The sequence below is a fragment of the Ruminococcus sp. AF31-8BH genome, assembly GCF_003460605.1.
Lineage (GTDB): Bacteria > Bacillota > Clostridia > Lachnospirales > Lachnospiraceae > Blautia_A > Blautia_A acetigignens.
The window spans coordinates 230,515-288,185 of record NZ_QTVN01000004.1; the positions used below are offsets into that span (position 1 = coordinate 230,515).

49 protein-coding genes and 2 pseudogenes (2 of these 51 only partly in view) are annotated in these 57,671 nt (G+C 45.6%); 9 read left to right on the top strand and 42 right to left on the bottom strand.

Annotation, left to right across the window (positions count from 1 at the left end; all coding sequences use genetic code 11):
* The 10 genes from DWZ38_RS07065 to DWZ38_RS07110 all read right to left on the bottom strand — a co-directional run.
* Positions 1-296 carry the 5' portion of a hypothetical protein gene (locus DWZ38_RS07065; protein WP_117851217.1) on the bottom strand. 151 nt of this gene lie to the left of the window's left edge, so 296 of the gene's 447 nt are visible here — the first part of the coding sequence; it begins with the start codon at positions 294-296; its stop codon lies off the left edge, out of view.
* Between the two features lie 145 nt (positions 297-441).
* On the bottom strand, positions 442-1,389 hold the full coding sequence (locus DWZ38_RS07070; protein ID WP_117851220.1) for a YgeY family selenium metabolism-linked hydrolase: 948 nt from the start codon (positions 1,387-1,389) through the stop codon (positions 442-444).
* On the bottom strand, positions 1,386-2,999 hold the full coding sequence (locus tag DWZ38_RS07075) for an amidohydrolase family protein (RefSeq protein ID WP_117851222.1): 1,614 nt from the start codon (positions 2,997-2,999) through the stop codon (positions 1,386-1,388). Before DWZ38_RS07075 ends, DWZ38_RS07070 begins: the two co-directional genes overlap by 4 nt.
* Positions 3,000-3,005: 6 nt before the next feature.
* Positions 3,006-3,746, bottom strand: coding sequence for an amino acid ABC transporter ATP-binding protein (locus DWZ38_RS07080; protein ID WP_021925709.1), 741 nt, complete (start codon positions 3,744-3,746; stop codon positions 3,006-3,008).
* The gene (locus tag DWZ38_RS07085) at positions 3,747-4,397 is read right to left on the bottom strand and encodes an amino acid ABC transporter permease (RefSeq protein WP_117851225.1); all 651 of its coding nucleotides are present in this window, start codon (positions 4,395-4,397) and stop codon (positions 3,747-3,749) included.
* Positions 4,398-4,497: 100 nt separating this feature from the next.
* Positions 4,498-5,376 (bottom strand): transporter substrate-binding domain-containing protein, encoded by an 879-nt coding sequence (locus tag DWZ38_RS07090; RefSeq protein WP_147342986.1) that lies wholly within the window; start codon positions 5,374-5,376, stop codon positions 4,498-4,500.
* A gap of 250 nt (positions 5,377-5,626) precedes the next feature.
* Entirely contained in the window at positions 5,627-6,385 is a 759-nt protein-coding gene (gene dapB, locus DWZ38_RS07095; RefSeq protein WP_021925712.1) for a 4-hydroxy-tetrahydrodipicolinate reductase, read from the bottom strand.
* 17 nt (positions 6,386-6,402) lie between these two features.
* On the bottom strand, positions 6,403-7,296 hold the full coding sequence (gene dapA / locus DWZ38_RS07100) for a 4-hydroxy-tetrahydrodipicolinate synthase (RefSeq protein ID WP_117851230.1): 894 nt from the start codon (positions 7,294-7,296) through the stop codon (positions 6,403-6,405).
* Positions 7,297-7,404: 108 nt separating this feature from the next.
* Positions 7,405-7,914 carry a cob(I)yrinic acid a,c-diamide adenosyltransferase gene (locus DWZ38_RS07105; RefSeq protein WP_021925714.1) on the bottom strand — a complete coding sequence of 170 codons (510 nt, stop codon included), beginning with the start codon at positions 7,912-7,914 and terminating at the stop codon, positions 7,405-7,407.
* Positions 7,915-8,248: 334 nt separating this feature from the next.
* Entirely contained in the window at positions 8,249-8,872 is a 624-nt protein-coding gene (locus DWZ38_RS07110; RefSeq protein ID WP_117851232.1) for a single-stranded DNA-binding protein, read from the bottom strand.
* Positions 8,873-9,301: 429 nt separating this feature from the next.
* On the opposite strand from DWZ38_RS07110, the gene typA reads away from it, so the two are divergent.
* Positions 9,302-11,137 carry a translational GTPase TypA gene (gene typA, locus DWZ38_RS07115; RefSeq protein ID WP_117851234.1) on the top strand — a complete coding sequence of 612 codons (1,836 nt, stop codon included), beginning with the start codon at positions 9,302-9,304 and terminating at the stop codon, positions 11,135-11,137.
* A 162-nt stretch (positions 11,138-11,299) separates the two neighbouring features.
* Here the strand turns inward: typA and DWZ38_RS07120 are convergent, their stop codons facing one another.
* The 17 genes and pseudogenes from DWZ38_RS07120 to DWZ38_RS23390 all read right to left on the bottom strand — a co-directional run.
* On the bottom strand, positions 11,300-12,010 hold the full coding sequence (locus DWZ38_RS07120; RefSeq protein ID WP_021925138.1) for a glycosyltransferase family 2 protein: 711 nt from the start codon (positions 12,008-12,010) through the stop codon (positions 11,300-11,302).
* 23 nt (positions 12,011-12,033) lie between these two features.
* Complete coding sequence (locus tag DWZ38_RS07125) at positions 12,034-13,224, bottom strand: pyridoxal phosphate-dependent aminotransferase (RefSeq protein ID WP_117851236.1); 1,191 nt, start codon at positions 13,222-13,224, stop codon at positions 12,034-12,036.
* A gap of 32 nt (positions 13,225-13,256) precedes the next feature.
* The gene (locus tag DWZ38_RS07130) at positions 13,257-14,726 is read right to left on the bottom strand and encodes a sodium-dependent transporter (RefSeq protein WP_117851239.1); all 1,470 of its coding nucleotides are present in this window, start codon (positions 14,724-14,726) and stop codon (positions 13,257-13,259) included.
* 178 nt (positions 14,727-14,904) lie between these two features.
* Entirely contained in the window at positions 14,905-15,306 is a 402-nt protein-coding gene (gene atpC, locus DWZ38_RS07135; RefSeq protein WP_021925141.1) for an ATP synthase F1 subunit epsilon, read from the bottom strand.
* Between the two features lie 12 nt (positions 15,307-15,318).
* Positions 15,319-16,722, bottom strand: coding sequence for a F0F1 ATP synthase subunit beta (gene atpD, locus DWZ38_RS07140; protein WP_021925142.1), 1,404 nt, complete (start codon positions 16,720-16,722; stop codon positions 15,319-15,321).
* A gap of 235 nt (positions 16,723-16,957) precedes the next feature.
* Positions 16,958-17,812: an ATP synthase F1 subunit gamma gene (atpG, locus tag DWZ38_RS07145; RefSeq protein ID WP_117851241.1), complete on the bottom strand. Its 855-nt coding sequence runs from the start codon at positions 17,810-17,812 to the stop codon at positions 16,958-16,960.
* A 22-nt stretch (positions 17,813-17,834) separates the two neighbouring features.
* Positions 17,835-19,364, bottom strand: a complete 1,530-nt coding sequence (atpA, locus tag DWZ38_RS07150; RefSeq protein WP_021925143.1) for a F0F1 ATP synthase subunit alpha — start codon at positions 19,362-19,364, stop codon at positions 17,835-17,837.
* Positions 19,365-19,379: 15 nt separating this feature from the next.
* Entirely contained in the window at positions 19,380-19,919 is a 540-nt protein-coding gene (gene atpH, locus DWZ38_RS07155; RefSeq protein WP_117851243.1) for an ATP synthase F1 subunit delta, read from the bottom strand.
* Positions 19,916-20,419, bottom strand: coding sequence for a F0F1 ATP synthase subunit B (atpF, locus tag DWZ38_RS07160; RefSeq protein ID WP_117851246.1), 504 nt, complete (start codon positions 20,417-20,419; stop codon positions 19,916-19,918). Before atpF ends, atpH begins: the two co-directional genes overlap by 4 nt.
* Positions 20,420-20,456: 37 nt before the next feature.
* Positions 20,457-20,735 (bottom strand): ATP synthase F0 subunit C, encoded by a 279-nt coding sequence (atpE, locus tag DWZ38_RS07165; protein WP_021925146.1) that lies wholly within the window; start codon positions 20,733-20,735, stop codon positions 20,457-20,459.
* Between the two features lie 72 nt (positions 20,736-20,807).
* Positions 20,808-21,560: a F0F1 ATP synthase subunit A gene (locus tag DWZ38_RS07170; RefSeq protein ID WP_347519108.1), complete on the bottom strand. Its 753-nt coding sequence runs from the start codon at positions 21,558-21,560 to the stop codon at positions 20,808-20,810.
* A gap of 71 nt (positions 21,561-21,631) precedes the next feature.
* The gene (locus tag DWZ38_RS07175; RefSeq protein WP_021925148.1) at positions 21,632-22,057 is read right to left on the bottom strand and encodes an ATP synthase subunit I; all 426 of its coding nucleotides are present in this window, start codon (positions 22,055-22,057) and stop codon (positions 21,632-21,634) included.
* A gap of 13 nt (positions 22,058-22,070) precedes the next feature.
* The gene (locus DWZ38_RS07180) at positions 22,071-22,334 is read right to left on the bottom strand and encodes an AtpZ/AtpI family protein (protein ID WP_021925149.1); all 264 of its coding nucleotides are present in this window, start codon (positions 22,332-22,334) and stop codon (positions 22,071-22,073) included.
* A 403-nt stretch (positions 22,335-22,737) separates the two neighbouring features.
* Positions 22,738-23,838 (bottom strand): substrate-binding domain-containing protein, encoded by a 1,101-nt coding sequence (locus DWZ38_RS07185; RefSeq protein WP_021925150.1) that lies wholly within the window; start codon positions 23,836-23,838, stop codon positions 22,738-22,740.
* 135 nt (positions 23,839-23,973) lie between these two features.
* Positions 23,974-24,753, bottom strand: a complete 780-nt coding sequence (locus DWZ38_RS07190) for an RluA family pseudouridine synthase (protein ID WP_021925151.1) — start codon at positions 24,751-24,753, stop codon at positions 23,974-23,976.
* A 57-nt stretch (positions 24,754-24,810) separates the two neighbouring features.
* The gene (locus DWZ38_RS07195; RefSeq protein WP_117851250.1) at positions 24,811-27,258 is read right to left on the bottom strand and encodes a hypothetical protein; all 2,448 of its coding nucleotides are present in this window, start codon (positions 27,256-27,258) and stop codon (positions 24,811-24,813) included.
* A pseudogene (locus tag DWZ38_RS23390) lies at positions 27,255-27,368 on the bottom strand (DUF6783 domain-containing protein); the annotation flags it as partial. The pseudogene DWZ38_RS23390 and the gene DWZ38_RS07195, both read right to left, overlap by 4 nt.
* Here DWZ38_RS23390 and DWZ38_RS23395 point away from each other — a divergent pair.
* Positions 27,318-27,491 (top strand): annotated as a pseudogene (locus DWZ38_RS23395) (DUF6783 domain-containing protein). The pseudogenes DWZ38_RS23390 and DWZ38_RS23395 overlap by 51 nt on opposite strands.
* On the opposite strand, the gene DWZ38_RS07205 reads toward DWZ38_RS23395, so the two are convergent.
* Together DWZ38_RS07205 and DWZ38_RS07210 are read right to left on the bottom strand one after the other, a co-directional pair.
* On the bottom strand, positions 27,455-28,399 hold the full coding sequence (locus DWZ38_RS07205) for a glycosyltransferase family 2 protein (RefSeq protein ID WP_021925153.1): 945 nt from the start codon (positions 28,397-28,399) through the stop codon (positions 27,455-27,457). The pseudogene DWZ38_RS23395 and the gene DWZ38_RS07205 overlap by 37 nt on opposite strands.
* A gap of 1,227 nt (positions 28,400-29,626) precedes the next feature.
* Positions 29,627-31,885 carry a hydratase gene (locus DWZ38_RS07210; RefSeq protein ID WP_117851255.1) on the bottom strand — a complete coding sequence of 753 codons (2,259 nt, stop codon included), beginning with the start codon at positions 31,883-31,885 and terminating at the stop codon, positions 29,627-29,629.
* Positions 31,886-32,087: 202 nt separating this feature from the next.
* Here DWZ38_RS07210 and DWZ38_RS07215 point away from each other — a divergent pair, with 202 nt between their 5' ends.
* On the top strand, positions 32,088-32,354 hold the full coding sequence (locus tag DWZ38_RS07215) for a hypothetical protein (protein WP_021926557.1): 267 nt from the start codon (positions 32,088-32,090) through the stop codon (positions 32,352-32,354).
* Between the two features lie 46 nt (positions 32,355-32,400).
* Here the strand turns inward: DWZ38_RS07215 and DWZ38_RS07220 are convergent, their stop codons facing one another.
* The 10 genes from DWZ38_RS07220 to DWZ38_RS07265 form a co-directional block, all read right to left on the bottom strand.
* Positions 32,401-32,991, bottom strand: a complete 591-nt coding sequence (locus tag DWZ38_RS07220; RefSeq protein WP_021926556.1) for a hypothetical protein — start codon at positions 32,989-32,991, stop codon at positions 32,401-32,403.
* A gap of 2 nt (positions 32,992-32,993) precedes the next feature.
* The gene (locus tag DWZ38_RS07225) at positions 32,994-33,755 is read right to left on the bottom strand and encodes a ribonuclease H family protein (protein ID WP_021926555.1); all 762 of its coding nucleotides are present in this window, start codon (positions 33,753-33,755) and stop codon (positions 32,994-32,996) included.
* 139 nt (positions 33,756-33,894) lie between these two features.
* Positions 33,895-34,884, bottom strand: a complete 990-nt coding sequence (locus DWZ38_RS07230; protein ID WP_330385654.1) for a D-2-hydroxyacid dehydrogenase — start codon at positions 34,882-34,884, stop codon at positions 33,895-33,897.
* Positions 34,885-34,992: 108 nt separating this feature from the next.
* Positions 34,993-35,622, bottom strand: a complete 630-nt coding sequence (locus DWZ38_RS07235; protein ID WP_021926553.1) for a hypothetical protein — start codon at positions 35,620-35,622, stop codon at positions 34,993-34,995.
* Positions 35,623-35,856: 234 nt separating this feature from the next.
* Positions 35,857-37,224 (bottom strand): UDP-N-acetylmuramoyl-tripeptide--D-alanyl-D-alanine ligase, encoded by a 1,368-nt coding sequence (gene murF, locus DWZ38_RS07240; protein ID WP_117851257.1) that lies wholly within the window; start codon positions 37,222-37,224, stop codon positions 35,857-35,859.
* Between the two features lie 66 nt (positions 37,225-37,290).
* Positions 37,291-38,325: a D-alanine--D-alanine ligase gene (locus DWZ38_RS07245; RefSeq protein WP_117851259.1), complete on the bottom strand. Its 1,035-nt coding sequence runs from the start codon at positions 38,323-38,325 to the stop codon at positions 37,291-37,293.
* Between the two features lie 72 nt (positions 38,326-38,397).
* A complete protein-coding gene (locus DWZ38_RS07250; RefSeq protein ID WP_117851261.1) occupies positions 38,398-39,798 on the bottom strand; it encodes a L,D-transpeptidase family protein in 1,401 nt (466 codons plus the stop codon).
* Positions 39,799-39,921: 123 nt separating this feature from the next.
* Positions 39,922-41,202: an aminotransferase class I/II-fold pyridoxal phosphate-dependent enzyme gene (locus tag DWZ38_RS07255; protein ID WP_117851263.1), complete on the bottom strand. Its 1,281-nt coding sequence runs from the start codon at positions 41,200-41,202 to the stop codon at positions 39,922-39,924.
* A gap of 155 nt (positions 41,203-41,357) precedes the next feature.
* Positions 41,358-42,908, bottom strand: a complete 1,551-nt coding sequence (locus DWZ38_RS07260; protein WP_117851265.1) for a response regulator — start codon at positions 42,906-42,908, stop codon at positions 41,358-41,360.
* A gap of 20 nt (positions 42,909-42,928) precedes the next feature.
* The gene (locus tag DWZ38_RS07265; RefSeq protein ID WP_117851267.1) at positions 42,929-44,689 is read right to left on the bottom strand and encodes a sensor histidine kinase; all 1,761 of its coding nucleotides are present in this window, start codon (positions 44,687-44,689) and stop codon (positions 42,929-42,931) included.
* Between the two features lie 120 nt (positions 44,690-44,809).
* On the opposite strand from DWZ38_RS07265, the gene DWZ38_RS07270 reads away from it, so the two are divergent.
* The 4 genes from DWZ38_RS07270 (at position 44,810) to DWZ38_RS07285 (ending at position 51,264) form a co-directional block, all read left to right on the top strand.
* The gene (locus DWZ38_RS07270; RefSeq protein WP_178105288.1) at positions 44,810-46,057 is read left to right on the top strand and encodes an extracellular solute-binding protein; all 1,248 of its coding nucleotides are present in this window, start codon (positions 44,810-44,812) and stop codon (positions 46,055-46,057) included.
* 96 nt (positions 46,058-46,153) lie between these two features.
* A complete protein-coding gene (locus DWZ38_RS07275) occupies positions 46,154-49,780 on the top strand; it encodes an alpha-L-rhamnosidase (protein WP_117851271.1) in 3,627 nt (1,208 codons plus the stop codon).
* 286 nt (positions 49,781-50,066) lie between these two features.
* A complete protein-coding gene (locus tag DWZ38_RS07280; RefSeq protein ID WP_117851274.1) occupies positions 50,067-50,930 on the top strand; it encodes a class I SAM-dependent methyltransferase in 864 nt (287 codons plus the stop codon).
* Positions 50,931-51,072: 142 nt separating this feature from the next.
* Complete coding sequence (locus DWZ38_RS07285) at positions 51,073-51,264, top strand: hypothetical protein (RefSeq protein WP_021926543.1); 192 nt, start codon at positions 51,073-51,075, stop codon at positions 51,262-51,264.
* A gap of 187 nt (positions 51,265-51,451) precedes the next feature.
* On the opposite strand, the gene DWZ38_RS07290 is transcribed toward DWZ38_RS07285, so the two are convergent.
* The 3 genes from DWZ38_RS07290 to DWZ38_RS07300 form a co-directional block, all read right to left on the bottom strand.
* A complete protein-coding gene (locus DWZ38_RS07290; RefSeq protein WP_117851276.1) occupies positions 51,452-52,825 on the bottom strand; it encodes a radical SAM protein in 1,374 nt (457 codons plus the stop codon).
* 114 nt (positions 52,826-52,939) lie between these two features.
* Positions 52,940-53,527 carry a DUF308 domain-containing protein gene (locus DWZ38_RS07295; protein WP_021926541.1) on the bottom strand — a complete coding sequence of 196 codons (588 nt, stop codon included), beginning with the start codon at positions 53,525-53,527 and terminating at the stop codon, positions 52,940-52,942.
* Between the two features lie 166 nt (positions 53,528-53,693).
* A complete protein-coding gene (locus DWZ38_RS07300) occupies positions 53,694-54,275 on the bottom strand; it encodes a TetR/AcrR family transcriptional regulator (protein ID WP_117851278.1) in 582 nt (193 codons plus the stop codon).
* A gap of 278 nt (positions 54,276-54,553) precedes the next feature.
* Between DWZ38_RS07300 and DWZ38_RS07305 the strand changes: the two genes are divergently transcribed.
* Together DWZ38_RS07305 and DWZ38_RS07310 are read left to right on the top strand one after the other, a co-directional pair.
* The gene (locus DWZ38_RS07305) at positions 54,554-55,249 is read left to right on the top strand and encodes a response regulator transcription factor (RefSeq protein ID WP_117851280.1); all 696 of its coding nucleotides are present in this window, start codon (positions 54,554-54,556) and stop codon (positions 55,247-55,249) included.
* 78 nt (positions 55,250-55,327) lie between these two features.
* Positions 55,328-57,671 carry the 5' portion of a sensor histidine kinase gene (locus DWZ38_RS07310; protein ID WP_117851282.1) on the top strand. 635 nt of this gene lie beyond the right edge of the window, so 2,344 of the gene's 2,979 nt are visible here — the first part of the coding sequence; it begins with the start codon at positions 55,328-55,330; the stop codon falls past the right edge of the window.

Sequence of the window (57,671 nt, forward strand, 5' to 3'; positions counted from 1 at the left end):
TCGGTTACATTGTTACCAGGAACTGCAGTGCCGTCATTTGCGGTGTTTGCATCATCCGGTACTGCTGTATCGCCAGCCATGTTACCGTCTGTTCCGTTGTTTCCATCATCGTTTCCATTATTGTCCGCGTCATCTGTCAGGTTGTCCTCTGCGGCTCCATCTCCTACGTTATCTATACCGTCATTTGCGGTGTTTGGAACCTCGTCCGCCGCGTTGTTGTTATTGCCGCAGGCGGTAAGCATACATAATGTAAATACCAGCAAAGCACTTATGAGCATACGTTTTGTTTTTTTCATCTCATCTGTCTCCTTTTCTTAAGAATATTTTCAGCTGAAAATACTGCTGCTTTGTATTCCTAATATGTACAGATGAGCAAAAACTATTCTGGCATAATTTTCCATTTATATGCTGCCGATCTACCTCAGGCAGGCATGAAACATCTTACAGCAGCAAAGCCTCCATCACCGCATAATAACATTCCACACCCCCGAAAAGCTGAGTCAGCTCCACATACTCATCCACCGTATGAGCCAGGTCTTCCCTGGAAGGGCCAAGTCCGATGGTGGGAATTCCTTTTTCGCCTGCATAGTGGCTGCCGTTGGTGCAAAAGCTATACTGGGTAAGTTCCGGATCGTAGCCTGCCTCCCGGACTTTTCCAAGAATTTTCTGAATATAGTCTTCTTTTGGATCATAGTACCAGCCCGGGAAAAAGCGCTCACCCTGAATTTCCGCGTCCGTATAGCATTTCTCTTTTCCAACAGAAAAGGAAGCCTTTGCCGAAAACTGAGGATCTTCTTTTTCCAGCCTTGCAATCAGTTCCTTAACAGGAGCCAGGACGCTTTCTTTCGTCTCACCGGTGAGAAGCCGGCGGTCCAGGGTGGCACGGCAGTACTCCGGCACCACCGAAGCTCCTGGATATGGGGAAGAAATAATATCCGTCACTTCCATGATTCCTTTTCCAAGCTGCTCATGGACAGGTGGTTGAAGCTTGTCTAATTCACTGATCAGCCTGCACATTTTCTTCACCGCATTCACGCCCTTTTCCGGGTTTGCGGAATGAGCTGCTTTTCCAAAGGTTTCCAGAAGGATTTCTGCCCTTCCCCGCTGTCCGGTCTTAATGTTCAGCCCTGATGCTTCACCGATCACAACATAGTCTGGATTCACCAGTTCACTGATACTTCTGGCCGCTACGCCCTCGAAGCATTCCTCGTGAACCACACCTGCTGTATGGATTTCCCCGGCAAAATTCTTTCCGTGGTCTTCCAGGAAATATGCTGCTGCGCAGAAAAATGCCGCCACAGCCCCTTTCATATCAGAGGTTCCTCTTCCATATAATTTGCCGTCCTCTACCACTGGCACGAAAGGATCATGGCTTTCCTTCCTTTTCAATTTCCAGAGCGTCTCTGGAGTACTCCGCTTTTTGAATTTCGGTACTGATCTTTCTCCACTGCAATCTCCCCGCCAACCAGTACGTAATCAAATCCGGTGCAGTACTGATCCGGGTTCTGGAAATCTGCGTGAATCTGAAGCTTGTCCAGATGAAATACGTTTATATCTGCTGGCATTCCTTTTTGGAGTATCCCACGGTTCAGGCCCAGAACGGCGGCTGGTTTTGCTGTCATTTTATACACGGCTTCTTCTATGGAAAAAACATTCCGGTCTCTTACATAATCGGTTAGAAGCTTCGGAAAAGCGCCGTAAACTCTTGGATGATATTTTCCGCCAGCCGGATATATGGCATCGGAGATCAGGTTTGCGCGGCTGTCCTTCAGAAAATAAAGCATATCCTCCTCGGAGGCGATGGTATCCAGCATGGTAACCTGACAGCGCTCCGCAAGAAGAATGTCGTAAAGGGTATCATAAGGATCTTTTCCCAGCTGCTTCGCAATAGCCGAAATGGACTGGCCTGCATAGCTTCCAAACTGCTGCGTATGCAAGGTACTGGCATAAATCCGCTCAAAGCCAGCCAGTTCCACAATGTTTTCAAAAATATCCGAGGGCTGCTGCAGTACTTTGGTAATTTCCTTCCGGCATGCCGGGTCTGCCAGTCTCGCACAGATGGCGTCTGTGCCGCCCTCCTGAAACTGCGGAGGAAGCAGATGTACCAGCTGGGTGGAACCTGTCAGATAGGGATACAGATCAAAATCCACTTTCACGCCCCGCTCTGCCGCCTGATCAAACAGCTGCAGGATCTTCACAGGCGTATCGCCCCAGTTTTTCTGTCCGATGCATTTCAGATGGCTTACATGCAGCGGAATCTGAAGTTCCTCCGCTACTGAAATCACCTCCTGCAAAGCCAGAAGGATTCCGTCCCCTTCGTTGCGCACATGGGTGGTAATGGGAATTCCAGTTCCTTTCAACGGCTGCAGTGCCTGCGCAAGCCCATCCCTGTCATATTCAAATTCCGGTGCATAGGCGACTCCAAGGCTGACTCCAAGAGCGCCGGCTGCAAGGGATTCCTCCAATGCATTCCAAACCTGGTGCATTTCCTCATCAGACAGCTTTCCGGGGGCATAGCCCTTTACTCCGGCACGAATGGTTCCGTTTCCGGCAAGCATTCCAGTGTTGACGCTGCGTTTCTCTTTGGAAAGAGCAGCCAGGTAGGATGACATGGTTGACATAACGTCTGCCTGTCCCTGCCGAACTTCTCCCGTAACGCTGCTCAAAAAACCTGCAATCTCTTCTCTAAACTTCTCCCCGACTGGCGCCACAGACAGTCCGCAGTTTCCATTTACCACAGTGGTAAGCCCCTGCCTGTTCAAAAGCTCATCATCACCATTTCCAAAAGCCTGCCAGTCGCCGTGCCTGTGAATGTCAATAAAGCCGGGGGTTACATACCCACCGGCCGCATCCAGGACACATTTTCCGGAGAAGTCAGAGGGGACTTCAATGTGCTCCCCCACTTCCTCAATTTTACCATTTTTTACTGCCAGATCGCCGTAAAAAGGCTTTTCATTCTTTCCATTTACGATCCAGCCGTTTTTGATTATGTAGTCCATCCTGAATTATCTTTCCTCAACTTTCCTGATAAACTGACGAATACGCTCATTCTTTGGATGTTCAAAAAATTCTTCCGGAGACGCATCCTCCACGATCACGCCATCTTCCATAAACAAAATCCTGTCTGCAACCTCCCGGGCAAAATTCATCTCATGGGTTACAATTACCATGGAAACGCCCTCTGCTGCTACCTTACGGATGACGTTTAATACCTCTCCAACCAGTTCCGGATCCAGTGCACTTGTAGGCTCATCGAAAAGGATCACTTCCGGATCCATGGCCATAGCTCTGGCAATTGCAACCCTCTGCTGCTGTCCGCCGGAAAGGTTCTTCGCCATGGCATCCTCCCTGCCTTCCAGGCCAACCATTTTCAGAAGCTCCTTGGCCCGGGTGACTGCCTCCTGCTTTGGAACCTTTTTCACATGGACAGGTGCCTCGATCACATTCTGCAGAACACTCATATGGGTAAACACATTAAATCTCTGGAACACCATTCCAATATGCTGTCTCAGCTGGTGAAGCGCCTGGCCGGAGTCCACTGATTTTCCCATGTAATCAATCTCACCGGAATCATAGGTTTCCAGCTGGTTGATGCAGCGGAGAATGGTGGATTTGCCGGAACCGCTGGGTCCCAGAATTGCGATCTTTTCCCCTTTGTGGATGTCGAAGCTGATTCCTTTAAGTACTTCCAGATCTCCGAAGCACTTGCTGATATTTTTTACGCTTAAGATTACGTCCTCTGCCATTTATGCCATCCTCCTTTCCAGAACTCCTGCAAGCTGGGTAAATATAGTTGTCAGGATCAGGTACAATACCGCAACCGCTATGTACGGCTCAAAATAATGGAAAGAATTGTAGGCGATCAGAGTTCCCTCCCTGGTAAGCTCTGTCAGTGTTATGGCTGATAAAATGGAGGTATTCTTAATGGTTGCAATAAACTGGTTCACCAAAGGCAGAATACAGATCTTGGTTGCCTGGGGTGCCACGATCCGGAGCATCTCCAGATGCCAGGGCATTCCCAGAGCCTTGGCTGCTTCTCTTTGTCCAGGGTCAATAGCATGGATACCGGAGCGAACGATTTCCGCAATGTATGCGCCTGTATTTAATGACATGGAGAGCACGCCTGCTGTCATGGCGCTGAATGTGACTCCCAGGTTGGGCAGTCCGAAATAAATCAGGAATGCCTGTATCATAAGAGGAGTTCCTCTCCAGATCCAGATATAAAGCTGTGCGATCCTTGCCACGATCTTCACGCGGCTGTCGCGCATCAGCGCCAGCACTACGCCAAGAACCGTACCAAATATAAGCGTCAGAATCGATATTTCCATCGTCACTGCACATCCATGAAGCAGTGATGACATTTTGTCAAATACAAGTGACCATTTCAATGTTACCATACTATTTACCCTGTGACCAGTAAAGATAGCCGGTTTATCCTTTCTTTCTTACTTTTTTGTTACTGCTCACAGTAACACGTTTTTCTGCCTTGTTCTTATCTTATTCTGCAGTATCCTCTGCTGCGGAAGCGGCTTCCTCTCCATCTCCAGAAGCATCGATCCATTTTGTCCACAGTGCATCGTAAGTGCCGTCTGCATAGTAGTCGTCAATGCACTCGTTGATAAATGCAAGCAGGTCATCTTTTCCTTTCTGTACTGCAATTGCATTCTCTGCATGTGTGAATGGATCACATACGATCTTGGTTCCCTCATATTCCTGGGAAAGGATCTTCTGATTCAGAAGGTCATTGACTACAACATCCACACGGCCTGCAAGAAGATCGGAAACGCATCCAACGGTATCTTTATACTGAACGATTTCATAAGAAACATCCGGGTTTTCATCCAGGAAGCTCTGTGCCACATTGTAGGAGGTTGCACCTTCCTTTACTGCTACCTTCAGGCCATCACAGTCAGCCAGGCTCTTGATGGTGTCTGCATATTCGGAATCTTCTTTTACCGCAAGGATCATACCGCTGTCGCAATAGGATTTGGACATGTCCACGACCTCGCAGCGCTCATCTGTTTTATACATGGCTGCGATGGAAAAATCATATTCTCCGTTCTGGATGGATGGAACAATGGACTGGAATTCCATGTCTGTCACTTCCATATCCACCCCCAGCTTATCTGCAATATACTGAGCCAGGTCAATGTCAAACCCTACAATATTGTTGTCGTCATCACGGTACTCAAAAGGTACATAAGTTCCGGTTGCTACTGTGATCACGCCTTTTTCCTTGATTGCTTTAATGTTGTCTCCTTTTTCCCAGTCTACTGCTGCAGTGTCATCTGTACTCTCTGCATATACCGGAGTAAAAGCGGTCATGATCATAGATGCTGCTGTAAGAAGTGCCATTGCTTTTGCTGTTTTTCTCATAATGATTTCTCCTCTCTGACTCTCGCCGGTACAGATAGCCTGCGCAGAAAATACTATCTTATCTTCCAGCTGATGATACGCAAAAAGGCCGCCTGACGGCAGCCCTTTCTGCAAATAAAAAACGGAGCAAACCACTTAGTAGTTTGCTCCGTTGCAACTTGTTATGGTGGAATTATAGCAAACAGATTCCTGTCTGTAAATCCATAAATTCAACAATTTTTTTGTATGACTTTTACTTTTTTTGTATATCTTAGCCAGCGATCACATCGCTCATATCGTATCTTCCGGCTGGTTTTCCGGCAAGATATTTGGCTGCTTCTACAGCGCCTTTGCCAAATATTGCCTTGGAATATGCGGTATGCTTGAACTCGATTACTTCGTCCTGGCCGGCAAAAATTACCTCATGCTCTCCAACGATAGAGCCGCCGCGCACTGCAGAAATACCGATTTCCTTAGCATCGCGCTTCTCTCTTCTCTGGCTGCGGTCATATACATAATGATACTGATTGTCCATTGCCTCATTCAGGCTGTCTGCAAGGGCAAGGGCAGTTCCGCTTGGGGCATCCACCTTCAGGTTGTGATGCTTCTCCACGATCTCCATGTCAAAGCCGGCTGTTGCCAGAACTTTGGCAGCATCCTGAACCAGCTTCAGAAGAGTGTTGATTCCAAGGGACATGTTGGCAGATTTGAGAACTGCGATCTTCTTCGCACTCTCTTCTACTCTGGCAAGCTGCTCCTCGCTTAAACCTGTGGTGCAAAGAACAACCGGCATATTTCTTTTCTCACAATAATCCATCAGCTTGTCAAAAGCCTTGGGTGAGGAAAAATCGATGACAGCATCTGCCTCTACCTGGCACTCATCAATATTTGTGAATACCGGATAGCTGTTTTTCCCCTGGTCTGCAATGTCAATTCCTGCTACGATCTGGGCATTGGGATCCTTCTCAACGATTTCGGAGATAACCTGTCCCATGTGACCATTGCATCCGTGCATAATAATTTTAACCATTGTAATTACTTCCTCTCTTATGCAAGCTTAATTCCGTAATCTGTAAGAGCCTTCTTCAGTCTCTCCTCATTCTCTGTCTCCATCTCGCAAAGAGGCATACGGGTCGGTCCGACCTTCCATCCCATCAGGTTCAGGGCAGTCTTAACCGGAATCGGGTTTACCTCGCAGAACAATGCGTTGATCAGCGGAACAGCATCCAGCTGAAGCTTGGCAGCACCTGCAAGATCACCTTCCATAAATTTCATAACCATGTCATGGGTGTTCTTCGGAGCAACGTTGGATAATACGGAGATTACACCAAGTCCGCCAAGAGAAAGGATCGGAAGTACCTGATCATCATTTCCGGAATAAAGCTCAAGGCATCCGTCAGCCATGGACATCATCTTGGCGATCTGGGAAAGATCTCCGCTTGCAGCCTTGATTCCTACAATGTTCTTCACATTCTTGGCAAGTGTGACTGCTGTGGCAGGCTGGATATTGCAGCCTGTACGGCTTGGTACGTTATACATAATGATCGGAGTATCCGGCACGGAATTCGCAATCTCTGTGTAGTGACGGATCAGTCCCTTCTGGCTTGCCTTGTTGTAATATGGAGTTACGATCAGAAGAGCGTCAGCTCCGTAAGAAGCAGCTTCCTGAGACATCATAATTGCAGTCTCTGTACAATTGGAGCCTGTACCTGCGATTACAGGAACTCTTCCGGCTACCTTGTCAATTGCGAATTTGATCGTCTGAAGATGCTCTCCATGTGTCAGGGTAGAAGACTCGCCTGTGGTACCGCAGATAATGATCGCATCTGTACTGTTGGCAATCTGGTATTCCAGAAGTTCTTCCAGTTTCTCATAATTTACTTTTCCATCTTCATGCATGGGGGTTACGATTGCAACGCCTGCGCCTTTGAAAATTGCCATTTTACTTCCTCCTATTCATCCTTGTGTATCGTTTCAGCAGTTTAGAGCATGTTTAAAAAAGGCTCTAGAGCGTGTTTGAAAAATCATTCCCGCAATCTGCACGCCCGGTCAGACCAGCGGCATTTTATCTCTTTCGAGAGTGGTAATGGTAGTCACACGGTCTACATAATCCAAGAGACCTTGGTCTACCCGGTTGCCTGTGAGAATAATATGCATAGATTCGTCCTTCTGCTTCAGAAGCTCGGTAACCATATCCACAGTTGCGATATGCTTATCCAGAAGTCCAAGGATCTCGTCCAATACCAGAAAATCGCATTCCTGGGTTGCAATTACCTTGCGGGCAAAATTTAGTCCATTCAGAATATTGCGTTTCTCTTCTGCCTGCTCTTCCTCATTTAACTGGTCGTAGCAGGTCTCCATCTTCTCGAAGCGGAAGATCTTGATGTCCAGCTGATCCAGTTCTTCCAGGAAATCCAGCTCGCGCCGTTCATTTCCCTTCAGGAACTGAATGATGATCACGCTCTTGCCCTGAGAAGATGCGCGCAGTGCCTGACCAATTGCCAATGTGGTCTTGCCTCTGCCATTTCCGCAATAAACCTCTGCCATTTCTTTTTCCATACTGATTCCTCTTATTGTTGTTAAAAATAATAGTAACTGTTCAGTACCTTTACAGCTACGCGCAAAATGCGCCATTTTTAATATGCTTATATTACCGCAAAACTGCCAGAAATGCAAGCTATGCTTTTTTCATGGCTATGCACTGTCTTTTTGCCGTTACTGTTCACTGGTAACATTCCGCGAGGTGTTTTTTGTGAACAAAGTTCACAGAAAACCCGAGAATTGCAGCGCGAAATCATGCGAATGCATGATTTCTGTGCATCGCGAAGCGTGTTACTGATCACGGAGTGAACAGTAACTTTTTGCCTGGAAATCAGCTGGGTGGAGCCAGTTTTTATACATATTCCAGCTTGCTTACGGAGACCTCGTAGGCGGTTCGCTTCTGGGTCTCGTTTTCCCCAATCCGCTTCATGTATTCCCGGCTCTGGATTCTGCCCCAGATCAGCACATGTCCGCCTACCTCAAAGGCAGATGCGTAGCGGGCATTTCGTCCCCAGCAGATACAGGGTATGTAGTCTGATTTCCCATAGGGGCGGTTTACAGCAAGAAGGAGGTCCGCGATTTCCCTTCCAAGCGGGGTTTTGCGGTAAACCGGAGGCTTGCAGATATATCCGTCCAGGAAAATCTGGTTCACTGGCGTCATCGCCTCTTCTTCCTCAATAAAGCGCAGCTCCCGGGCAAATGCGGAAAGCACCAGGCGGTTATGCTTCTCCTCATGTCTGTTATAGGAACGGAACTGTCCGTGGATTTCCACATACTGTCCCACATAATCCTGTGTAACGTCTACCAGTCGTTCAGATACCATCACAGGGATCCGGTCCTGAGAGTCACTTAGTCTTTTCACAAGAAGCTCCATTGTGTAAAAGCCTTCGCCGTAAACCTGGTGACTGAATGAAAAACCTGTTGTGATCTTTCCTGTGATGGAAACCTGATTGTTTTCAATAATTTTATCTGCCATGATGTAGTTCTCCTTCCTCTTCTCACTTTTTTCTGCAGACTTTCCCGGCATCCCGTTTATATCTGGGATACTTGTCTTACTTGTTGGTCTATAAAATCTATGAGAGGATGCACGCATTTAGAACCAGAAATTTTAAAAAAATTTTTTTAACACCTTGTAATCTGCGAAAAATGTGGTAAACTGGGAATTTGGTTACTGTTCACTTCGTTCACAGCAACCGCTACGCGATGCACAGAAATCATGCAAGCAGGATTTCGCGCTGCATTTCTCGGGTTTTCTGTGAACTCTGTTCACAAAAAACACCTCGCGGAACACATCCAACGGACAGTATCTGACTATAGACAATGCACAATAATCACATTATAATTAATTAAGGAAAGAAAGCGACAGAACCTCTTCTGCCGCGATAAAGAAAGGATTTCGATTTTTATGAAGACGAAACGCGAAGATGTACGTAACGTAGCCATCATTGCCCACGTTGACCATGGTAAAACCACACTGGTAGACCAGCTGCTGAAGCAGAGCGGTGTTTTCCGTGCCAACCAGGAGGTTCAGGAACGTGTCATGGACTCTAATGACATTGAGAGAGAGCGTGGTATCACAATTCTCTCCAAGAACACAGCAGTTCATTACAAAGACACAAAGATCAACATTATCGATACCCCAGGACATGCTGACTTCGGCGGCGAGGTTGAGCGTGTACTGAAAATGGTAGACGGCGTTATCCTTCTGGTTGATGCTTTCGAAGGTGCCATGCCTCAGACCAAATTCGTTCTGAAAAAAGCTCTTGAGCTGGATCTGCACGTAATCGTCTGCATTAACAAAATAGACCGTCCGGAAGCAAGACCGGATGAGGTTGTAGATGAGGTACTTGAGCTTCTGATGGACCTTGGTGCTTCTGATGAGCAGCTTGACTGTCCGTTCCTGTATGCATCTGCAAAGACCGGACATGCTGTTCTGGATCTGAAGGATACACCGGAGAACATGGAGCCTCTGTTTGAGGCAATTCTGAAATACATCCCTGCTCCGGAAGGAGACCCGGATGGAGATACTCAGGTACTGATCAGTACAATTGATTACAATGAGTATGTTGGACGTATCGGTGTTGGTAAAGTTGAGAGCGGTACTATTTCTGTGAACCAGGAGCTTACCCTTCTGAACCATCATGACCCGGACAAGAAACAGAAGGTTAAGATCAGCAAGCTTTATGAGTTTGACGGTCTGAACAAGGTTGAGGTAAAAGAAGCAACCATCGGATCTATTGTTGCAATTTCCGGTATTGCGGAGATTCATATTGGAGATACTCTTTGCGGCGGCGACAACCCGGAGGCAATTCCGTTCCAGAAGATTTCTGAGCCTACTATCGCTATGAACTTCCTGGTAAATGACAGCCCGCTTGCAGGACAGGAGGGTAAATACATTACTTCCCGTCATCTCCGTGACAGACTTTACAGAGAGTTAAATACAGATGTCAGCCTTCGTGTTGAGGATACTGAGACAACTGAATGCTTTAAGGTTTCCGGACGTGGTGAGCTTCATCTTTCCGTTCTTATTGAGAATATGAGACGTGAGGGATATGAGTTTGCAGTCAGCAAGCCGGAGGTTCTTTACAAAATTGACGAGCGCGGCAAGAAGTTAGAGCCAATGGAGATCGCTTATATTGATGTTCCGGAGGAGTTTTCCGGTACTGTAATCCAGATGCTTAGTGAGCGTAAGGGTGAGCTTCAGGGAATGAGTACTGCAAGCGACGGTTCTGTTCGTCTTGAGTTCCACATTCCTTCCCGTGGACTGATTGGTTTCCGTGGAAATTTCCTGACTTCTACTAAGGGTACTGGTATTATCAATACTATTTTTGATGGATATTCTCCATATAAGGGAGATTTCCAGTATCGTAAGCAGGGATCCCTGATCGCATTTGAGGGCGGCGAGGCTGTTACTTATGGTCTGTTCGCAGCTCAGGAGCGTGGTACTTTGTTTATCGGACCTGGCGCAAAGGTTTACAGCGGTATGGTTATCGGACAGAATGGTAAGGCAGAGGATATTGAGCTGAATGTCTGCAAGACCAAGCATCTGACTAACACTCGTTCCTCTTCTGCTGATGAGGCGCTGAAGCTGACTCCGCCGAGAGTTCTCAGCCTGGAGCAGGCTATCGAGTTTATCGACACCGATGAGCTCCTGGAGGTTACTCCTACCAGCCTTCGTATCCGTAAGAAGATTCTGGATTCCCGTGACAGGAAGAGAGCTTCTATTAAGAAGAATGCATAAGAAATTATAATAAAAAAAGCAGATAGGTCTTAGCTGGGTGAGTTAAGATTTATCTGCTTTTTTATTTTTATATTCGCATAAGTTGGCGGAGTGTTGCGACGACCTGCGATGAATATACCTTGTGAACTCGCGTCCGGGCAACGATTTCTTCACTAAGCCACTCTAAAGCTCCTTCTTCAGCTTATAAAAATCCTTTACAGCCTTCCACCCGATCTTCACGATCTTTTTCACGTTGATGGAATTGGTTCCGCCTTGTCGGGGTTTGAAGGTGATGTCGATGAACTTTACTTTTTCTTTGTAGTGGACAAAGTATGTGGTGAACATGATGTTGGGGATGTTGAAATCCTCTGGCAGCTTGCCGATGTATTTGGCCACCAGGTCTGTTTTCATCAGGCGATAGGGCGCATTGGCGTCGGACACTTTTACCCCGAAGATCATTCTCAGGAGAAAACACACTACATTCTCCACAAACTTCCGTGACTTGCCGTCACCGCGAACAGAACGTGTGCCGATCACCGCATCATAGCGGCCTCTCTGGTTCCAGAAGGGCTCGAATTCATCCGGGTTGGTCTGTCCGTCAGAATCAGTCTGGAAAATGTAATCTGCATGATTCTGAATAGCATAGCGGTATCCATAAAGAACTGTAGGACCATGTCCACCATTTGGTTTGTCCAGAGGAATAAGCAGGGGACGTGATGCGGCGCATTTTTGCAGAAGCTGGTATGTATGATCCTTGCTTCCGTCATTGATGATCACAAGCCTGGATTTGCCTTCATCATTGTGCCGCTCCACCACCGGATACCACTGGTCAATGGTTCTCTCAATATTCGCAGATTCGTTATACGCTGGAATTACGATATATAAACTGGACATAATCCCCTCCGATTTTCTAAATTTTATTTCAGTCCAAATTCCTCTGCCAGTTTTGCAAACTGCGGCAGAGAATTCATAATAGTCTCATAAGATACGCAGTAAGCCAGTCTCACATATCCAGGGCATGCGAAAGAACTTCCCGGTACCATAAGAATGTTGTATTTCTTGCCAGCTTCGCAGAATGCTTTTTCATCTGCAACAGGGGATTTCACGAAAAGATAAAAAGCACCCTGCGGCTTAATGCATTCGAAACCGAGATCCTTCAGGCCATTATAAAGAGCAAGACGGTTCTTATCATAAGCTGCCACATCAACCTCTGCATCCACACATTTGGCAATTACCTTCTGGATCAAAGACGGTGCGTTGACACAGCCCATGGTACGGTTTGCAATAGCTGCTGCCACAATCAGCTCTTCACTTCCATCTGCCTCATCCGGGATAACCAGATATCCGATACGCTCTCCCGGCAGGGAAAGGGATTTGCTGTAGGAATAGCCAACAATGGTATTTGCATAGTATTTCGTCAGATAAGGAACCTGCACGCCGTCGTAAGCCAGCTCTCTGTACGGCTCATCCGAAATCAGATAAATCACGGTGCCAAATTCCTTCTGCTTCGCTTCCAGAATCTCTGCCAGCTTCTTGATAGTTTCCTCGGAATAAACAACTCCAGTTGGATTGTGAGGGGTATTCACAATGACAGCACGGGTCTTCGGTGTGACTTTCTCCTCAAATTCCTTCAGGTTCGGCTGGAAGGTGGCGGTATCCGGTGAAATTTCCACAAGCTTGCCGTCATAATTCCTTACATATGCACCGTACTCCAGGAAATAAGGTGCAAAAACAATGACTTCTTCCCCAGGATTCAGGATTGTTTTAAAGGCTACGTTCAGTCCGCTTGCCGCTCCAACTGTCATAATCAGGTTCTTTGCCGCAAAGGAAGTTCCAAATCTGCGGTTCAAAGATTCTGCGATGGTCTGGCGCACATCCTCGAAACCTGCATTACTCATATATCCATGAAGAACGGTAGGTTCCTCCTCATTTACCAGGTCAATGATTGCCTGGCGCACACAGTCCGGAGCCGGAACGCTTGGATTTCCAAGGCTGAAATCAAACACATTCTCCGGTCCGTAAATGGCACGAAGACGGTTTCCTTCCTCAAACATCATACGGATTGCAGAATTGTTTTTTACGTAAGGTTTCATTTTTTCTGCTATCATTTTGGGTCACTCCTTTGCTTATGTCTTAAATGTTATCGCTTTGTCTTTTTGTTTCCGAAAATGATCCAGCCTACAAATGCCAGCACCAGCAGGCTTACGATCATCCATACAGCCAGCACAGCCAGTCCTTTCGGACTAAACATATCATAATAGCCTTTCAGATAAATTACAACTACCACTGCTGGAATTACGTACAGCATATATTTCTGCACATTTGTGGGGAATTTCAATCCCTCGCCAGTGTCAGCCTCTTTGATGAAATTTTTCCATCCCCAGCCGTATCTGGATACGCAGAACATAACGAATACTACAGAGCCAAGGGGAAGAATATTATTGGATACAATAAAGTCCTCCAGGTCCATAATGTTGGTTCCTGCTCCAAGGGGCTGTATGCCGGACAGCACATTGAATCCCAGCACTGCCGGAAGGGAAAGAAGGATCATTACAACCATATTCACTGCTACTGCTTTCCCCCGGCTCCGGCCTTTCCGGTCCATGGAATAGGACAAAATATTCTCGAATACTGCAATTACCGTGGACAGGGAGGCAAAAGACATAAACAGGAAAAATAAAGCTCCCCAGATTCTGCCGCCTGCCATCTGGTTAAATACATTCGGCAGCGTGATAAATACCAGTCCCGGACCTGCGCCTGGCTCTACACCGAATGCGAAGCATGCCGGAATAATGATCAGTCCAGCCATCAATGCCACGAAGGTATCCAACACGGTAATGTGAATGGATTCTCCCAGAAGGGATCTGTCTTTGCCCAGGTAGCTTCCAAAAATAGTCATGGAACCTGCACCAATGCTTAATGTAAAAAATGCCTGTGACAATGCTCCGAAAATTACATTTCCAATCCCGATTTCTTTCATGGAGGCAAAATCCGGCACCAGATAAAATTTCACGCCTTCCATTGCCCCATCCAAAGTGAGGGAATGGATTGCGAGAACTACGATCAGTGCCAGAAGGCTGAGCATCATTACTTTGGTGATTTTCTCAAGGCCGCGCTGTACGCCCAGGGAACAAACGCCAAAAGATAAAACAACTACGATCACCATCCATAAGGTCATTGTACCAGCGGAACCCTGAAGTTCTGTAAAGTAATCTGTTACCTGTGCGGAATCTTTTCCCGCTAATTTACCTGCTGCCATGGCATAGCAGTAATACAGCATCCATCCCGCTACCATTGTGTAGAACATCATCAGCACATAGTTGGAAACCATGCTCATGTAGCTGAAATTGTGGAAATTGGAGCCTTCCGGTTCCAAATCGTGGAATGCTCTTGCCGTACTTTTGCGGCTTGCACGTCCTACCGCAAATTCACATACCAGCACCGGCAGCCCAAGCAGCACCAGAAATACCAAATAAATCAGAATAAATGCCGCGCCGCCGTATTTCCCTGCCATGTACGGGAATTTCCACACATTTCCCAGTCCGATGGCGCATCCTGCGGAAACCAGGATAAATCCCAGCCGCGACCCGAATGTTTCTCTTTCTTTCAAAACGTCCCCCTTGTTTCTTTTTTTATTTTTTGTTGGAAAACATTAAAAAGGACCGGTTAAAGCCAGCCCTTTTCATTATTTTTCCGATATCTTATTGTAACGCTCCCACTCTTTTATGTCAACGCTTTTATGTGATGGGAGTTTAATGTTTTAAAGTCATCATCTGACTTTCTCTTATTTAACTTTTCACGCTCAGTCTCACAAGCGCTCTCTGCAGCTTGGCTTCGGCGATTTTGTATTCTTTGTCGGAAAGTCCGCCTTTTGCAAGTTTCTCCTGGGCACGCTCTTTGGCTTCTCCGGCACGGTCGGCGTCGATGTCCTCCTGCCATTCCCAGGTGGTTGCAAGAAGGCTGCAGCTTCCATCAAGAACGGTAAGCATACCGCCAATGCAGGCTGCGCTTCGCACAGAACCGTCTTCCAGAATCACATGGGCCTCGCCCATTCCAAGAGCGGTACAGAAATTGCAGTGTCCTGCCATAATTGCCATGTCCCCGGTAATGCTGCGGCAGACTACGCGCTGCACCTCTCCCTCGAAAAGCAGGCCGTCGGGAGTACCGATTCTAAGGGGAAATGTCCTCATAGGCAGCCTCCTTTACTGGTTCTGGTTATTTTTTGCTTTCTCGAAAACATCATCAATAGTTCCGGTAAACAGGAAGCAGCTCTCAGGAATGCTGTCGCACTCACCATTCAGGATCATCTTGAATCCGCGGAGAGTCTCTTTGAGCGGAACATACTGTCCCGGCATACCGGTAAACTGCTCTGCTACGGAGAAGCTCTGTGACAGGAAACGCTGTACCTTACGTGCACGGCTTACGGTCAGCTTATCCTCCTCAGAAAGCTCATCCATACCCATGATTGCGATAATATCCTGCAGTTCCTTATAACGCTGCAGAACTCTCTGTACCGCACGGGCAATTTCATAATGCTCCTGTCCAACAACCTCCGGTGAAAGGATACGGCTTGTGGAATCAAGCGGATCCACTGCCGGATAAATACCCTGGCTGGCAATCTCACGGGAAAGTACGGTGGTTGCATCCAGATGGGTAAATGTGGTAGCCGGAGCCGGGTCAGTTAAGTCGTCAGCCGGCACATAAACAGCCTGTACAGATGTAATGGAACCCTTTCTGGTAGAAGTAATACGCTCTTGAAGAGCCCCCATCTCAGTAGCCAGTGTAGGCTGATATCCTACTGCGGAAGGCATACGTCCAAGAAGTGCGGAAACCTCTGAACCAGCCTGTGTAAAACGGAAAATATTATCAATGAAAAGAAGCACATCCTGATTCTTCACATCACGGAAATACTCTGCCATCGTCAGTCCGGAAAGACCAACACGCATACGTGCTCCCGGCGGCTCGTTCATCTGTCCGTAAACTAATGCGGTCTTATCGATAACGCCGCTCTCCTTCATTTCGTTATAAAGGTCATTACCCTCACGGGTACGCTCTCCAACACCTGTAAATACGGAAAGTCCGCCATGTGCTGTGGCAACATTGTGGATCAGCTCCATAATCAGAACTGTTTTGCCAACACCAGCACCTCCGAACAGACCGATCTTACCGCCCTTTGCGTAAGGACAGATCAGGTCAACAACCTTGATTCCAGTCTCCAGGATTTCGGTAGCCGGCATCTGCTCTTCATAGGAAGGTGCCGGACGGTGGATGGCCCAGTGCTCCTTGGTCTCTGGTGCCGGAAGGTTATCTACCGGATCGCCCAGAAGATTAAATACTCTTCCCAGGCACTCTTCTCCAACCGGAACCTTGATCGGCTCTCCGGTGTCCACAGCCTTGGTTCCCCTTACCAGACCGTCAGTGGAATTCATGGCAATGCAGCGCACTGTATTATCCCCGATCTGCTGGGCAACCTCTGCGGTGAGCTTGGTGCCTTCATGATCAATTTCGATGGCATTGAGAAGTGCAGGCAGTTCATCATGTCCGAACCGGATATCCAGTACCGGACCGATTACCTGCACAACCTCGCCAATGTGTTTTTCGCTCATTTAGCAGTCTCCTTATATCATATACTATGAAAGTCCCAGACGGCAGCCAAGAATAAGCCATGCTCCGCATGAGCGAATTCTTGGATATCGGATGGGCTAGACCATATGAGTAAGTAGGGCGACAGCCCGGATTACGAATGCGGTCGGCAGCTGTGGGAGCGCTCAGCGCGGAACAGCTGACTTTCATATATGGTGATGTCGCCGGCAGGCGACATGTCCTTTTTATGCGGCCGGATCAGACTCCTTCCGCACCTCCAACAATCTCTGTGATTTCCTGCGTGATGCTTGCCTGACGTGCCCGGTTGTAATGCAGATTCAGCTTCTCGATCATTTCCTCGGCATTGTTTGTGGCAGCCTCCATGGCAGTACGTCTTGCAGCCAGCTCACTGGCAACGCTCTCGCACACAGCGCCATAGATCAGTCCGGCCAGATACTCCGGAACAATGGCTTCAAATACCTCAGATGCATCCGGCTCATACAGGATCAGATTCCGGATGTCCTTCGTATCGTTCTCCCCTGTCAGGTCATCCAAAGGCAGTACCGGAATGGCATCCGGCTGCTGAGAAAGCATGGAAACAAATTTGGTATAGCAAAGATCAATATGTCCAAACTCCCCGTTCTTAAATTCCCCACAGAGCAGATTCGCCATCTCAAAGCAGTCTGCCACGGAAATATCCGCGATCTCACTGAAGCTTTCTGTAACACAGGCAAATCCATTGCGCTTCGAATACTCCACAGCCTTTTTCCCAATGGGAAGGACTACAAAATCCTGGTCCTTAGAGGCTGCTTCCAGACATTTAAACAGGTTGGTATTATATCCGCCAGCCAGACCCCTGTCTCCGGCGATCAGCACATAACAGCGCTTCTCATTCACGGCTTCCTTTACATACACAGAGGTAAAATCTGTATTGCTCTGGGCAATATCCGCCAGAGTCTTGTGCATGGTCTCAAAATAAGGCCGGCATACTTCAGCCCTTTCCTTGGCTTTACGCAGTTTGGAGGATGCTACAAGTTCCATTGCCTTGGTAATCTGCATGGTGCTCTGCACACTTTTGATACGCAGCTTTACCGCTTTCATGTTTGCAGCCATAAAGTTTCCTCCTCGTCACAATTTATTTCTCAGGTCTTGTATTTACAAAATTCTCAGTATACTGTTCCAGGGCAGCTTTCAGCTTGGCCTCTGTCTCAGCTGACAAAGCTCCGGTGGAACGGATCTCCTGCATGGCAGCTGCGCCCTGCGGGTCACTGTCGATCCAGGTATAAAGTCCGGTCTCGTAGCTTCTTACATCCTCTGTCGCCACCTTGGAAAGGATTCCCTTGGTAACTGCATAAAGAATCGCTACCTGCTTCTCAACCGGAACCGGAGCATTCTGATTCTGCTTCAGAACCTCCACAATTCTCGCACCCTGCTCAAGACGCGCCTTGGTATCTGCATCCAGGTCAGATCCAAACTGGGCAAAGCTCTGCAGTTCACGGTACTGGGAATAAATCAGCTTCAGGGTACCGGCAACCTTCTTCATTGCCTTGATCTGGGCATTTCCACCAACTCGTGATACGGAAATACCAGGGTTTACAGCCGGCATAACGCCTGAATGGAACAGCTCTGTCTCCAGGAAGATCTGTCCGTCTGTAATGGAAATAACGTTGGTGGGAATATATGCGGAAACGTCTCCTGCCTGCGTCTCGATAATCGGGAGGGCAGTAAGGGAACCGCCGCCGTGTGCCTCGTCCAGTCTTGCGGCACGCTCCAGAAGTCTGGAATGAAGATAGAAAACATCTCCAGGGTATGCCTCACGTCCCGGCGGACGGCGGATCAGCAGGGAAAGTGCACGGTAGGCAACCGCATGCTTGCTCAGATCATCATAAATGATGAGAACGTCTTTTCCCTTATGCATAAAATACTCGCCCATTGCACATCCGGAATAAGGTGCAATGTACTGCAGCGGGCTTGCCTCAGAAGCAGTAGCCGCAACAACAATGGTGTAATCCATAGCGCCGTTTCTGCTAAGTGTTTCAACCATGGAAGATACGGTGGAACGCTTCTGTCCAATGGCAACGTAGATACAGATCACATCCTTGCCCTTCTGGTTGATGATGGTATCTGCTGCCAGAGTGGTCTTACCAGTCTGACGGTCACCGATGATCAGCTCACGCTGTCCTCTACCAATGGGAACCATGGAATCAATTGCCTTGATGCCTGTCTGCAGAGGCTGGTTTACGCCCTGTCTCTCACAGATGCCAGGAGCCGGGCTCTCAATTGCCCTGTACTCGCTTGTTGCTACAGGTCCTGCACCGTCAATCGGCTGTCCAAGGGCATTTACAACTCGCCCGATCATAGCCTCTCCAACCGGAACGGATACAACCTTTCCGGTGCGCTTTACGGTCTGACCTTCGCCAATACCGGAATCATCACCAAATAATACGATAGACACACTGTTCTCTTCCAGATTCTGTGCCATTCCGAAGCTGCCATCTTCGAACTCAAGGAGCTCGCCTGCCATACAGTTGATCAGGCCGCTTGCTCTGGCAATTCCATCGCCTACCATGAGAACTGTACCAGTCTCATTCTGTTTGATGGCGTTATCGTAATATTTGATCTGACTGCGGATGACTTTTGAAATTTCTTCAGGTTTAAGCTGCATTTTCTCTATCCATCCTTATACTATAAGCTCGTTTAATTTCCTGGAAAGACCATCCAGACGGCTCTTTACAGTTCCGTCCAGCTGTTTTCCCTCCAGCTCCACACGAAGACCGGCAAGCACTGTGGGGTCTGTCTTCTGGGTAAGAGTCACGGTCTTGCCGCTTAGCTTCTCCAGCTTGTCCTTCAGCGCCTTCATCTGCTCCTCTGTCAGGGCAACCGCACTGGTCACCACTGCAGTGGCAATGTTGTGGTCCACGTTATACCGCCGTGTAAATTCTTCGCAGCATCCTGCATACTCTCCAAGGATCCCGCGCTCACACAGCAGCTTCAGAAAATTCACAAGATACCGTTCTGCCTCCTGACCAAATGCAGTTTCCAGAAGCTTCGTCCGCTCCACCTTGGGAATGGACGGCTCTGACAGCAGCCTTACATAGTCGGGATTCTCCCCGAAAAGCTGCCGGATGGTCTGCATCTGCTCCATCACAGTATCGGTGATCTTCTCTTCGGCAGCAAGGTCATACATGCTGCCGCCATATAATCTGGCAATCTGCGTCATGATGCCTCACCTACATTCGAAATAAACTCATCGATCAGTTTCGCGTGATCCTCTTCCTTGATCTCACGCTCGATCACCTTGCCGGCAATCTCCATTGCCATGCCGCCAATCTCATTCTTTACTTCATTGACAGCCTTGCGCTTCTCCTGGGCAATATCGCTCTCTGCCTTCTCCTTCATGGCCCACGCCTCCTGGGCTGCGGTCTTAAGGATCTCCTCGCTCTGGAGTGAAGCTGTCTTCTGTGCCTCTGTCACAATGCTGCTTGCCTTCTCTTTGGCCTGCTGCATATTCTGCTCATACTCTGTCTTCATGGCGATTGCCTCTTCCTTGGCCTTCTGGGCATCCTGGATCTGGGCATCTGCCATTTCTCTTCTTTTTTGAAGCATTTCATTGACAGGCTTAAACAGAAATCTCTTCACCAGATACATCTGGATAAAAAGGTTGCAGATCTGTGCAACAAACGTCCACGGCACAATTCCTACAAGTTCCTGTACCTGCATCTTCTAACCTCCTGTGGTAATTACCATTCACATCCTATTATCCAAGGAATCTCATGAAGGTACCAGGTGCAACGAAGATCAGAAGCAGACCAGTTACGAAACCGTAAATACCTGTGGTCTCTGCGATAGCACATCCAAGAAGCATGGTAGATGTAACCTCACTTCTGCACTCAGGCTGACGTCCGATTGCTTCCAGAGCCTTCGCAACTGCGTTACCTTCTCCAATACCAGGTCCGATACCAGCGATCAGTGCAAGACCAGCACCAATTGCACAACCTGCCAGCGCGATACCTTTTGCCAATACTGTAAAATCCATAGTCAAATCCTCCTGTTATTTATGATTTCTCTTATTTTTGTTCTGCAAAAATCTTTGTCTTTCTGGCGGACATTATTCTTCTGCTGCATTGGCAATGTACATAACTGTCAGCATACAGAAAATAAATGCCTGCATGATTCCGGAAAACCAGTCAAAATAGACGGACAGGATGGCCGGAATACCAACATCCAGGAATGGAATCTTCGACAATACACTGCCTACAATACCTGGAATCAGTCCGAACAGCTTAGAGCTTGCCAGCGCTAACGCTGCGTAGATCAGACCGTTGATAACTACACCGGAAAGGATATTTCCGAAATGTCGGCATGCCATACTGATGGGCGTTGCAAGTTCGGAAAGAATATTAAACGGTGTCATAATCTTGATCGGGGTTGTAAAGCCCTTCAGATATCCGCCAAATCCGTTGGTCTTGATCTTCTGTGCCGTGATCATGGTAAATACCACAATTGCCCATGCGGCTTCTGTGGAAAGATCTGCCGTAGGGCTTCGAAGCCCGATCAGGCTGATCAGGTTGGATACCACGCTTGTAGCAAATAAAGCCGCCACAAAGGGAATCATGTAGCTGAATTTCTCGCCCATATTTCCGATTACAAACTTGTTGGCTGTCTCTACCAGAAGCTCGGCAACTGCCTGCCGTTTGGATATCTTTTCCACCTTCAGGTCATGGGTCAGCCAGATGCACAGTCCTGTGATCAGAAGCATGACCACCCAGCTTACCAACAGCGTTTCCGTGATCTGGAATTTCCCCAGTATGGGAATGTCAAAGGGGAACGTATAGAATATCCTGCCACCGGTTATTTCTATGTCCATGTACTCTCACCTCCTGTCATTTTTAAATTTGTAAAAATCTTTCTTATACAATTATCTGCGCTGCTTCATGCCTTCTGCTTACCGCCCAGGATTCCCACAGTCTTGATCACAATGTTTGGAAAAAGAAGGGGAAGAAGCCCGGCCACGAACTGAAAGCACGGAGCAGCAATTGCAAGAACTCCCCAGAGAAGCTGAAACATCATTCTCTGGCTGTAGCTTGTCTTCATCTTCATGGCAGCCTGCTTATCGTCTTCCATGGAAACCACCTTCTGTACGGTCATTCCCATCAGGAAAAAATTCAGCACTGCCACGATCCCGCCGATCAGTCCGGCCAAGATCACTGTATAATCAAACGGAATCTTCTGGGGCATAACTGCGTGTCCGATTCCAAATACAGCCCACATCAGAGCTACACAAATAAATGTACCAATGGCAACCTTCTTCGTCTCTTTCTTCACTGCGGGCTGCACATTTGCAAACATACTGCTCATATTAGTCTCCCTTCTAATGATGTCGGTTAAATGAAACTTTATTCTTCTTTTTCTCTTTTCTCTGATGGCTGGTTACGGACAGGTACAGCTTATATGCTACTGTAAAGGATCCTCCCAGACCAAAAAAGAAGCCGGGAAGAAATACCCATTCCCCGATTCCCAGATGGGCCGTCAGCCACCAGCAGATCAAAAGGCACAGAAGCAATGGAGTGATAAAGGACAGTCCAAACTGACTGAGCATTGTCAGATTCCTGATTATATCTCCCCACTTTTTCATAAAAACCTCCTGCTTAAAGTCTCATTTTATAGACAGATTTTAACACACTCCCGTGTGAATGGCAACTTTATTTGTGAAAATTGTTTAAAAATCAACTTGTATTTTTTGTCATATCGTCAATTTTTTCACACTTCAAAAAGTAACTATATGCTAGCAAATTTATTTGTTTTTGTCGCTATACAATCCTTCAGAATTGACTAAAATTCAGACAGACCCTGTGATTTTGTCTAAAATTTGTCAGAAATTTTTCTGCGGTGCTTCCGAATTTCTCCGGAAATATAAAAAAACTGCCTTGTAACAGCATTCCCATTCTCTGGTAAAATCATGCTATACAAAGCAGTTTCTCTTTCGTAAGTTCTGTGTTCTTATGTGAATTCTATATTTTGTCTGCGGCTCCTGTCAGTCAGTTGGAATACAGATACGCGCTGTTGGCAGGATCGTCAATATTGGAGGCATCGATCCAGGCCGGATCAATGCGCAGGTTTCTGGTGATCTCCACGCTCTTATTCGGCGCTGTGGTCAAAAGTGCAGTCCAGATTGTCTGATAGCCGATTGCATATGGCTGCTGGGAGACAACGCCCACTTCCTTGCTGTTTCGGATGGCTTCCTGCTGCTTGGCTGTGGCATCTACGCCTACCATCACAACCGGATCCTGAGTTTCATCCTTCGGCATATCCAGATAAAGGTCGGAAATATCTGCATTGGTACAGAAAACGCCCTCCAGCTGCGGATTCTTTTCCAGCACTTCCTGCATAGCAGCAGTCATGTCGTCTACCTGATCCTGATATACAATCTCAACCACATCAATATCCGGATAGTTCTCCATATAGCTGGTAAAGCCTTCTACGCGCTCCTGGATGCTCTGAGTCTTCTCCTGTGCAGAAAATACCGCAACCTTGCCCATCTTGCCGATCGCCACTGCAAGCCTGTATGCAGCGATCTCGCCTACACGTTTATTATCGGTTCCGCGAAAAGCACGAACCATCTTGCTGTCACTTACGCTGGAATCAAATGCCACAACCGGGATTCCGTTCTCTTTGGCGGATTCAAGCTGTGCCTGAAGAGAATTGGTATCGCTTGCGGAAATACACAGCACATCTGGATTCTCGGCGATAACGGCATCCAGGGTATTCACCTGGCTGGACACATCCTTCTCATCACTGGCTCCTTCAAAGGTCATAGTGATCTGTTCATCTTTTCCAAAGCCGTATGCCTCATTTACATCCTCCACAGCCTGTTCCATTCCCTGTCTCACAAGGCTCCAGTAGGAACCGCTTGTACTCTTGCTTACCACCGCAATGCGGGCTCCCGGCTGAATTTCCACGGAGGCATCGATTTCGGGAATAACCGGGTCCTCTTCCTCCTGCGCTTCCTGTGACGTCTCTGCAGTCTGTATGTCTGCAACCAAAGGTTCTATTACTTTCTCAACTTCTTCTTTTTTACATCCGTTCAAAGTGCATAATACAGTCAGAAGAACAGCAGGTATCACTGCTACTTTTCTCATTTTGTCCACTCCTTATATCTCTAAAACATCTGTCTTTTTATAAAAGCAACTTAAATTGCCTGGTTAACCTTATTTTAATCTTGCTTTTACATTATACACGTTTTCCGTCTGCCGTCCATAGTTTTCATTATTTTTTCATATTTTGAAGCCGTCAAATGCGGGAGACTGGGGTGTTGTCTGGAATTTCATCACCTTTCCGAATGCCGGATGGGTGAAGGTCAGGCTGGCTGCACATAGGGCCAGCCCCCCGGTTCCAATAGGGATTCCGGTGTCTGAGCCGTATTTGCGGTCCCCTGCCAGGGGCATTCCTGCATGCGCCATCTGCACCCGGATCTGGTGATGGCGTCCGGTGTCCAGGTGAATGCGCAGCAGCCATTTGGGCTTTCCGCTGATCTTATCCTGTGTTTCGTCCAGCACTTCGTAAGAAAGTCTGGCCTTTTTGGCACCGGGAGTACCAGGGGAAACTACGGAGGAGGTGTTGGTTTTTCCATCTTTTTTCAGATAGTCTTCCAAAATCTTTGGTTCATGCTTTTTTCCTGACCTGGTCTCATCTGAATCTGCTTCCGTGCTCCTTGCTGTCTCACTTTTTTCATATTCAGCAGGTCTTCCAAAGGTTACTGCCAGGTAGATTTTTTCCATTTTTCCAGCGGTAATCTGTGCGCTTAAATTCCTGGCTGCCTTAGGATTCCTGGCGAATACCAGAACGCCCTCCACCGGCTGATCCAGCCTGTGAACCACCGCCAGATAAGGAATCTGTCTCCCATTCCCGGCTGATGCCAGGTAATTCTTCAGGCCGCTTTCCAGATCCATCGCCCCAATCCTGGCATTCTGCACCGCAATCCCGGCAGGCTTGCGGCATACGATGATGTCTTTATCTTCAAAAAGAATGTATTTCTCTGCGTTTGCCTCCAGCACTTTATACGCTCCTCTTCTTAATACTTATGACATTTCTATTTTCCAGAGCCATAAATATTATGCAATTTTATAAATCGTAAAGTTATTGGCTTCTCCAACCTGTTCAAGTCCTGTGGTATCTTCCATATCCTGCAGGCTTAAAACATAGGTTACGCCAAGCTCTTTCAGCTTCTCTGCTGTTACTTCTACTTTCAGTACATCCGCTGCTCCAAGTCCCACCTTGGTTTCGTCACCGATCTCTACGCTCACATGTGCGTAGCGGTTCCAGTACTGATCCTGGTCACTGAGTCCCAAATCTTCCCAGAGCTTCTCATCCGGATAGGTTGCCACGGCATTTAATGTTTTCGCCCCCACAACGGTAGGAAGATTTTCATACATAAATGCGTCTCCGGTAACTACCCACATACCTTCTTCCTGGGAATTCAATTTCTCAATCTGCTGTACCACAGGAAGCTTATAAACGTTGTCAAGGCCGCTGCATACCGGATTGACAAGACCGCCGCCCACCAGGTTTACAGAAATCATAAGAACTGCAAACGCCATCTGGTATTCCTTTTTTTCAAAGTGAAGCAACAGCAGGGTAACTCCAATTACGGAAATCAAAATGATCACTTTAAATGCAGGCGTGATGGATGCTGTGTTTCCCCAGTATGACATGATGGCAGTCACAATTGCAACTGGAAGAAACAGCTTGAAATTTGCGGCTGTTTTTTCCGATGCTGCCAGGCTTCTGAGAAGCAGAATAATATTCAGGAGACCAATGGCATTATACAGACGATAAGATGCATGTCCAAGAAGAGACAGCTTTATAATAAGGTCCGGCATTCTGAACAGGAAAAACAGGATCAGAAATGCATTGAATACATTTAAAACGATCAGCCAGAGATCTTTCTTTTTGCTTTTCACTAACGCGATCAGAGAAAGAACCATGCCAAGTGGGAACAGACTGATGAAATCCGACTCTTCGCAAGGGTTGCCTGTATCTCCAAATGACCACAGCCAGGAACTCCAGCTCTTGAAGAGCCTGTCAAAATCGCCCATAGATCCGGCGTAGGTACGGGCCCCCGGATATACGGTATTCATTTCTGCCGTAATTGTGTCCATAGAAGTACTGAAAATATAAACCATGCTCACAGCCAGCACCAGAATTCCGGCACCCCAAAGCAGTACATCCTGTTTCTTTATGTGGATCCGCTTTCGGTCCTCCAGGATCATGGCCAGCGCACATGCAAGGAAAACGAAAAACAGTGGGATCATCCACGCCGGATATAAGGTCATGATATAGCCGCCTGCACAGATCACCAGGCCCACAACCATAATGCATTTTCTTTTCAGGGAATCCGTGCGTACATAATAATAAAGAATGATCAGCGCCAGCTGTCCAAAGATCAGCATTTCTACCAGTTCGTTAATGGAAAACCACCACTGCACCACCGGTGCAAAGCTGATCATAAACGCGTATACGGTGGAAAGCATCCGCTTATCTTTTGTAAAAATACGGCCAAACTCAAAGGATACCAGAAAACAAATCACAAGTCTTGAAGACCAGTAAAATGCCAGTCCACGTTCTGCACCAAACAGGATATATCCCATAGAAAACGGGCGGAACAATGTAGTCAGGTTCAGCACCGGCTGACCATATACAATAAACATATCGGAAGGTGTATATCCCCACACATCTGAAAACCAGTGGAATCCTGATCTCACCTGTGACAGTGCCATCTCTGTAAACACTACATATTCATCTGTCCGAATGCTTCTGGAGGTTCCCCATACTCTGGAAACGTCCCTTCCGGTCAAAAGTTCCCCAAGGACTCCAATGGAGGAACCATGCAGCTTCAAAATCGTACAAAAGGCAATTACGATTGCGCCGATCACCCAGCGGTAACGAAATGCCATTTCACAAAATCTGCCAAAATCCTGTGCTGCCAGAAACAGAAGAAAAATTCCTATAAAATACAGGAAGATCCGAAGGCCTGACAGATTCGCAAAGCTGTGCTTCAGATAGGTCAGCGTATGCGGGTTTAAGCAAAGTTCATCAAAAACGTAAGAATCCCCTTCTTGATCCCCGATGTCGACTCTCAGAGATTCCACTTCTCCATTGATCGCGGAAGTAACAAATCTCTGATTTTCATAATAAGAAAATTCCACACTCTTTTCTTCTGAGAATTCCTCGCCTGAAGCGGCATAATAAACACGGACATCCAACACAGAGGATGACAGACTCTTTAAGCCCAGCTGAAAGGAACTTACACTTTGGTTAATATCTTTAAAAATCAGCTGCGGGTCCTCCCCTGCAGCTGTTACTTTTCCATCTTTGATCTCACAGTTGACCAGTTCCGCATCTTTCATGGACAAAGTCAGCTGCTGGTTTGAATTCCCATGTGCACCCAAAAGTGAATGATAATCCAGGGTCATCATAAATTCTGCAAGAACAGCAAGTACTACTGCATACAAGATATATTTCAGCAGTGTCCTGCCATTTTTCATTGTTTCTTCTCTCATTTTCTTCTCCCCAGGCTAGAGCGTGTTTGAAAAAGGCTTTCTGCAAGATGTGCGTCACAATTTGTGGGAGATTTTACCCGGAGGAGGGCGTCGTAGCGGGCTACGACAACCGAATTCGGGTGAAATCTCCCGCAAAGTGAGGCGTGCAGATTGCGGGAATGATTTTTCAAACAGGCTCTAAATCGTGTCTGCAAAATCAATTTTTCTTTTCTGCCTCCAGTTTCCTTGCATAGCAGTCGTGCAGCTGCATTTCAAAATCCTGACGGTTCTTGCGGTACATGGTCTGCAGGATCAGGCCAGCAAAAAAGGACTGGATGGATGCCAGTGCCACAAAGCCACAGACGATCAGAGTTGGGAAATTCGGCACCATTCCTGTATCTGCGTATGTGATCCACACCGGAATGAAAAATCCAATGGCCAGCACCATAAGGATCGCAGCCACGGTTCCAAAGAACGCAAGAGGACGATAAGTCTGGAAAAGGCGCACAATAGTTCCGATTACTTTGATACCGTCTGAATAGGTATTCAGCTTGGACACACTTCCTTCCGGGCGGTCTCTGTAATCAATTACCACATTCTCCACAAACATGTTTTTGTCAATGGCATGAATGCTCATTTCTGTCTCAATCTCAAATCCCTTGGACAATACCGGGAATGTTTTTACAAACCGATAGCTGAACGCACGGTATCCGGTCATAATGTCCTTAATATCATTTTTGAAAAATGTATTGATTCCCCATCTTACAATGGAATTTCCAAAATTGTGAAATGGGCGTTTATTTTCCTCAAAATAGGTGGAGGAAAGGCGGTCTCCTACAACCATGTCCACATTTCTCTCCAGCACTTTATCTGCCATCTCTCTTGCAGATTCTGCCGGATAGGTATCATCTCCGTCTACCATAAGATAGCACTCTGCATCTACTTCCTGGAACATTCTTCGTATTACATTGCCTTTTCCCTGGTAATATTCATGACGGACAACTGCACCGGCTTTCGCTGCGATTTCGGCAGTTCCGTCTGTAGAATTGTTGTCATACACATAGATCACTGCTTCCGGCAGTACTCTCTTAAAATCTGTCACTACTTTTTCGATTGTTTTCCCCTCGTTATAACAGGGAACCAATACTGCTATTTTATCCATAACTTCTCCTGTAATTTAATTATAATTTTCCGTTTGGGTATGCGGTATTTTTCTTGTTAATTCTTAGTTATCTTACTATATCCGCTCCTGTTTCGCAAGCCGGAAATCCCCCACTTCTAAGTTTCCCTGCAAAATATCTTTATTTTTCCTTACAGACAAAAAGGTCGGTCATCACTTGTACTTGCGTTTCAAATGATGACCGACCTAAAACTCTTCAGTATTCAATGGTCTTTTCCTCGTTTTTCAAAATTAATTGTCAACGTGGTCTGTATTCAGTTGTTCTATATTCAGTTGCCTGTTTTTATTTAAAATATCTTCTCTTATTTCCTGCTCATAAACGATATGATTTTTATCATTCGGTTTATTTAGAAGTTTCATAGATTTAAATTATAATTTCACGGATTATAATTCGTTTCCAGAAATACCGGATATACTTCTCATGCTCTGAATCATTCTTATAAACAATTTCAAACTTAAATATGTTAAATCCAAAACCACTTACCGGTCCATTGCTCTCTTATAAAAGAAAAGTATGAGCGGAAGTTCCTGATGTATTTCTGATCAGAATATCGATTGTGATATTCTGCTAATGCAAAGCTTCGATTCATATTCTAATGGATCAATATGGATCTCAAGATATCGTTCTTATCTGTGATAAGGGTTATATCCTTCAGAAAATGTTTCTTTACACAAGTTCTGAATCTTTGTATTAGGGGTGGACAGTTGTTCAATATAAGTAATCGCTTCTATATTACCTTGGATACGGTTCTTAGTATCAACTTGATCAAGTGATATCTAAAAGATTGTTTACACGTTATTCGTATCAGGTCTTCTTGCAGGAAATGCGATTCCTGTCTCTCTTATATTGATGGGGTGAAATTCTATGTTCCCATTGGAATCACTAAGCTCCTTTCTGCTTGTATCTTATTTGCCTTCAGATCTTTGATTTAGATCTTTTTGTTTTTCTTTTGTTTTCTTTTGATGGTCTTATATTACCATGGCTTTCCACATTTGTCAACACTTTTTTAAATATTTTTAAATTAATTCTGTTTTATTTTTTATAGTCGTTTTTATATCTGTTATTTATTTTAATATTTATAATTATTCTGAATATTTATAAAAAGCATGTAACTGCAAAAGGGGGCAAAAAGGGCAGCTCTGTCACTGCTGTAACAGAACTGCCCATGGACCAGAAAGGAACCTAAATAAGGGTTCCTTCCCTGCGTTTTATTTTCTGTTGTAATTGATCAGACAGCCTTTGAGGATGATTTCTCTCTCATCATCTGTCAGCTCGCCAAGTGTTACGGTAAACGGAACCATCTTGTCCTCTTTTACGGTATATCCGGTAATGCTGTCTGCTTTCTCCTCAACGGCCTTGCGGACTCCCGGGAAGAACAGGTAGTCGCCGTTTGCAAACGGAAGGTCGCCTGCCGGAATAAGGAATGGAAGCATGCCCCAGTTGATCAGGTTGGAACGGTAACGCTTGGTTGCATACTCATTGGCAATGTTTGCCCAGCCGCCAAGTACCTTCTGGCAGGAAGCAGCCTGCTCACGGGCGGAGCCATCTCCTGGCTTCACGGCAAAGATCGTGCTTCCAACGCCAAGGTTGCCTTTGCCTACTTCCGGATACTCTTTGTGTACGGTTTCCATAACCGATTTCAGCTCTGGCAGTACATCCAACGGACATTCTCCATTCTCTATAGCATGCTCTGCTTTCTGTACCTCTTTGGCACGTCCTACATAAGCCGGGTCTTTTCTGGAAAGAGTGAACTCGGCAAGTCCCAGAGGATTGGAACGATAGGAGGATGTCTCACCGGAAGGAATCAGCTCATCTGTGGTAGTTACCGGATCATGAATCTCGGATACAACCTTCAGCACCAGATTCTCTGCAAGTGCAGGCATCTTTGGCCAATCCTTGATGTTCGGTCCAAACTGAATCTCAACAGACGGATCAGCCACACCCTTGCTGTCAAATACGCGGTTTGCATAAATATTCTTATCAAAGAAATACTTCTGTCCTCTGTATTCGCCTGTGAAGTTCTCTGCAGAGGTCAAAAAGCCCTTGTTCGCTGCAGTGGCTGCAATGGAACGTGCATCCATAAGTGCAACGGAAGAAATCTGACCGTTCTGGATTTTGGAGCCTTCACGGTTCGGGAAGTTTCTTGTAGTATGACGGATACTGAATGCATTATTTGCAGGAGTATCACCAGCGCCAAAGCAAGGTCCGCAGAATGCAGTTTTTACAACTGCACCTGTCTCAAGAAGGTCTGCCAGAACACCGTTTTTAGCCAGTTCCATATAAATCGGTGTGCTTGCCGGATAAACGCTTAGGGTGAATGCATCTGCACCGATGCTGGTGCCACGGAGAATATCAGCTGCTGCACAAATATTCTCAAATCCGCCGCCTGCGCATCCTGCGATGATTCCCTGATCTACATAGAGCTTGCCGTCGATTACTTTATTTCTCAATGTAAACGGAACCTTACCGTCCAGACTGATCTGTGCCTTCTTCTCAACATCTGCGAGAATATCGTCCAGATTTGCATTCAGTTCATCAATTGTATATGTATTGCTTGGATGGAACGGCATTGCGATCATTGGCTTGATTTCACTAAGGTCGATTTCCACGCAGCCATCATAATATGCAACATTGCCTGGCTTCAACTCCTTATAGCCTTCTGCTCTGCCGTGGATCTCGTAGAATTCCTGAATCTTCTCATCAGTCTGCCAGATAGAGGAAAGACAGGTAGTCTCTGTAGTCATAACATCCACACCGATACGGAAATCTGCGCTTAAGCTTGCAACACCAGGTCCTACGAACTCCATAACCTTATTCTTCACATAGCCATTTCCAAAAACCTTGCCGATAATAGCAAGCGCAACGTCCTGCGGTCCAACACCTGGGCGTGGTGTGCCTTTCAGATAAATGGCCACAACACCTGGCATGTTGATATCATAGGTCTGGGAAAGAAGCTGCTTTACAAGCTCCGGTCCGCCCTCGCCCATGGCCATGGTTCCCAGTGCACCATAACGGGTATGACTGTCTGAGCCAAGGATCATCTTACCGCACTCAGCGAGCATTTCACGGGCAAACTGATGAATAACGGCCTGATGAGGCGGAACATAGACACCGCCGTATTTCTTCGCACAGGTAAGACCAAACATATGGTCATCTTCATTAATAGTTCCACCTACTGCGCAAAGAGAGTTATGACAGTTAGTGAGAACGTAAGGAACCGGGAAACGCTCCAGACCGGAAGCTCGTGCAGTCTGGATAATTCCTACAAAGGTAATATCATGAGATGTCAGCTTGTCAAATTTAATCTGAAGCTTGTCCATATTACCTGAGGTATTGTGGGCACTTAAAATGGAATACGCAATGGTATTTCTGGCTGCTTCTTCCTGGGAAACCGGAAGCTGTGCCTTGGCTGCAGGAATAATTTCCTGTCCATTATTAAGATACACGCCTGTATCATATAATTTCATAATAAAGCTCCTCCTAATGTGAATATGATTGATAGATGACGAATATTACCGTAATTATAGTAGATTTCTCACCAAGAATCAAGCACAAACACTTTAGTACGCTAAAAAGTATTTCTGCAGCTCTTACTTTCCGGTTGCAACTTGTGTAAATCAATGTTATGGTAATAACTATTAATTGCAAAACAAATAGGAGGTGTTCCACATGTTCCGCCTGTGGGGAAGAATCTGGAAAGATAACCATATGTTAAAAGACACTGTAATCTGTGATGACCGCCAGGAGACCAGGACACACAAGGTTTTTCACTGCCTGGAGCAGATCTGCTATGAGCTGGATCTTGGCAATCCCATCTGGCTTGACACCACTGTCCGGGATTTTAAGAAGCACAGCAAAGCACGGTTTTATCAGGATAATTTCATTGAGCAGATTGACTTCGATTACCTGGAAATCCAGGTGATTGAGGAGGATTAGATGCGGCAGGGGGATGGCAGATGTATGGTCTGCAATCCCCCTTTGGTTATGAATTTGTATTCTTTTTGTTTTTTGCCTGGCGTTTTCTTTCTTCGTAGAGACGGCGGCGTTCGTTGCGGGCTTTGGTTTTGGCGTCTATCAGTTCTTCATGCTTCACTATATCACTTATTTCAACTTTTACGCCCCATTGCTCTAACTGTGCCATTGTTTTCTTCTTCTCTTCATTATTTTTCCAACAAATACAAAAATCTGTTAAAAAGTGAAGATTAAAGTCAGGCATAAAATTATCTTTGGTAAGCTTCTTTCCTCTCCAATTCACAGTTCTAGCGGAAAAATATAGCGTATCAGTCCTATATTTTCTCGTTATATCATTATAAACCAGGTGAATCTCTTCCCATCTATACTCTTTTTTTATCCACAACCACTTAACAGTACATCCATCTGAGGTTAAATCAACAATTACAAATATTTCTATTATACCAAGTATCCCGACCAGTGAAATCAACACACATGAAATCATTCCAGTGATCCCCATTACCGGATCTTCAGCTCTGTTTAAAAATGACCACGCAGCCATTCCAAGCCATGCAGTTGTATAAGCTACAAAGAGCACCAACGCCCCAATTTTAGATTTCATTCCTATATCCCCAGTGCTGATTTCGCAAGCTGATCAGCCATGTCGTTATATTTGTCATTGGAATGGCCTTTTACTTTCACGAAATGGATCTTTATTTTCTTAGAGGCAGCCTGGTAGAATGCCTGGTAGGCCTGGGTGCCGGATTTGTTGGCTTTCCAGGCGCCGGTGCACCATTTGGCAATGCCTTCGTAATCGTGGTAGATGGTAATTTCGGGAATGTTGTGATCCATTGCGTACTGCATGGCGGCCTCGGAGCCTTTGATTTCTCCTGCCACGTTGTGCATCAGCGCCAGTTCTTTGTCTGTCATTTTCTGGCAGAAGGTATGCTCTTCGCCATCCTGAAGAATCACCATTCCGTAGGAAAATTCGCCAGTGTCTGAGCGGTAGCTTCCGTCTACGTAAGCTATCACACCCCCTGATGAATTTTGGCTGGGTATTCTATTGCCAGCTGCAACACCGCAATCAGCAGACGCATTGCTTCTGACTGCATATTTCGTTCCAAACGCTCCACTGCCAACTGCTGCGTCTCCTTGTCTTCCAGCTGCACTTATCACATCTGACGCCCCACTACCTGCTGCATCACCTTTATTCCCGGGCGCTGCCTGCGCGCTCTCACCGCCGACAAAGGCCTTCGCTTCCTCCATAGTCCCGAAGCTCTTAAACTCCGCCCCGGAAAATCCGGTCACCTGCTTCTGGCACTCTGCCCAGGTTGCAAACACTCCTGTTTTTCTTCCTTTTCTCACTGCATAGTATTTCTTCGCCATGTAGCCTCCCTGATTCCAGCTTAAAATCGGTTACTGTTCATCTCGTGACCAGTAACCAAAACTTCTCACATCTTTTCCCCCATTATAACTGTCCCTTTCACTCTCTTCAAGAAGGAATCGCTGCATGTGTATTTTTCTCTTAATAAACCCGGTTTGTTGCATCCCCATTCTGGAAGCGCTGAATGTTTTTAACTACCTCATCTACTACGCGGAAGCGGGTTTCTTTGGCTGCCCAGGCAATGTGAGGGGTGATGATCAGCTTGTTGCTGTCCTGGATTTTCAGAAGAGGATTCTCCGGGTCCATGGGCTCTTTGCAAAGCACATCCAGGCCTGCTGCCCCAATGGAACCTTCTGTAAGAGCGGTATACAGATCTGCCTCATTGACGATTGCACCTCTTGCCAGGTTCAGAAAAATGGCGGTCTTCTTCATCTTGCGGAAATTTTCCAGGGTCATCAGATTCTCTGTATAAGCATTCAGTGGTGCATGTACAGACACAATATCAGACCGGGAAAGAAGCTCGTCCAGGCCTACCTGCTCATAGGTGGTATTGTATTTGCTTCCGGATGCGGAATAGCACAGAATATGGCATCCGAAGGCTTCCGCAATCTGCGCCACCTTCCTGCCGATGGCTCCAAGGCCAATGATTCCCCATGTTTTTCCATCCAGTTCAAAGAAATTCTGGGCAAAATGAGAGAAGCAGCTTCCACGGGAATACTCCCCGGATTTCACATAATTGTCGTAGTAGTTCAGCTTCTCCAGCACATAGAACAGCAGGGCAAAGGTATGCTGCGCAACTCCGTTTGTGGAGTAGCCTGCAACATTGTATGCGGCGATTCCTCTTTTTTTCAGATAGTCACCGTCAAGGTTGTTAAAACCAGTGGCAGTCAGGCACACCAGCTTCAGGTTCTTCGCTTTCCCGATGGTCTCCTCACAGATTGGCACCTTATTGGCTACGATCACATCTGCATCCAGAGTCTTCGCTTCCATCTCATCTGCGGTTGTTGTGCGGTAAATTACCACTTCTCCAAGAGCTTCAAATGGAGTGAATACCATATCCTCGCCCAAGCTGTCTGCTTCCAGAATTACAATTTTCATCTCATTGTCCTCGCTTTCTTTTGTTTTGATCATATAATACTGCAATCGTTCCGATATCTAAACCAATTTGTAACGGAACAATCTTTGAATCTAACCTCTTAAAAAGGCGCAGGAATGTAACTCCTGCGCCTTTGCTGATTGCTATGCCATAAATTCCCGAATGATTTCTCTCATAATCTTCTCTTCCTCAGGTGTAAGCATTTTGCTGAAATGGCTGCCGGATGCGGCAGTCTGTTTAATGCTGCTTGTGATCCGGTCGATCACCTCTTCCTGGAGAACCGGATCTGTCTTCTTTCCTGCCGGAATTTCCTCTGCCCAGGTGCGCATCTGCTCCACATAATCTGCAAGGGTGTTTATCACCAGTTCTTCTTTGTAGGAAAAGTCCAGTGCCTGGCGCAAAAGCAAAAGCGCCACCGGAAGCGTGGCTCCCACATACAGATACGTAAGGGGCAATCCCTCCTCCAGCTTCAGAACTGTGGAAAAATAAACGGCAAGTCCAAGAAGCGCTATGGATATAAGCGCCGGATACCACACCAGACGGTTCATCCTGTGCAAAAGCCTGTCCCTGGTTTTCCAAAGGTTTAGCCATTTCTCTTTCAGATTCACCTTGCCTGTGATGCCCCCATTTTTACTTCCTGCTTTCCTGCTTCCAGTACTTTTTAACATTCTTCTGTAGGTGAGGTTTGTTGCCAGCATTCCAATTGCTCCCACAGCCCCAATGGCTGCCATACTGTAGAGCAATATATGCAAGTCCATGATTTTTTCCAGCATAATGTCCTCCTTCACAGATAAGCTTTAAGAACATTATACCTCTATGTACATTTATGGGAAACATAATTCGTTCGTCAAATTCCTGCCAAAGCTGCGCTTTTTCCATGTCTGCTTTGCAAATCTGACGTTTTCCCACGAGATCTCTCATCGGCAGCTGCGGCGCTGGCCAAAATACTACATACCAAACTCAAGTCATTCCATATGGCTGCTGCTTATATTACAAATGTATATGCTTTACATCTCCTGCAGCTTCGCAACCACTTTCTCGAACTGCATAAAATGAGATGCCTTTACAAGGATCGTATCACCTGTTTTCACATAAGAATCCAGATGAGCCAGAAGGCTGTCTCTGTCCGGTTCTTCAATGACAGTAAGCTGCGGATTCTTTCTTGCTTCTTTTGCAATATTTGCAGAAAGAGCCCCGGTGCAGATGCACACATCAATTCCGCACTGTGCAGCATGCTCTCCAACCTCTGCATGAAGCTGCACTTCATTTTCACCAAGCTCACCCATGTCTCCAAGAATTGCTACTCTTCTGCCGGCACCATCCTTCAGCACATCCAGGGATGCTTTCATAGACATAGGATTGGCATTGTAGCAGTCATCTACGATCAGGAAACGGTCGGTCTCGATCATATGGAATCTGCCGCTGATAGCCTCCAAGGTCTCAATTCCATGGCGGATCTGCTCCAGGGTAAGTCCATAGATTCTTCCCACTGCAGTAGCTGCCAGCGCATTGTACACCATGTGACGTCCCGGCATTGGAATATCGGTCACAAAGGACTCTCCTCCCACATGAATGCGGCAGGTCATGCCTTTCAGGCCTCTGCTTACAATCTCGTCTGCATAAATATCTTTATCCGCTTCCATGCCGAAGAATACAGGCTTGATGCCCTCATATGCCTTAACCGTGCAAAGCTTGTCGTCATCACCGTTCAACACAATGTGACCATCTTTTTTCAGGTATTTGAAAATCTCGGTTTTTGCTTTCAGGACACCGTCTCTGTCGCCCAGATTTTCCAGATGGCAGGTACCGATGTTTGTGATCACGCAAGTATCCGGTCTTGCAATCTTCGCCAGGCGGGTCATCTCACCGAAATCGCTGATTCCCATTTCCAGAACTGCGATCTCATCCTCATCACGAAGACGGAAAACAGTGAGGGGAAGTCCCAGCTCATTGTTGAAATTTCCCTGGGTTTTCAGAGTACGGTATTTCTCCTTCAGAACGGACGCGATCACTTCCTTGGTGCTGGTCTTGCCAACGCTTCCTGTGATTCCCACTACCGGGATCTGAAGCTGCTTCAGGTAAAACTCCGCAATGTCCTTCACTGCCTGAAGGGAAGATTTCACTTTAATGTATGGGAAATCTGCGTTCTCCAGCGTGCGCTCGGACAAAGTGGCAAGTGCCCCTGCTTCCATTACCTGAGGAATAAATTTATGCGCATCCACACGCTCTCCCACAATTGGAACGAAAAGAGAGCCTGCTTCTATTTTTCTGCTGTCTGTTGTGATGGAGGAAACTTCCTGGTCCAGCTTGTCAGCCGGGCCGAAGTAAACGCCGCCGCAGACCTTGGTTATATTTTCAAGAGTCAGATTTTTCATTTTAAATTTTTCCTTACTTTATATATTACAGTACCGGAGACAGTTCTGCCTCCGGCTCCTATGATTTTATTCGTATTTCTTCATGGAAATACGGATCAGTTCCTCGCAAAGTGTAGGATAATCCATTCCCAGGACCTTGGCTTCCTGAGGAATCAGGCTGGTTGGTGTCATGCCCGGAAGAGTGTTCGCTTCAAGGCAGTACATGTCGCCGTTCTCCTTCATCATGAAGTCCAGACGGCTGTAGCCAGTAAGTCCAAGAGCCTTGGCTGCCTTCACTGCATTTTCCTGCATCTTAGCAGTAAGCTCAGGGGAAATCTCAGCCGGACAGGTCTCAACTGTAGAGCCTGCCTGATATTTGTTCTTATAGTCATAGAATCCCTGAATCGGTGCAATCTCAATAATCGGATAAGCCTTGTCATCTACTACCGCAACAGAGAACTCACGTCCTTTGATGTATTCTTCTACTACAATATCTGCCTCATACTGGCTTGCATCCGCAAGTGCTTCCTCGTATTCCTTCTGGTCATTTACAATATAAACGCCTACACTGGATCCACCGCAGCTGGTCTTTACCACTACCGGGAAACTTAAGCCATGCTTTGCAATATCCTTCTCAAGAGCGTCTGTGGACATAGAGAAACCGCCTGGTGTCGGAACATTGTTCATCAGGAATACTTCTTTTGTAATGCGCTTATCCATTGCCATTGCGCTGCTGAGATATCCGGTTCCTGTGTAGCGGATTCCCATTAGGTCAAAGGCAGCCTGCACCTTGCCGTCCTCGCCGTTGGCGCCGTGAAGTCCCAGGAAAACAATGTCGCATGCCTCGCAGAGCTTCAGCACGTTTGGTCCGAAAAAGCTTCTGCGGGTTTTCTGCATCTCTTTGATCTGCGGGTTAAAACTCTTCATGTATTCTGCAGCTTTCTCCACATCATACTCAGCCGGGAACAGATTCTCCCAGTCTACATCCTCTACTCCGCAAAAAATATCTACCAGTATTGCTTCATGGCCTTTCTGGCGCAGTGCGCCACAGATTCCGGTACCGGAAACAATGGAAATCTCTCTTTCCGTACTGGTTCCTCCAGCCAAAACTACTATCTTCATGATTCTGCATCTCCTTGTCTGCGCTGTGCGCAATTTTGTTATGATCGTCCCCATTTATCTGCGGACTTCGATTTATTCGTATACAACCACCGGCATGCCCACTTCTATATTGGCATAAATGGCTGCTGCCTTATCATACGGAACATTGATGCATCCGTGGGAACCGTCCCACTGATACATATTCCCGCCAAACTCCGTGCGCCATGTGGCATCGTGGATTCCTACATTTCCTGCAAAAGGCATCCAGTAAGTCACATTTGTCTCATAATCCTCTCCCGTAAGCACGGCCGGGGATTCCTTGGCATCCAATGCGTAGCAGCCTTCCGGCGTAGCGCAGCCGTCAATATTGGGATTGCCGCTTACAATAGGGGTATCCACAATAGGGGTGCCTTTCATATAAAAAACAAGGCGCTGGTTTGTCAGATCTATCTCTACATAGGTAGAGCCAATATCATTGGTACCACGGCTGTAGCCTGAATACAGATAAACAGGCTCACGTACCTGGGTAACACCACTGTTTATAGCTTCGATCAGTGCCTTAACTTCAGCATCCTGATCAATTACCCAGCCGTAATCGCCGCCTTTGATTTCTACTTCACGATTGTCATAGGTCTGAAAAGTTCTTGTCTGACCCATGGTATCATAAATCAGCCCTAAATTGGAAACATACTGGCGCACAAGTTTCTCGTCCAGGATCACATTTCCATCCTGATCATAGCCGAACCAGTTTTTGATCACGGTACGGTCTACTGTTTCTGTACGGTCAGCAAAATCATATGTAATGATGATATCACAAAGCTGATTCATTTTTTCACAATTAGCCTGAAGCTGTGTATCTGTACTGTATACAGAGGGCTTCAGGTAACAGCTTTCTTCTTCCAGATTTACAGAAGTCCTGCCACGCAGCATAGCGCCTGCGATCACTTCTTCTGTTTTGGTACGATCCAGGGCATTTCCTGTTACTTCGGGAATGATCTCGAAGCACTCACCTGTATCCTGAATCTGTGCATCCACAGGCTGCACAATATTATCCGCCTGCATACACTTCAGATTATCTATTGTCTGGGACATCATCTCAGTATTATAACTAAGAGATTCTGATATATCATAATTTTTGTTCTGGTTAAAAGCCAGAAACCATGTAAAGCGTTCCTGATCCCGGATCAGTTTTCTGATAATTCCTGAAGAAACATAAGACAGGTCCACATCCTTTGCAGATATGGCTTCCTGTCCGTTCTTCATCGTCTCTACTGCAAGTACATAAGCTTTTACACGCTGATCCAGAAGGCTCTCTGTGTCCTCCCTGGTCATATAAGAGCAATTAAAACCATTTACCATTGAGCCAGGAAGGAAGTGGCTGGAAAAATAGTAAACACCATATCCGTAAGCTCCTGCTGTGAGAAGCAAAAGCAAAACCACCAGTGAGATTACGATTTTTCTTCCTGTGCCTGCTTTTTCCTTATTTTTTGACATAGCTTCCTCCCTGACTGAATAGATAGAAGATTTCATTCACATGCCAGACCTTATGCAATCTGGCACTTTTACAGTCTATGCAAGGTTACACGCTAAAATCCTCGTATAACGCAAGGTTTACTATTAACCCAGAAGCTTCTCTACACTTACAAGCTTCACGCAAAGCACGAATACCTGTGCCGCTTTGCCCAGATCTTCCAGTGTAGGGAAGGACGGTGCAATACGGATATTAGAGTCTTTTGGATCTTTGCCATATGGGTAGGTTGCACCTGCACCAGTAAGAACTACGCCTGCTTCTTTTGCTTTTGCAACGATTGCTTTTGCGCAGCCGTCTAAGGAATCAAAGGAAATGAAGTATCCGCCGTGAGGCTTTGTCCACTCACCGATTCCAAGTCCGCCAAGCTCTTTGTCCAGAGTATCCAGTACAAGCTCAAATTTCGGGCGGAGAATGTCTGCATGTTTTCTCATGTGTGCATGAAGTCCCTCAAGATCCTTAAAGAATCTCACGTGACGAAGCTGATTCAGCTTGTCATGTCCGATTGTCTGAATCTGCATATAGTTGCGGAAATCATCCAGGTTTGCCTTAGAAGCTGCAACAGCTGCGATACCGGAGCCTGGGAAGCTTACCTTGGAAGTGGAGGTGAATTTGTAAACAAGGTCCGGATTTCCGGCTTTCACACACTCACCGAGAATCTCAACAAGGAAATCCTGATTGTCATCATAAAGATGGTGGATGCTGTATGCATTATCCCAGTAAATACGGAAATCAGGTGCAGCTGGTTTCAGTCTTGCAAAACGCTCTACAGTTTCCTTGGAATAGGTATAGCCCTGCGGGTTGGAATATTTCGGTACGCACCAGATTCCTTTGATTGCGTCATCTTCGCTTACCAGTTTCTCTACCATGTCCATATCCGGTCCCTCCGGAGTCATAGGTACGTTAATCATTTCAATTCCAAAGAACTCTGTAATCTTGAAATGACGATCATATCCTGGTACCGGACAGAGGAATTTCACCTTGTCAAGCTTGCACCACGGAGTATTTCCCATTACACCCTGAGTCATGGAACGTGCAATACTGTCGAACATAACATTCAGGCTTGAGTTTCCGTAAATGATAATGTGTTCCGGGTCTACCTCTGACATCTCTCCAAGAAGACGTTTTGCTTCCGGAATACCGTCGATTACACCATAGTTACGGCAATCAACTCCTGTTTCGCATTTCAGGTTAGAATCGCCCTTCAGAACATCCATCATTTCCATGGAAAGATCAAGCTGTGCATTACTTGGTTTTCCTCTTGACATGTCAAGCGCAAGTCCCTGTGCTTTGATCTCTTCAAACTCTTTGTCCAGCTCTTTTTTCAGTGCCAGAAGCTCATCATGATTCATTTCGGTATATTTTTTCATAAATTCCTCCTTTGGCCAATGCCTGTTTGGTGTGTCCTCCTCGTATATCCTGTCCATTTTAGTATGCTAAAGTGGCTGTTGTCAAGTGTTTTGACCGATTTTCATTACTTTCCCCATGTCTTCCCCAAAACCGCATATTTGCCATAACAGGCATGTTACTGGTTTCGGTACTGCTCCGGTGTAATTCCTTCCATTTTCTTGAATACACGGAAAAAATATTTTGCATTCTCATAACCCACAGCCTGCGCGATCTGGTAGGTCTTTTTATCTGTTTTTTTCAGCATTTCCTTGGCATGGCTGATTCGCACCTGATTTACATAATCCACAAAGCTGGTTCCGGTACGTGCTTTAAATGCGGAGCTTAGGTAACTGCGGTTCAGGCGAAACAGGGAGGCCACAAATTCTTGGGTCAGATCTTTTTCATAATGAAAATCCACATAATTTTTTATGTTCTCCAAAATGTCTTTTTCTGAGTAGAAACCGACACTTTCAAAAGCCATGGACATATTTCTGAAAAAGCGCTGAAAATATTCCTCCAACTCTGAAAAGCTGAATATAAAATTCAGATTCGTGATCAGATTCAGACTGGTGGCTGTGCTTTTGTGTATCTGCATATCTTTTGGAAGGGATTTTTTCAATGTCTCTGTAATTTCCAGACAGTAATCCTTGGCATCCTTTAAGCGGCATTTTTCATTCCTGGCAAAATAATGAAACAATTCCGGAAATACCGTTTCCATTTCATCTTTTTTTCCCGACTCAACCAGGAAAAGAAACAGTTCCAGCTTGGGCCACTCTAATACACAGCCATTTTCCTTATTTTCCGCATAAAATACATAATTGACTTTCTGTTCTAGGGTCATCTGGTTCATAGCCTCTGTAGTTTCCAGAAAGGCTTTGTGAAGCTCCCCAAGAGACTTGTGGACACCGCTGATTCCATAGAAAGGATGCCCACTGATGCTTTTGAAAAAATCATCCAGCATATTCTTTATATCCATAATCTCTCTTTGCAGTACACTTTTTTCTTTTGGAAAAGCAAGGAGCAAAAAACACATATTTTCTGTATGATCTCTGGTAAACAAAACTGTCTGTACATCCAGATCCCGGGTTAAAAGAAATTCTGACAGTACCTTTTCATCCAGTTTTTCCTGCATAGTAACCGTCAGCAGCACATACTGGCTGCCATTTTGTATTTCTCTTGCTTTTTGTGAAGTGAGACCTGAAACATCCCTGTCTGTTCCAAACAATACATTTCTCATAATCTGTCTGTCATACTCGTATTTCAGCTTTTCCTTTTCCGCCTCATCCAAAGTTATTTTTTCCTGCAGTGTTTCCCTGCTCTGCAGCAGTTCCACTGCTTTATCCACTGCACTGCACAAAGCTTCCCTGCTGAATGGCTTCACAATATAATCCAGGGTCTTGGCGCGCAGGGCTTCCTTTGCGTAATCGAAGTCTTTGTAGCCACTAATTACAATAATATATTTTTCCGGATACTGAGTGGAAAGGACCGGCAAAAGCTGGGTTCCATCCATGATTGGCATTTTCATATCCGTAATAACAAAATCAGGATCCTTTTCTTCGATTTGCTCCAGCGCAGCTTTTCCGTTGGAAGCCTGTGCAACACATTGAATCCCCGGATAATTCTCCAGCTTTTTCAGAATTCCCCGTCGGATCAATGGCTCATCATCAATCACAACATATGTATACATATCACCCACTCCATTCCCTTTTACGCTTCCTCTTTTGTTTCTTCTGCTAGCTCCGGAATCTTAATCTGTACAGTTGTGCCACATCCCTGCTCACTCTTAACAGAAAGACCATAGTCTTCTCCATAATATAGCCTGATACGGGCATTGATGTTCTTAAGGCCAATGCTTTCATTGGCATGCTGGCTTAGTTCCCCGAATTTCGGCTTCTCTTCCAGAAGCTTCTGAAGCTGTTCCAGAGTCTCTGACGCCATTCCTACACCATCATCTTTCACTGTAAAATATATAATTTTGTTTTCCTTCCTAGCAGATAAATAAATAGAACTTCCTGCATTACAATGAAGCAGACCATGATACAGGGCATTCTCCACCAGAGGCTGAAGAATCAGCTTCAGAATACGGCAAGAGTACAATTCTTCCGGTACATCCATCTCAAAGCGAAATCCATTGTCAAAGCGGATCTGCTGAATGGCAACAAAATTCTTCACATGAGCCAATTCTTTCTCCAATGTCACCAGCGCCCCTTTGGTTTTGATGCTATAACGGAACATATCTCCAAGAGCCAGTGCCATAACGGAAATGTCTTCTGCTCCTTCAATCTCTGCCAGACTGTTGATTGCTTCCAGAGTATTATAAAGGAAGTGGGCATTGATCTGAGATTCCAGTGCTTTCATCTGGGTGTCCATCAGGATCATTTTGTTTTCGTACTCGGATTTAATGTAGTGATTGTTTTCCTCCAGCATGGTCTGATATTGATTGTACAAGGTTCCGATCTCATCTGTACGATTCATATAAGGAGACTCCACAGCTCTGTTCTTTTCCCTAGGATGGGCCATAATATGGCTCAGTACCGTAATTGGTTCTGTGAGATATCTGGCAAGAAAATAAGCCAGCACAATAAACAAAATCAAAAATACCACCAGCGCAAAAAGCATTAAGGACAAGGTCACCCTGAAATCAGCAGCCAGCCCTGCTTTGTCAAAAACTGCGGTCAAAGTCACACCCTCTCCTGCGATTTCCTGATTGTATTCTATTTTGTGACTTTCCTTATTAGTTTCAGATGAATTCTCCCAGTCAAAAGGATTGCTTTTATACAGAATTTCGTTCTCCCGTTTAATCACGAATTCCGTTGCTTCCGGCAGTACATTTACCGTATCCAGAGAAAAAATTTCCTGAGAACAGTTGATGTAGAGAACGCCCAGGAAATCTCTGGAATACACATCATACACGCACATAGAAAAAGAAATGGAGGGAGTGTCATTCAGCAGATAATCCCGTTCCTTCACTCCGTCTACATAAATTTTACCCTCCAGCTCCAGCGTCTTTTCATACCAGTCTTCTCCCGCCGGATCATAATCACTCCTTACATCCACACCATTTCCATAACCTTGTCCCAACACTACCTTCGATGGCGTAAAGATAAAGATTCCATTGATATTTTCTGTAGAAAAAACAAAATTCTGAAAAATGTATTTCATTTTTTTGTTGGCTTCATAAATATCCTGGTCACTGTGTTCAGAATTCGGATCTGCAAATTTCCCAAGCTCCTGTAAAATAGTTTCTTCATTGGGCGAAGTATATTGTACCAGTTCCAGAATATGCTGCATACTGCCAAAAACAGAATCCGTCTCTTTCACAGCCTGCTCCATAATTTTGGAAGATGTCTCTGTAATCTGTGAATTGGATAAATTGATATAGTGGTTATATGCAATATAGGAAAAAAGAAACAGCGGCACCACTGCCAGTGCGGAAAAGATAAGAAAAAAGCGATATTTCAATTTCATATGGAAATCCTCTTTTCGTTTCGAAGCTGTAGTTTACAAATTTTCAGACACTATTTATACTGTAAGATATGGGAACATCATACCATGTCTTCATCAAATTTGGTAGTGAAAGGATGCAATATGAAAAAAATCACTAATTATATTCTCAGCGTTCTTCTCTCGGGCAGCCTGCTTTCAGCTTCCTTGTTTTATACTGCGCAAACCACCAGTGCTGCTTCTGATAAAACTACAAAAGAAAAAACAAAAATCACCTTTATGGCAAGCGGAACCGGAAACTATGCGGATGTAAGAAAACAGTCTCTGGAGGCTCAGCTTCTGGATGATTTTCCAGACATTGAGATTATTGTGGAGGCTTACCCGGAAGAGCAGTACTACAGCATTTTAAACACACGACTAAGTATGGGAGAAGGTCCGGATTTCTTCAATATACAGCCCAACTGGGCAGGCCCCAATGCAGTTCAGAAGCTAGCTCCTGCCGGATATCTGGAGCCATTGGATGACCTGGCGGTTATTCAGAATGCAGACGAAGCTGATACGGAATCTGTTACATGGAATGGACATACCTACTCTCTTAATCGTTTTTCCATGATTCTATGCACTTATTATAATAAGAGTATTTTTGAAAAGCTCGGGCTTTCCATTCCTCAAAACTGGGCAGAATTTCTGAATATGTGTGAAAAGCTGAAAAATGCCGGAATTACACCTGTTATTTCTGGAAATAAAGATTCCTATGCTCTCCAATTCGGGCTTTATCAGATTGCAGCAAATCAGGTCTATTCGGAAAACCCGGACTTTAATACCCAGCTTGCTGACGGAACAGCTTCCTTTTCAGACCCTGGCACCTGGGATAAGGTCATTGACCAGTATCTCCTTCTTTATAAAAATAATTACGTGGAGGCTCATTCCCTTACAATGAGTTCTGCTGAAGCAATTAGGCGTTTTTGTAATGGAGAAGCTGCAATGCTTTTCAGCGGCAATTTTAATTACTCTACTTTATTAAACGCCTTAGGAGAAAACCTGGGAGCCTTTCCTCTTCCAGCCAACGATCAGGATCAGCCCCTTTGCACTGTTGTCTCCAAAGGCGGCGGAACTGCCATTTATTCAGGAAGTCAGCACATTGAATTATGTAAAAAAATCTTCGAAAAGCTTTATGAACCTACAAATGACACGCTTTCCAGTGAAGATGAAATCTGGAAGGTTTTCCATGACCTGAAAGAGAAAGGACATTTCACTATAAACTGTAATCAGGGCTGGAAGGGCGATGTGGAATGGGCTTTGGAGGACGGCGTTTCCAGAAAAATTGGCGGAGCTGCAATTTCTGTGAACTATATCACTTCCATGATGCAAACAGCTTATGAAAATGGATAAAGATAAGAACCTAAAAATTGTATACCAAATAAAAATCAAAAAGAGACCCTTCGTTTATTATAATAAAATCATCAAATAAATAAACGGAGGGTCTTTATGAAAAAAAGGAATATTGTTCAAAAAGGCGTAACATTTGCTCTGACCGCAGCAATGGCTGGAAGCAGCTTTGTTTCTGCATTTCCAGTATTAGCTGCAGAGGATGATTCCAAGAGCATTGTAGCACTGACTACAGACGGTCTCACCAATCCACTTGGTGTAGACACCCTGACACCTGTTTTCACCTGGCAAATGGAATCCGGCAAAACCGGCGCAAGCCAGAGTGCTTACCAGATCACGGTAATGGATATGGGCGGAAATACTGTGTGGGACAGCGGTGTGGTAGAAAGCGGCGAATCCACTAATATTAAATATAATGGAGAAGAACTTCAGCCCAAAACTGAATACCAGTGGAAGGTTGCTGTTACTGATGAGGACGGCAGCACATGGGAATCTGATGTAAATACATTCGAAACCTCTTTCCTTGATACTACCTATGATTCCTGGGGTGATGCGAAATGGATTGGCTCTTCCAAAAAGAATCTGGATGCAGCTGCTGCAAATCTCTTTGACATGCACGTAAACGTGACCATTCCTGAAGGAAGTACAAAAGCCTCTGTGATCTTAGGCGCAAACGATTTCCGCCTTCAGAATAAGGCAATGAACGTCTGGAATAAGGAAAATGAGAATTATTTCCGCTACGAGATTGACATCTCAGACCCGGAAAATCCAAAATTAAACATTTATGTAGTTGGTATGCCGGCTGCTGTCAACGAGCTGGATGAAAATGGCGAACCTGTCATGGTAGAAAGCTGGGGTGGACTTAAGCCTTCCATTATCAGCCAGGAGGAAGAAAATGCAGCAGATGAACCAGATGCTGTCGTAAATATCCCGGCAGAGGTATTCGAAGGAAAATCTTTAAACGATCCGATTTCCTTACGTCTGTGGACTAACCAGTGCAACCAGGTAAGTGCTTCCATGAACGATGTGGATGTAGATGCAGGACGCCAGCTGAATCCCCTTGGCGGTGATCACAACTCCAATACCTTCCCTAACCTGAATTCCATCGGTTTCGCTGTAAACGCAGGCGAGACAGCTTATTACAATGGGCTTGCAATTGATATGTTCGGCGACAATGATGATAATGTTGTTCTATTTGATAAGACAACAGGTGCAACCTACAGCATTTTCGAAGGTCTTGACGATGTAACTGTAGACTCTTCTGAAGATAAAATTACAGTAGAAGGCGGCGAAAACGGTACTCTGGTTTACGCAGATCCTTCTGATGGCGCATCCCCAATGGTAAGAACTCAGTTCTCTACCAATGACAAAGAAGTAGCAAGTGCACGAATGTATGTAAGTGCACAGGGTACTTATGAAATGTTTATCAATGGTGACAAGGTAGGCAACGGTCTCTTTAATCCGGGAAATGAAGAGTATTCTACCTATATGCCATATCAGGTTTATGATGTAACCGATCTGCTTCAGACTGGTGACAACGCAATCGGCGTTCAGATGGGTCAGGGCTGGTGGAGCGGCGAGCTGAACTATACTACCGGTGACTACAACTACTATGGACCATATCAGGCAGTTATGGCCCGTATGGATATCACTTATACAGATGGAACTACAGATACCATCGTAACAAACGAGGATGACTGGACTGTTTCCACAGAAGGTCCTGTAAAATCAGAATCCCATTACAATGGTGAAAGATATGATGAACAAACTGCTGAGAAATATGAAGGCTGGACAACTGCTGACTACACAGAATCTGAGGACTGGGAAAAACCGGTTATACATGAGCCAAGAATGAATGACTTTAGCTTCGTAGTCCGCTACGACGAAGAAGCCTCTGTTGTAAAAGAACTGGATGTAAAAGAGGCCCTTGGAGAATCCAAGGAAGGCTCCGGATCTTACATCTATGATATGGGTGAGAATGTAATCGGTGTTCCGCATATCACCATCCCTGCTGACTATGTAGATCCAGGCAGCACAGTTACTGTTCGTTATGCAGAAATTCTTTATCCGGACCTTCCGGAGTATCAGGAAGACGGACTTGTAGGAACCATGATGGTAGAAAACCTTCGTGCGGCTCTTTGTACAGATTTCTTTATTGCCGGTGAAGGTGATCAGGAATTTGAGCCTCATTTCACCTTCCATGGCTACCGCTACATTGAGATCAGCGGATTGAAGAAGGAACTTCCTGCTGAAAACATTAAGACAGAAGTAATCTCTTCTGTAAACATGACAGCTACCTACGACAGCTCCAATGAGAATGTAAACCGTCTGTTTAAAAACGTACAGAACTCCCAGACAAGCAACTTCCTTTCCCTGCCAACTGACTGCCCGCAGAGAAATGAACGTCTTGGATGGACTGGTGATGCACAGGTATTCTCCATGGCAGCATCTTACAACACAGATGTTTACAATTTCTACAGAAACTGGCTGAAATCTCTGCGTGCAGTTCAGCGTAAGGATGGTTCCCTTCCGGTATATGCTCCTACAGCTGAGCCTCAGGAAGATGAATTTGGCGGACGCGGATTCTCCGGTGTTTCCTGGGATGCAGCCCTTACCGTGATTCCTTATAACATGTACATGCAGACCGGCAACCCGATCATCATCGAAGATAACTTAGACGCTATCGATCACTATCTTGACTATCTTGACAGCTATGATATGAGCGAAGAGTTTACGCACCTTACCAGCAGAACCGGTATCCTTGCAGACTGGCTGTCTGTTGACTCCACCGATGCAGGCCTTATCAACAACGCCGTTTATGTATACCTGATCGGTCTTGCAAGAGACATGGCAGAGGTTGTTGGAAACACAGAGCTTCATGACAAATATGCAGCTCAGTACAATCTTGCAAAAGAAGAGTGGAACGCTTGCTACGTAGAGGCAGATACCTGCAGACTTTATACCAAGACAACTACTGACGCTGACGGCAACCAGCTTGATGAGCCGGAAATTACATATTATGACACAGAAGCAGCTTATGCTACCCCTCTCCGTTATGGTGTATTCAACGAAGAAAACGAAGCAAAAGCAGTTGAAAACTATGTAGAAACTGTAAAAGCAGCAAACTACACTATTACATCCGGATTCTCCGGAACCCCGAACCTTGTTCCTGTACTGACCAAATATGGTTATGTCGATGATGCTTACAAGCTGTTCGAGCAGACAGATTACGCATCCTGGCTGTATCCGGTAACTCAGGGTGCAACCTCCATCTGGGAGCGTTGGAATTCCTACACTGTAGAGGGCGGCTTCAATGGAAACAACTCCATGAACTCCTTCAACCACTTCTCTCTTGGTGCAATCTCTGAGTGGATGATGTCCTATCAGCTTGGTATTACAAGAGAGGATGGACAGGCTGGTTATAAGAGCTTTGTATTACAGCCTACAGTTGGCGGTACCTTCACATATGCAAACGGATCTTATGAGTCCAACTATGGAACCATCGAAAGTGGATGGACCGCAAAGGACGGTGCTATGGAAACCTATACAGCTACTGTTCCTGCAAACACAACTGCTACCCTTTATCTTCCAATCTCTGAAGAGCAGGCAAAGGCCACAACCGCTCCGGAAGGTGCAGCATTCGTAGAAATGACAGAACACAACGGAACCATCTGTGCAGTTTACACACTGGAGTCCGGAAGCTATGCGTTCACAATTGGTGCATAACAGCTATACGAAACAACTAACAGGCTGACAGCCTGAAATAACATGATCCCGCAGAGAGCATGAACAAAAATCATGGGCTTCTGCGGGATATTTATTATGCACGACAGTTTTTTATTTTCTCTCCCTGATTTCTTTTTCTGCTAAAAAAGTCTAACAAAATTGACGTGATTCGTGTTTTCTGCTATCATAAAAATGTTATAGATGCTTCACAACACAAAGCATCTGTGAATCATTAATAGAGAACAATCTAATGAATCAATAAATAAAGAATGAGGTAAACAGAATTATGTGGATTGCAAATGGCTGGAAAGAATATGAAGTAATTGATACTTCCTGCGGCGAGAAGCTGGAGCGATGGGGAAACTATCTCCTTGTGCGTCCGGACCCGCAGGTAATCTGGGATACCCCCAAGACAGAGCCGGGATGGCGCAAGATGAATGCACATTATCACCGCAGCTCCAAGGGCGGCGGCGAGTGGGAATTTTTTGATCTGCCCCAGCAGTGGGATCTCCATTACAAGGATCTGACCTTCCATCTGAAACCCTTTAGCTTCAAGCACACAGGACTTTTCCCGGAACAGGCCGTAAACTGGGACTGGTTTGGCGACAAGATCCGTAAAGCAGGAAGACCCATCAAGGTTCTGAATCTTTTTGCCTACACAGGCGGGGCTACTCTTGCAGCAGCTGCTGCCGGAGCTTCTGTCACACATGTGGATGCTTCTAAGGGTATGGTCACATGGGCTAAGGAAAATGCCGCAGCAAGCGGTCTTGCAGATGCTCCTACCCGCTGGCTGGTGGATGACTGCGTGAAATTCGTTGAGCGTGAGATCCGCCGTGGAAATCATTATGATGCGATCATTATGGACCCACCTTCCTACGGAAGAGGACCCAAAGGCGAGATCTGGAAGATCGAGGATGCCATTCATCCGCTGGTGAAGCTCTGTACCAAGATTCTCAGCGATGACCCTCTGTTTTTCCTGATCAATTCCTACACAACCGGACTTGCTCCAGCTGTGCTGACCTATATGCTGGCAACTGAAATGAAGAAATACAACGGCCACGTTGATTCCCAGGAGATTGGTCTTCCGGTGAAGTCCAACGGACTGGTTCTGCCCTGCGGTGCTTCCGGACGCTGGGAAGCCAATGAATGATATCCCTGAATCTGCTCATGGCTGTTATTCCGTAATTTCATATTAAAATTAACCAAAAATCTCACGCTCTTTTTTCAGATATTTTCCATTGAATGTGATAATTTTTCGCATTATAATCACAGTAAAAAGGAGCGTGATTTTTATGTCCGAAAAGACAAATACAGACAGCAAACTTCCCTACACCTGCACCTCTGCTTATGACCGTGAAGCATGTAAGGGCTGCGTCTGTTCCACCTGCTATGAACAGGAATTCTGTGACAGGTGCAGCACCTGTGAAAAGCAGTCTAAGCGCAAAGAGCGCTGCAATGCTTACGAGGGAGCATACAACTACTAAAGTATGTCTGAGAGGTTCTAAAGAATGCCTAGATGGCTCTAAACTAAAATAAGTCTGAATACAGCTTTCCGAGATTTCGGATATGGTAACTGTACTCAGACTTATTTTTTCGGCCTTTCCAGATAGCCCTACACTATTTTACAGGGTTATCTGGCTAAGTTCTTAGTTTTTCTTATACAAAATTGGATTAACAGCCTGCCTTGGCAGCCTTTTCCTTCTGTCTCTCATCCCACAGCTGGTCGGCTTTTTCCTTCCAGCAGGCAGCGTACTTATCGCACTTGCCGCAAAGGTGCTCTGCACTTTCCGGTGACTGCAGGTCTGTAGATTTCGCGCCAGTCTCTTCTACCAGCCTGCGGAGGATTTCCGGATTTTCCAGCATTGGACATGGACGCAGCATATTCTCATTGAACGGCTGATTGTCATGATATGCCTGGAAAATCGGACTCTTCAATGCATCAAGTAAGGAAGTATCCTTGATATTGCAGTTTGAATAATGAATAAATACACAAGGCTCCACATCACCATTTGCATTAATATGCAGGTAATGTCTTCCGCCTGCAATACATCCATGAACAAACTCTGCATCGTTCTGGAAATCCAGGGTGAAAATAGCCTTTGTGCTTCTGTACTGGCGGATTGCACGATACATTTTCTCACGCTGTTCTGGTGTAAGAAGAAGCTCCGGGGAAGCATCATTTCCAACCGGCATATAGTGGAAGAACCATGCAAATAATGCGCCGCAGTCAATCAGCTTATCGAAATATTCCTCACTGCTTACACTGTCTACATTCATTCCTGTATAGCAGGTTGAAACACCAAATGGAAGACCTCTGTCTTTGAGCAGCTTCATCGCATGCATAACCTTCTGGTAGATACCTTCTCCACGACGTCCGTCATTGGCTTCCTCTGAGCCCTCCAGACTAAATGCCGGAACGAAGTTTTTCACTCTTAAGATTTCATCACAGAATTCCTCATCAAAAAGTGTTCCGTTTGAGAAAGAAAGGAACTCGCAATCCGGGTGCATCTCGCAAAGCTTAATCAGGTCTTTCTTGCGGACTGTCGGCTCACCGCCTGTATAAATGTACATGTAAACGCCCAGTTCCTTGCCCTGACGGATAATGGAGTCGATGGTCTCCAAATCCAGGTTCAGCTTGTGGCCATACTCTGCTGCCCAGCATCCTGTGCAGTGCAGATTACAGGCACTTGTTGGGTCCAGAAGGATTGCCCACGGAACGTTGCAGTTGTTTTCAGCGGCAACTTCTTCCTGTCTTGCACTTCCCTTTAAGCTGGCGTTTACGATAAAGTTATTAAAAAATACTTTACGAACACCTGGATCCAGCTGATACAGATTCATGATCAGCTTATACCAGTTGCTGTTTGTATCCTGAATCGCATTACGAATGGCATCCCTCTGGCTCTTGTACCAGTCCTTTGGAGTGAATTTATCGACCAGATCCATCAGCTTCGGAATGTTTGTCTCCGGATCCTTGTCCAGATATTCTAATGCTTTTGTTACTGCACCTTCCACAGCGGCCTGTTTTGCCTTGTCAATCAGTTTCATAATGCTCCTCCTTTGTTTAAGCTATGATACAAATCCCATGAACATGTATTTTTCATGGAACCTATTTCCTTAAATTCTATGTAACGCGGCTGATTCTTTCGCCGCAGGTTACTTTCATGAAATTTCCTGGTATTCTTCCTCGCAGACTACATCGCCGTTTCCCCGGATTTTCACCGTATAGACAGCTACGCACAGCTTCAGGATACCTTCCAGCAGAAAACCGATTCCGGTAAAGATCACCGTCATCTTCGCGCCCCCTGCAGGATCAATGAGAAGAATCATTCCGAACACGCCAGTCACAACGGCAATGATCAAAATTCCCCACCACAGTTTCAGCCCGAATTTTTTCGCTTCTACTGACATCTGGATACGAAGCAGCGCATCTGCCAGGATCACTAACCCGAAGATTACAAAAATCAGGCGAAGAATGGATTCCCTTCTCACCAGAATCAGAATTCCAATGGCAATCATCAGAATCCCAAATCCCAGATCAAACTGAAAAGCCAGACAGTAGAAATCTCTGGAAAAATAGCCGATAATCTTAATGATCCCATCTGCAATAAATAAAATTCCTGCAAGCACGCAGATTATTTTCATCGCTTTTGTAGGGTTCACCATGAGAAAAATTCCAAGCGCGCAGAAAATAACTGCCATTACAATATAGCCATTCCTTGCTATTTTCAAAGTACCTGAAGAATTCATACAGATCCTCCTTTCTGTCTTCCTCTGCTTTTCATGCCCCTCATTATAATGAGAATTTTTCCCAAAAGAAACGGACAAAAAAAGAACTGTGTCTGAAATTCAGACACAATTCCCGATTTGTCTAATTAAGAATTTCACTCATTAGAGCGTGCCTCTCTAGAGCCTGTCAGATAATTTTCAGCTGGGCGGGCTTGGCTCCTGCTGCCTTCTCCAGGGTTTTCTCGAAGGTGTTGCCGTACAGCGCCCGGATCTTCCCTGCATATTCCGTAAGATCATAGGACATCCTGTGATCCATCCAGTCCAGCATGACCCCTGTCATCACACATTTATGAAAATGCATGAGAACCTTTACTTCTTCTTTCTCCAGAATTTCCGGATCAAAGTTATGCTCTGCGTACTGTCTGACTATGTACTGGCACATTTTATCCAGGGCATTGGTAAAGTTCTCTCTCTGCAAAGAACCGTAAATATGAAGCATAGCCTTCCGGTTCTCCCCAATAAGGTTCACCAGCACCTCCAGACATTCCAGCACAGAATCTATTTCTACCGGCTGCTCAAATGCCTTATCTACTTCCCGCTTAAGCGCACATTCCACCACATCCGAAATATCCCGGAAATGGTAATAAAATGTATTACGGTTCACCCCGCAGCGCTCTACAATATCCTTAACTGTAATCTTCGCCAGCGGCTTCTCATTGAGCAGTTCAAATAATGTTTTGATAATAACCTCTTTTGTAAAACTGGACATTTTCTCACCTGTCGCTAATTCGTTAAGTTATTATCACAGATTATGCCACAAACCTTTCAAAAAAGCAAGCGCGGCGGCTATTGAAATTTTTCAGAAATTGTGTTGCATTTGCTTCTGGTTTCCACTACACTCATAAAGTGGTCTGCCTCACAATTCCGGAGCATTTTTTCAAACATGTTCCCATGTGGGGCTTTTAATAAGAAATTCTTAAGATTTTACCCCTTTCATCTTAAAAATTATCTGGTAACTTATAAATCACAGGGGAGGTGAAAAAGAAAGTGGCAGCAATTCTTGTTTGTGATGACGATAAAGAGATCGTGGAGGCCATCAGCATCTATCTGGAACAGGAGGGACATCAGATTCTGAAAGCTTATGATGGTCAGCAGGCCCTTTCCATTCTGGAAAAAGAAAAGGTTGATCTGCTGATTATTGATGTTATGATGCCAAGGCTTGATGGAATCCGGGCTACCTTAAAAATCCGTGAAGAGCATGCTCTTCCTATTATTATTCTTTCTGCGAAATCTGAAGATGCGGATAAAATTCTTGGACTGAATGTCGGCGCAGATGATTATGTAACCAAGCCGTTTAGTCCCCTTGAGCTGATTGCCAGGGTACGTTCACAGCTTCGCAGGTATACCCAGCTCGGGGCAGCTGTTTCCATTGAGAGTCAGCATGTTTATACAACGGGCGGACTTATGGTGAATGATGACCGGAAGGAAGTGCAGGTGGATGGCGAGGTTGTGAAGCTTACGCCTATTGAGTATAATATTCTGCTTCTTCTCATTAAGAATCAGGGACGGGTATTTTCCATTAATCAGATTTATGAAAATATCTGGAATGAGGAGGCGATTGCGGCGGATAATACCATTGCGGTACATATTCGGCATATCCGGGAAAAGATTGAGATTAATCCGAAGGACCCGCGGTATTTGAAGGTTGTTTGGGGACTTGGGTATAAAGTAGAAAAGATTTAGTAGTTTCCCGGACGCGCTTGGACAGTTGGTATTCCACGCAGGTCGGGATAGTGCTATTAAGAAAGGGGTTTATAAAATATGAAGAAGAAAAAATGGTACCGCAGTGTGTCCATGAAGGGGAATCTGCTGGTTTTGCAGTATTTGCTGCTGGGGGCGTTTCTTTTCTGCGGGGTGATGTTTGTGTCACTGCAAATGCAGGGGCTTCGGGTTTCGGACTCGGGGAAGGAGTATGTAGATTCCCAGGCATTTGCTAATAAGTTTTATGGCGCTTCCATGGATGTAGCACATGCAATTTCGGGGACATTTGCTTATGGGGACTTTGAGGAAGATACTAATGAACAAACATCAACTTCCTTAACTCAAGGTGATAATTCTACAGGCGCTGCCGTGACTTCTGGGGCAGTTTCTGCAGACAGCCGCGTTGTAGATCTAAGTGAGGTGGCAGCGGATGAATCACTTTCCTTCACCAACACATCTGGACTTGCCTACTCTCTTTCTGATTTAAAAGAATGGGCACAGATTCCGGATTATGATTCTGAAAGTGCAGCCCCAATTGTAGTCTGCCACAAGGCTTCCGCTTCTGAGGAATCCTTCTCACTTCCTATGGAATATTATTACGCAGATGATTTCCTGAAAAAAATCAACGCAGGGGAATTTGCACTTTCTGTCTACGCGGATATTGATGATTCCGGGAATCAAACATGGTTTACCTACCAGGAACCAGATGAATTTGCAGAAGATGATACCAGTGACTACAAGAGATCCATTATCGAGAGTATCAAGACTGCCATCCGCTCTGGGGATCTGGATCCGGACTTTTTCTCCAATATCCAGGTGAAATCAAAAGACGGCGCTACCCTCTACGATCAGATTTATTCTTATCAGGGCTACTACCAGCTGACCGAGTACTTTGCCCCACAAGGTGCTGACAATCTTCTGGATGTGCTGAACTCCAATGCCAAATGGAATAACAGTATTGACGAAGCATTTGAAGATCTTTATACCATACTTTCCCAGCTTGGTGTTTACAATGATATGAAACAGGAACTGGACGCTTACGCACAGGGGCTGTCCAACATGAGCTACCTCTATATCAATGAGGATACAGGCAAAATACTTTCCAATGACAGCGACCTGGTGAAAGAACTGGATTACAGGAAATCCAGCGGAGTTTCCATTACAGCTTCTGGAACCCAGGCATCCACAGATTCAAAAAATATCAATTCTGCTGAATCCCAGAATTCCACAGCTTCCAAAAGCATCAGCTCCGCAATTGATTACTACCAGAATCTGCACGAGATTCTGGATTCCAGGGAAGAAGTTTCCTATATACTGATTCAGTCTAAACCCGAAGAATTCACCAGCAATCTGAAGGGACTTGATATCCGTGACACCTTTCCTGGCAATGACATTACTGCAGACAGCTGGCAGGAATCGCTGCACAGCGCTCTCCTTGAAGAAACTGGCAACTATATTTTTGCAGCTTATGTAAACCAGAAGCTGCCTGTCTCCGATGTCTTTTCTTCTGGAAAAACATTTTTTGATTCTTATTCCAGCTATACAAGACCAGTATTTTGGATTGGAATTTTGTGCCTCCTGCTGTTTGTGGCTTCCTTTGTATTTCTTACCGCAATTGCAGGCAGAAAAAGTACAGACGAGGAACTGCATCTTTGCTTCTTTGACCGCTGGCCTACCGAGCTTGCTGCCGGACTTGTAGTAATTGCCTGGCTTCCGGTTATTGTCTTTGGCTTAACCCATCTGCCAATTGCAAGTTACCAGATTGCACGGCTGCAAAGTTCTCTGATCGATGCATACTTCCTTTTCAGACTGATGCTTTTCGGACTTTACACTTTATTCTGGTTCCAGATCGGCTATCTTAGCCTGGTAAGAAGAATCAAGGCAAAGCAGCTGTGGAAAAACAGCATCCTGAGACGGCTTCTTCTCCTGATCGTAAAAATCATCAAAAAAGCCGCTCACAAAATCCGCGTTCTGGCTGATTTCTACGCCAGAAATACAGCAGCCAGATTAAAGGTAACCTTCGCATTCCTGGTCTTTGTTTTCCTGAAATACTTCATCTGCGCAGTAGTTCTTGACAGCGGGCTTTTGTTCTTTGGCTTCAGTTTCCTGGTGGATCTCTTAATCCTGGGATTTGGCATAACAAAAGCTTATCACCGGGAACAGATTCTAAAAGGACTGAAGGAAATCTCCAGCGGAAATCTCCAGTACAAGATTCCTCTGGACAAACTGTCCGGTGATAACAAACGCATTGCCGAATACATCAACAACATCGGAAGCGGACTTGACGCAGCCGTGGAAAACAGCGTGAAAAATGAGCGCATGAAAACCGAGCTGATCACCAACGTTTCCCATGACCTGAAAACCCCGCTGACCTCTATTATCAGCTACATTGATCTTCTCAAAC

Coding starts and splice junctions, on each gene's coding strand:
- DWZ38_RS07075 (WP_117851222.1), bottom strand. CDS start 2,999: ATGGACTACATAATCAAAAACGGCTGGATCGTAAATGGAAAGAATGAA.
- DWZ38_RS07080 (WP_021925709.1), bottom strand. CDS start 3,746: ATGGCAGAGGACGTAATCTTAAGCGTAAAAAATATCAGCAAGTGCTTC.
- DWZ38_RS07085 (WP_117851225.1), bottom strand. CDS start 4,397: ATGGTAACATTGAAATGGTCACTTGTATTTGACAAAATGTCATCACTG.
- DWZ38_RS07090 (WP_147342986.1), bottom strand. CDS start 5,376: ATGAGAAAAACAGCAAAAGCAATGGCACTTCTTACAGCAGCATCTATG.
- dapB (WP_021925712.1), bottom strand. CDS start 6,385: ATGGTTAAAATTATTATGCACGGATGCAATGGTCACATGGGACAGGTT.
- dapA (WP_117851230.1), bottom strand. CDS start 7,296: ATGGCAATTTTCAAAGGCGCAGGCGTTGCAATCGTAACCCCCATGCAT.
- DWZ38_RS07105 (WP_021925714.1), bottom strand. CDS start 7,914: ATGGAAAAAGAAATGGCAGAGGTTTATTGCGGAAATGGCAGAGGCAAG.
- DWZ38_RS07110 (WP_117851232.1), bottom strand. CDS start 8,872: ATGGCAGATAAAATTATTGAAAACAATCAGGTTTCCATCACAGGAAAG.
- typA (WP_117851234.1), top strand. CDS start 9,302: ATGAAGACGAAACGCGAAGATGTACGTAACGTAGCCATCATTGCCCAC.
- DWZ38_RS07120 (WP_021925138.1), bottom strand. CDS start 12,010: ATGTCCAGTTTATATATCGTAATTCCAGCGTATAACGAATCTGCGAAT.
- DWZ38_RS07125 (WP_117851236.1), bottom strand. CDS start 13,224: ATGATAGCAGAAAAAATGAAACCTTACGTAAAAAACAATTCTGCAATC.
- atpC (WP_021925141.1), bottom strand. CDS start 15,306: ATGAGGACATTTCCCCTTAGAATCGGTACTCCCGACGGCCTGCTTTTC.
- atpD (WP_021925142.1), bottom strand. CDS start 16,722: ATGAGCGAAAAACACATTGGCGAGGTTGTGCAGGTAATCGGTCCGGTA.
- atpG (WP_117851241.1), bottom strand. CDS start 17,812: ATGGCTGCAAACATGAAAGCGGTAAAGCTGCGTATCAAAAGTGTGCAG.
- atpA (WP_021925143.1), bottom strand. CDS start 19,364: ATGCAGCTTAAACCTGAAGAAATTTCAAAAGTCATCCGCAGTCAGATC.
- atpH (WP_117851243.1), bottom strand. CDS start 19,919: ATGACGCAGATTGCCAGATTATATGGCGGCAGCATGTATGACCTTGCT.
- atpF (WP_117851246.1), bottom strand. CDS start 20,419: ATGCAGGTACAGGAACTTGTAGGAATTGTGCCGTGGACGTTTGTTGCA.
- atpE (WP_021925146.1), bottom strand. CDS start 20,735: ATGGATTTTACAGTATTGGCAAAAGGTATCGCGCTGGCAGGTTGTGCA.
- DWZ38_RS07175 (WP_021925148.1), bottom strand. CDS start 22,057: ATGAGCAGTATGTTTGCAAATGTGCAGCCCGCAGTGAAGAAAGAGACG.
- DWZ38_RS07180 (WP_021925149.1), bottom strand. CDS start 22,334: ATGAAAAAGTGGGGAGATATAATCAGGAATCTGACAATGCTCAGTCAG.
- DWZ38_RS07185 (WP_021925150.1), bottom strand. CDS start 23,838: ATGAGAAAAGTAGCAGTGATACCTGCTGTTCTTCTGACTGTATTATGC.
- DWZ38_RS07195 (WP_117851250.1), bottom strand. CDS start 27,258: ATGAGAGAAGAAACAATGAAAAATGGCAGGACACTGCTGAAATATATC.
- DWZ38_RS07205 (WP_021925153.1), bottom strand. CDS start 28,399: ATGGATAAAATAGCAGTATTGGTTCCCTGTTATAACGAGGGGAAAACA.
- DWZ38_RS07210 (WP_117851255.1), bottom strand. CDS start 31,885: ATGAAATTATATGATACAGGCGTGTATCTTAATAATGGACAGGAAATT.
- DWZ38_RS07215 (WP_021926557.1), top strand. CDS start 32,088: ATGTTCCGCCTGTGGGGAAGAATCTGGAAAGATAACCATATGTTAAAA.
- DWZ38_RS07220 (WP_021926556.1), bottom strand. CDS start 32,991: ATGAAATCTAAAATTGGGGCGTTGGTGCTCTTTGTAGCTTATACAACT.
- DWZ38_RS07225 (WP_021926555.1), bottom strand. CDS start 33,755: ATGGCGAAGAAATACTATGCAGTGAGAAAAGGAAGAAAAACAGGAGTG.
- DWZ38_RS07230 (WP_330385654.1), bottom strand. CDS start 34,884: ATGATCAAAACAAAAGAAAGCGAGGACAATGAGATGAAAATTGTAATT.
- DWZ38_RS07235 (WP_021926553.1), bottom strand. CDS start 35,622: ATGCTGGAAAAAATCATGGACTTGCATATATTGCTCTACAGTATGGCA.
- murF (WP_117851257.1), bottom strand. CDS start 37,224: ATGAAAAATCTGACTCTTGAAAATATAACCAAGGTCTGCGGCGGCGTT.
- DWZ38_RS07245 (WP_117851259.1), bottom strand. CDS start 38,325: ATGAAGATAGTAGTTTTGGCTGGAGGAACCAGTACGGAAAGAGAGATT.
- DWZ38_RS07250 (WP_117851261.1), bottom strand. CDS start 39,798: ATGTCAAAAAATAAGGAAAAAGCAGGCACAGGAAGAAAAATCGTAATC.
- DWZ38_RS07255 (WP_117851263.1), bottom strand. CDS start 41,202: ATGAAAAAATATACCGAAATGAATCATGATGAGCTTCTGGCACTGAAA.
- DWZ38_RS07260 (WP_117851265.1), bottom strand. CDS start 42,908: ATGTATACATATGTTGTGATTGATGATGAGCCATTGATCCGACGGGGA.
- DWZ38_RS07265 (WP_117851267.1), bottom strand. CDS start 44,689: ATGAAATTGAAATATCGCTTTTTTCTTATCTTTTCCGCACTGGCAGTG.
- DWZ38_RS07270 (WP_178105288.1), top strand. CDS start 44,810: ATGAAAAAAATCACTAATTATATTCTCAGCGTTCTTCTCTCGGGCAGC.
- DWZ38_RS07275 (WP_117851271.1), top strand. CDS start 46,154: ATGAAAAAAAGGAATATTGTTCAAAAAGGCGTAACATTTGCTCTGACC.
- DWZ38_RS07280 (WP_117851274.1), top strand. CDS start 50,067: ATGTGGATTGCAAATGGCTGGAAAGAATATGAAGTAATTGATACTTCC.
- DWZ38_RS07285 (WP_021926543.1), top strand. CDS start 51,073: ATGTCCGAAAAGACAAATACAGACAGCAAACTTCCCTACACCTGCACC.
- DWZ38_RS07290 (WP_117851276.1), bottom strand. CDS start 52,825: ATGAAACTGATTGACAAGGCAAAACAGGCCGCTGTGGAAGGTGCAGTA.
- DWZ38_RS07295 (WP_021926541.1), bottom strand. CDS start 53,527: ATGAATTCTTCAGGTACTTTGAAAATAGCAAGGAATGGCTATATTGTA.
- DWZ38_RS07300 (WP_117851278.1), bottom strand. CDS start 54,275: ATGTCCAGTTTTACAAAAGAGGTTATTATCAAAACATTATTTGAACTG.